Genomic DNA, 43,046 nt, shown 5'->3' with positions numbered 1-43,046 from the left:
CCGCCGGACAGCCGTACGGCCGGCTCCAGTCGCAGTAGTGCGGGTAGTTGGCGGTGTTCTGCTCGACGACGTACACCAGACCGCCGGTCTCGTGGTTGACGTTGGCGAGGAAGGCGGCGGCCTCCTGCTTCTTCACGGTGTCGCTGCCGGTGTTCGCGAACGCCGGGTAGGCGCTGAGGGCGGCGGTCAGGCCGCTGTAGGTGTAGAACGAGTTCCGGTTCGGGAACATCTGGTGGAACTGGGCCTCGCTGACCACGAAGCCGGCGGCGGAGGCAGTGGGGGCCGCCTGGAGCACCAGGGCGGAGATCCCCAGGACGAGCGAGGTCAGGAATGCGGCGATGCGATGCCTCGGCATGGACCAACTCCTCTGTGCAGCACGGCCGCACCCGGTGAGGCGGGAACGGCCGTGGTGGGGGGTTGGGCACACTCAACCGCTTTGGTCTGTACCAGTCAAGGGTGTAGACCAGTCAGATACGACCGGTTGCGTCGGTGAACGCCGCGCCGCCACAGTGGAGTTGGTCACATAAAAGACAGGTCTGCGGCAGGTCAGCTCAGCGGCTTCGCCAGGACCGCCTTGCGGTGGCTGAACGTCTCGATCGAGTAGCGGCCGTGGTAGTTGCCCATGCCGCTCTCCCCCACTCCGCCGAACGGCAGGTCGGAGACGGTGAGATGGGCGAGGGGCAGGCCGTGGCCGAGGCCTCCCGAGGAGGTCTCGGCGGCGATGCGCTCCCGGGTCTCGTCCGACTCGCTGAAGACGTACAGGGCGAGCGGCTTGTCCCGGTCGTTGATGAAGGTGATCGCCTCGTCCAGCCCTGCCACGGTGACGATCGGCAGGATCGGGCCGAAGATCTCCTCCTGCATGACGGGCGACTTCGGGTCGACGTCCGCGAGGACGGTGGGCGCGATGTACCGGGCCGCCCGGTCGCCGACACCTCCGACGGCGACGCGGCCCGAACCGAGCAGCGCGAACAGCCGGTCGAAATGGCGCTCGTTGACGATCCGGCCGTACTCGGGCGAGACCGCCGGGTCGCTGCCGAACAGACCCTCGACCGCGCGGACCAGCGCGGCCTCCAGGGCGGGCGCGGTCTCCGGGTCGGTCAGCACGTAGTCGGGGGCGACACAGGTCTGGCCCGCGTTGAGGAACTTGCCCCGGGCGAGCCGGTCCGCGACCACGTCCAGGTCGGTGCCGCGGTCCACGAACACCGGGGACTTGCCGCCCAGTTCGAGGGTGACCGGGGTGAGGTGCTCGGCGGCGGCCCGCAGGACGATACGGCCGACGGTGCCGTTGCCGGTGTAGAAGATGTGGTCGAAGCGCTGGGCCAGCAGGGCCGTGGTCTCCGGGACCCCGCCCTCGACGACGGCGACCGCGTCCGTGTCCAGGTAGGCCGGTATCAGCTCGGCCAGCGCGGCCGACGTGGCGGGGGCCAGCTCGCTCGGCTTGGCGACGACCGCGTTTCCGGAGGCCAGCGCGCCGACCACGGGCGCGAGCAGGAGCTGCGCCGGGTAGTTCCAGGGCGCGATGACGAGGACGACGCCCAAGGGGTCGTACTGCGTCCAGGCGGTGGCGTCGGCGCCGAGGTGGGCCGGAACGGGCGCCGGCTCGGGGCGCAGCCAGTCGGCCAGGTGCTCCAGGGTGTGGTCGATCTCCCGGACGGTGAAGTCGATCTCGATGCGATAGGCCTCGGTGCTGCTCTTGCCGAGGTCGGCGCGGAGGGCGGCGGCGAGGTCGGCACCGCGCTCCGTGAGCATCGCGCGGAGCCGGCGCAGCTGGCCGGTGCGCCACTCGACGGACTTGGTGCGGCCGGTGGCGAAGGTGGCACGCAGCCGGGCCACGAGGTCGGCGGGCTGCTCGGGCTGGGAGTGGGTCACGGGTGCCTCGCTGGGGTGCGCGGGCCGGCGGGGCCCGGGCTGGGACGGACAGGTCAGATGTAAACACCAACCTTTCAGGTCCTCAAGTTCATTCCGGGGACTTCCCGGGGTGACAAGGGTCACCGTGCGGGCGGCCGCCCCGCGTCGCCGCTCCCCCGTCGCTCCAGGAACGCCCGCTCGGCCTCGCTGGGGGCCAGCTCGGCGGCGCGGTCGTACTCCGCCGCCGCCTCGGCGGTCCGCCCCAGCCGGCGCAGCAGGTCGGCGCGGACGGCGTGCAGCACGTGGTACGGGCCGAGGCCGAGTGCGTCGACCAGTTCCAGGGCGGTCGCCGGCCCCTCGGTCTCCGCGACCGCGACGGCCCGGTTCAGGGCGACGACCGGGGACGGCGCGACGGCCATCAGCTGGTCGTACAGTGCGAGGATCTGCCGCCAGTCGGTGGCGGCGGCGGTGGGCGCGTCGCTGTGCACCGCGTTGATCGCGGCCTGGATCTGGTACGGGCCCGGCCGGCCCCGGCGCAGACAGCGGCGGACCAGCTCCTGCCCCTCGGTGATCAGCGCGCGGTCCCACCGGGAGCGGTCCTGCTCGGGCAGCGGGACGAGCACGCCGTCCGTGTCACGCCGGGCCGGCCGCCGGGCCTCCACCAGCACCATCAGCGCGAGCAGGCCGGTGACCTCGGGTTCGTCCGGCATCAGCTCGGCGAGCAGCCGGCCCAGGCGCAGTGCCTCCGCACACAGGGCGGGATCGCCGGTGTAGCCCTCGTTGAAGATCAGGTAGACGACGGCGAGGACGGCGGAGAGCCGGTCGGGCAGGTCGGCGTCCCGGGGCACGCGGTACGGGATGCCCGCGTCCCGGATCTTCGCCTTGGCGCGCACCAGGCGCTGCGCCAGGGTCGGTTCCGGCACCAGGAACGCACGGGCGATCTGCGCGGTGCTCAGGCCGCCGAGCAGGCGCAGGGTGAGGGCCACCCGGGCCTGCGGGGCGAGCGCGGGGTGGCAGCAGGTGAAGATCAGCCGGAGCCGGTCGTCGCGCACGGGACCCTCCTCGGACGGTGCGTCGGAGACGTACAGCCGGGCCGCCTCGGCGTGCCGGGCGTCCCGGGAGGACTCCCTGCGGAGCCGGTCGACGGCCCGGTTGCGCGCGGTGGTGATGATCCAGCCGGCCGGACTGGGCGGCACACCGGTCTCGGGCCACCGGGTCACGGCCGTGGCGAAGGCGTCCTGGACCGCTTCCTCGGCGAGGTCGATGTCGCCGAGGAAGCGGACGAGGACGGCGACCGCGCGCCCGTACTCGGCGCGGAAGACGGCCTCGACGTCGCGGGACTCGGCCATCGGTGCCGCTCCGCCGTCAGTGCTGGTCCACGAAGGGCCGCACCTCGATGGGCAGCGTGGTGGCCAGGGCGGCCTTCCGGCCCCACTCCAGGGCCTCGTCCAGGTCGGCGGCCCGGATGAGGCACAGTCCGCCGAGGTACTCCTTGCCCTCGGCGTAGGGGCCGTCGGTGACGAGCACGTCACCGCCCTCGGGGCGGAGCACGGTCGCTGTCTCGGGGCCGTGCAGCCCGCCCGCGAAGACCCAGGCGCCGGCCGCGCGCAGCTCGTCGTTGAAGGCCTCGACGTTCTGCATGATCTCGGCGAGTGCTGCGGGCGGGGGCGGGGTGCCGCCGGCCGGCTGGACCACGCTCAGCAGGTAGTGCTTCATGACGTCCTCCATGGCGTCGGGCCCGGGCGGGCTCACTGTCACCTCCTACACGAACGGCCGGGCCCCGGATCGACACCGCGCGCCGTGGTCGCGGAAAAAATCCGCGGGAGACCGGAAGAATCTTCCGCATGGACGTCCTCACCCCGCATCCGCTCGTCGTACGCGCCCGCCGGCTCGCCACGGACCTGCTGCTCCCCGAGGCCGAGCGGGTCGACCAGGAAGGGGTGCCCGCGCGGCACATCGAGGCGGTGAAGCGGTCGGGACTGCTCGGAGTGGCGGCGCCGGCCGAGTACGGCGGCTCGGGCGCGCCACCCGCCGTACTGCGGGAGACCGCGGAGATCCTCGCGGGAGCGTGCTGCGCGACCTGGTTCGTGCAGACCCAGCACCACACGCCGGTACAGACCCTGACGCGGAGCGAGCTGCCGGTCCGTGAGCGGTTGCTGGGGCCGCTGTCCCGCGGGGAGTTGCTGTCGGGGGTGGCGTACGCGCACCTGCGGTCGTATCCGCGCCGCCCGGTGCGGGTCCGCCGGCAGGGCGACGGCTGGCGCTTCGACGGGACCGTTCCCTGGTACACCGGGTGGGGACTGAACGACGTGATGCTGCTGGCCGGGGTGACCGACGCCGACGAGGTGCTGTTCGCCTTCGCCGAGGCCCGCGAGCAGCCGGGGCTGCGGGCCTCGCCGCCGATGCGGCTGGCGGCGCTCACGGCCGCGCGCACGGTCTCGCTGGAGCTGGACGGCCTGTGGCTGCCCGCCGACGCGGTGGCGCTGCACGCGCCGTGGGACGAGTGGGCCGCCGGGGACCGGGTCAAGACCCTGCACACCAGCCCCGCGGTCTTCGGCGTGGCGGAGGCCGCCCTGTCCCTGCTGGACGCCGAGACGGCCGGTCCCCTCCGCTCCCGCCTCACCGCCGTCCGCCACCGGGCCTACACCTTGGCCGACCTTCCGGCCCGGGAGGAGCAGACCGGGGAGCGGCTCGCGGTGCGGGCGGCGGCGTACGAGGTGCTGCGCGCGGCCACCACGGCGGCGGTGGTGTCCGGCGGCGGGCGCGCGCTGGCCCTGACGAGCCGCGCCCAGCGCCTGGCCCGGGAGGGTCTCTTCCTGCTGGTGCAGGGGCAGACGGCGCAGTCGCGCGCGGCACATCTGCGGGTGCTGGCCGGGGACCTCGCACCGGAGGGGCAGCGGTAGCCGCAGGGCTGCGCGGCCGGCAGAGCCCACTGCGGACGCACAGTCCGCCAGGGCCCGTTGCCCGGCCCTCGCTCAGCTCGCGAACGGTACCTGTGCCGCGGAAGCGTCCTGCCTGCCGTCGGGGTGGGTCCACAGGCCCCGCGCGGCGAGCCGGGGCAGGACGCCCTCGCCGAACCAGTAGGCCTCCTCCAGGTGCGGGTAGCCGGAGAGGACGAACTCGTCGATGCCGAGGGCGTGGTACTCCTCGATGCGCTCGGCGACCTCGTCGTGGCTGCCCACCAGTGCCGTGCCCGCGCCGCCGCGGACCAGCCCGATGCCGGCCCACAGGTTGGGGTGGATCTCCAGGCTCTCCCGGCTGCCGCCGTGCAGGGCGAGCATGCGCTGCTGTCCCTCCGACTCGCTGCGGGTCAGGCCCGCCTGTACGGCCCGTACGGTCTCCTGGTCGAAGCCGGCGAGCAGCCGGTCCGCCTCCGCCCAGGCCTGCGCCGAGGTGTCCCGGGTGATGACGTGCAGCCGGATTCCGAAGCGGAGGGTACGGCCGTGCTCCGCGGCGAGTTTCCGGATCCAGGCGATCTTCTCGGCGACCTGGGCGGGCGGTTCGCCCCAGGTGAGGTACACGTCGGCGTACCGGGCGGCGACCTCGCCGGCGACGGGCGAGGAGCCGCCGAAGTAGACCTCGGGCACCGGATCGGGCACCCGGCTGAGCCTCGCCTCCTCGACCCGCAGGTGCTCGCCGTGCAGGTCGACGCTCTTGCCGTCCCACAAGTCCCGGACGATGTGCAGGAATTCGCCGGTACGGCGGTACCGCGCGTCCTTGTCGAGGAAGTCGCCGTAGGCCCGCTGCTCGTGGCTCTCGCCGCCGGTGACGACGTTGAGCAGCAGCCGTCCGCCGGTCTGCCGCTGGAAGGTGGACGCCATCTGGGCGGCGAGCGTCGGCGAGACGAAGCCGGGCCGGAAGGCGACCAGGAACTTCAGCCGCTCGGTGTGCTGGCTGACCATGGCGGTGGTCAGCCAGGCGTCTTCGCACCAGGCGCCGGTCGGGGTGAGCGCGCCGACGAACCCCAGGTCCTCCGCGGCCCGGGCGATCTGGCCGAGGTAGGCGACCGTCGGCGGCCGGTCCCGGCCGGAGGCGGTCGCCGGGGTGCCGTGGCCGCCGCCGACGACGTGGCGGCTGTCGCCGTTGGTGGGCAGGAACCAGTGGACGGTGAGGGACACGTGGGGTCTCCGATCAGAGCAGGCCGTGCCGGGTCGGCCGGGTTCTGTTGAGCATGCAGCGGCCGATGTGCCGGATCTTCCAGCGGGCCGGGTCGTGCAGGGTGCGGGCGTCGCGCCCATGGCGGTGCAGGTTCAGGGAGTTCGGGGCCGCGCGGGTGCCGGACACCTCGAACAGGGCGCTCGCCACCTCTACCGCGGCTTCGGCCGCCCGCACCTGAAGGGCGAGTTCGCCGAAGCGCTGGACTAAAAGCGGGAGGGAATTCAGGCGTGCCGGGAAACCCGGACGAGAGGGAGAGGAACGCGGCGGATCAGACCGCGGGGCAACAGGAGGCGCTGGAGACGCGCGCGAGGTCGACATGGCGTCGCCGCGTGAGGTCCAGTCGCATCGTCATGCCGTCGATCGTGGCAGCAGCCGGCGAAGGCCGTCAAGGAAAACCCGACCGGTCTCGGGTCGCGGACCATCGCACTTCACGAAGGTGTGACAGGGAAACTGTGCCGGGTGCCCGGCGAACTACGGCTCGCCCAGTCGGCGTTGAGCGAGACCGTGCCCGTCTGCAGCGGGAGCCGGGTGACGATCTGCTGGAGCGCGAGCGGTCGGGACGGAACCGCCGAGTGGAAGGCCCGTGGTGTGCCTGCGGAATTCTCGTACTCCGACGACACCACCCGGGTGCTGCCGATGCTCCGGCGCCGGCGCGCGGAGTCGGTGCCGCAGGCGGCCCAGGACCTGCACACCGCGTTCGCGCGCCAGGGCGCGGGAGCCGGCGGAGGGCTAGGGCCTTCTGGAGGGAGGCCCTGGGGCAGCCCTCAGACGCGGCCGTTCTCCTCCTGCCGCTCGACCACCACGAGGAACGCGTCCGACTTCAGGTCCATCACCACGGTGGCCGGTTCCCCCTCGGCACGTCGGGCGGCCGCGTACTCCTCCGCGGGCCACGATCCGCGCGGAGCCCCGGCGGGAAAACGCTCCAACACCTTCGCACTCATGACGGCGGCCACCTCCTGCGTCGCTGACCCGAACGGAATGTACAGGTTGTACCGATGCGGCTGCCCCCGATCGATGAGGACATGCCACCCCGCAAGAGAAAGCCACCTCTACACATAAGGATGAAATAAGGGCAAAATGGAGCATGCGGCGCGTACCGCATACCGCACAGACGCGGTCGGGCCCGAGGTCAAGGAGACGACTCATGGCCAACTTGCACAGAGGTGACATATCGAGTCACCCCGATGTCTCCGAAATGCGGGACCGCTACGACCGCATGCTCGGCGGCCGGGACGTGGCGCTCGTCGACGGGCCGGCGTTCCTGCTCGGCCTGTACTGTGCCGCGTCACCGTGGATCCTGCACTACACGCTGAGTCAGCCCTCCCTCGCGACCCACAACCTGATCATGGGCATCGCGATAGGCCTGCTGGCCCTGGGATTCAGCCGGGCACCCGAGCGTATGTACGGCCTGAGCTGGGCGATGTGCGCCATGGGCATCTGGATGATCATTGCTCCGTGGATCGTGGGCAGCGGCCCCGACGCGGGCGTCATCGTCAACAACATCGTCATCGGAGCCCTGGCCCTCGCCCTCGGACTGATCTGCGCCGGTACGACGGCGAAGAGCGCCCCCAGGCCGTAGACGCCTCCCCGAGCCCTTGAAGAGAAGATCGAGAGAAGGAAGGAAGGAAACGGCGAGGCCGGTCCGCCCGGGCGGACCGGCCTGCGCGTGCCCGCGGCCGGCGTCACCCGGTCACGGTGAAGGAGATCCACAGCTCCGGCGCCAGGTCCGGCCGGTCCGGGACCGTCCGCGGCTCGCATCAGCCACAGCCGTTCCACGGCGGGCCGGTCCTGAGGGGTCGCGGGGAGGGTCGTTTCGACGGCGGTAACGCTAGCTCACTTCAAGGGCGTTGCGCCCCGCGCCGACCTCCTCGCCCGTCTCCTTGGGACCGAAGGGCCACACCCTCTCCCGCCGCGCCCAGACCAGGAAGGCCACGCAGCCGAGGGCCAGCCAGGCCAGGGACCACTCGATGGGACGGCGGCCCGGGGAGTTCCTGTCGGCGTACCCGTAGATCACGCACCAGCCGGCGAAGGCCACGACGCTGGGCAGGGGGTACAGCCACATCCGGTACGGGCGGGGCAGCTCCGGCCGGCGCCTGCGCAGCACCGTCAGCGCGATGATCTGGGCCAGTGCCTGCACGATGACCATCACCGTGGTCAGCAGCTGGATGAGGGTCGCGAGGTCGGTGTGGCGGCCGATCAGGAAGCCGACCGCGGTGATCACGCCCATCGTGGCCAGGCCGAGCACGGGGAACTGGTGCCTCGGGTGCAGCTTCGCGTACGGCCGGAAGAAGACCCGGTCGCGAGCGGCGTCGTAGGGCACCCGGGAGCCGCCGAGCAGGCCGGCGAAGACGGAGGCGAACGCGGTGACCAGGATCAGCACGGTCACCGTGTCGGCCGCGCCCCTGCCCCAGGTCTCCTCCAGCACCGCGGAGGCCACCGAGGTGGCGGCGATGTCGTGCGGGTCGGTCATCCGGTGCCAGTCGACGACACCGAGGGTGCCGATCTGCAGCAGCAGGTAGATCGCCATGATGCCGAGGATCGACAGGAGGATGGAGCGCGGGAGCGTACGGCCGGGGTCCTTGATCTCGGCGCCCATGTAGGCGGTGGTGTTGTAGCCGAGGTAGTCGTAGATGCCGATGGTCAGGCCCGCGGCGAAACCCAGCCAGTAGTGGTGGCTCATCACATTGAAAGCGCCCGCCGAATAGGTGAAGGCCATGTTTGGGCTGAAGTGAGTGGCGGCGGCGACGATCACCAGCAGCACCGAGGCGATCATCACGGCCCACATCACGGCGGTGATGCGGGCGATGTGCTCGATGCCGCGCCAGAGCAGCAGCACCACCAGGGCGATGACGCCGAGCCCGATCAGATCACCGGCGGTCCGCCCGAGGCCGGGGGCGAGATAGCCCAGGTACTGGACGAAGCCGACCACGCCCGTGGACATGATCAGCGGGATGAACAGCATCGCCGTCCACACGAACAGGAACGGCATCAGGCGGCCGGTACGGTACCGGAAGGCCTGGCGCAGATAGACGTAGCTGCCGCCGGAGCCGGGCATCGAGGCCCCCAGTTCGGCCCAGACCAGTCCGTCGCACAGGGCCAGCACCGCGCCCGCGACGAACCCGATGACCGCCTGCGGGCCGCCGAACGCGGTGACCATCAGCGGGATCGTGACGAACGGGCCGATGCCGCACATCTGGCTCATGTTGATCGCCGTGGCCTGGAACAGGCCGACACGGCGGACGAAACCGCCCGGGGGCGGCGGGCTACCGGACATGGGGACTCCTGACGCGACGGGCGCGCGAGCACCCGGCGGAGGCGGACAGGCCGATAAAGTTAAGGAGCCTTACTAGAGGCGTCAAGTGTGCGACACGGATGCACGAGAATGGTGCGATGCCCGCCAGTGACGTCGTAGAGCAGCAGGAACAGCCCTGGAGCCGCCGGCGCCTGCGCAGTACCAACGAGCGGCTGCTCCTGGACCGGCTGCGCGCGCTCGGTGCCGCCTCGCGCGCCCAGCTGGCCCGCGAGACGGGTTTGTCCAAGCCGACAGTGTCCAGCGCGCTGGCCTCGCTGGCGGCGGCCGGCCTGGTGCACGAGGTCGGTACCCAGGCCCCCGAGCGCGGCCGCACCGCGGTGCTCTACGCCCCCGACCCGGCCGCCGGGTACGCGCTCGGCGTGGACATCGGCCGGGGCTGGCTGCGGGTGGCGGTGGCCGACCTGGACGGCACGCTCGTCGCCCGGGCGGACGTGCACAACCGGGCCCGTGCCTCCGCCGCCCTGACCGACCTGGTGGTGACCACCGCCCGCCAGGTGATCGCCGACTCGGGCGTGGACCCGGCGGAGGTGGCGCACGGGGTGATCGGCACGCCCGGGGTGTACGACGGGAAGCAGCGGCGGGTGCGGTACGCGATGCACCTGCCGGGCTGGGGGCGGGCCGGGCTCGTGGACCGGATACGGGCGGAGCTGGGCGTGCCGCTGGAGGTGCACAACGACGCCAACCTGGCGGCGCTCGGCGAGTACACGTACGGCGTCGGCGCGGGCAGCCGGCTCTTCGCGTACATCCTGATAGGCACCGGTCTCGGGATGGGGATCGTCGGCGAGGGGCGGCTGTTCACCGGCGCCCACGGGCTGGCCGGCGAGATCGGGTTCCTGCCGTGGCGCGGCCGGCAGCAGTCGGAGCGGCTGGAGGACGCGGTGTCGGGGGTGGCGGTGGTGGAGGCCGCCCGGCAGTTCGGTATGCGCGGCCGGCTCACGGCGAAGGCCGTGTTCGACGCGGCCCGGCAGGGTGATCCGGCCGCCGTGCGGGCGGTGGAGCTGGAGGGCGAGCGGATCGCGCACACCGTGGCGGCGGCCGCCGCCGTGCTCGACCCGGACCTGGTGGTGCTCGGCGGCGGTGTCGGCCACAGCGTGGACCTGCTGCTGCGGCCCGTGCGGGAGCGGTTGCGCGCCATCACCCCGCTGCGCCCCCGGATCGCGCCGGGCCGGCTCGGCGCGGACGCCGTCCTGCTGGGTGCGGTGGCCACGGCCCTGGACACGGCCCGGAACCTGGTGTTCGAACGCCGGACGGCCGGAACCCGGCCCCTGGGCAATGGCCACGGCGGCGCGGTTCGTTGACACCGCCCAGGGGGGCCTCTAGCGTGACCCCGATTTGTAAAGTTTCCTAACTTTACGAGGCTGGAGACCGCCGTGTTCCCTCGCGCCGCCCGCCGGCTCCCCACCACCGCCGCGCTCCTCGCCCTGGCCGGCTCCCTCACCACCGGCGCCTGGGCCGCCGGCCCCCGGGACACGGCGGAGCCCCAGCGGCCCGCCCGGATCACCCACGTCCCGTCCGCCGCCGGCACCGGCACCCCGCTGACCGGCTACGCCCTCCAGTCCACCGCGAAGGTGAGCGACTCCGCGGCGGCCGTCTCCTCCCCCGGCTATCCGGCGAGGGGCTGGTATCCGGCGGGCCCCCGCTCGACGGTGCTGGCCGCGCTGCTGGCGAACGGCGTGTACGCCGACCCGTTCCGCTCCACCAACCAGCAGCAGATCCCGCGGGCCGACTTCGACGTGCCCTGGTGGTACCGCTCCGACTTCACCGTCGACGACACCACCCGGCGCACCTCCCTCGACTTCAGCGGGGTCGTCTCGGCGGCCGACGTCTACGTGAACGGCCGGCAGGTGGCCTCGGCCGCGGACGTCACCGGCACCTACACCCACCACGAGCTGGACGTCACCTCGCTGGTCAGACCCGGCACCAACACGGTCGCCTTCCGGATCCGGCCCAACGACCCGAGCAAGGACCTGACCATCGGCTGGCTCGACTGGATCCAGCCGCCGCCCGACCGGAACATGGGCCTCGTCCGGGACGTCGTGGTGCGCAGGGGCGGCCCGGTCGCGCTGCGCGACGCGCACGTGGTCACCGAGCTGGCCGTGCCGTCGCTCACCACGGCCGACCTGACGGTCAAGGCCCGGGCCCGCAACGACACGGGCACGGCCGTCACGGCGGAGGTCCGCGGCAGCATCGGCGGTACGGCGTTCGGCAGGACGGTGTCGCTCGCCGCGCACGAGACGAAGACCGTCACCTTCTCCCCCGCCGACACCCCCGGCCTGCACCTCACCGACCCGAAGGTGTGGTGGCCGGCCGGGATGGGCGGCCAGCCGCTCTACGACCTCGACCTCACCGCCACCGTCGCCGGCACGGTCTCGGACACCGCGCACGAGACCTTCGGCATCCGGGACGTCCGGGCCCCGCTCAACTCCGCCGGGGCCCGGCAGTACCGCGTCAACGGCCGCCCCCTGCTGATCAAGGGCGGCGGCTGGTCCCCGGACGCGTTCCTGCGCTGGGACCCCGCCTACGTCGAGGACCGCCTGATGTACGCCCTCGACCTGGGCCTGAACACCCTCCGCCTGGAAGGACACCTGGAGCCGGACGAGTTCTTCGACCAGGCCGACCGTCTCGGCCTGCTGGTCCTGCCGGGCTGGGAGTGCTGCGGCAAGTGGGAGGGCGAGGTCAACGGCAGCGAGAAGGGGGAGGTTTGGAGCGACGCGGACTATCCGGTCGCCAAGGCGTCCATGGCCGCCGAGGCCGCCCGGCTGCGCGGCCACCCGAGCGTGCTGTCCTTCCTGATCGGCAGCGACTTCGCCCCCGACGCGACGATCGAGAAGAACTATTTGGACGCCCTGAAGGCCGCGGACTGGCCCACCCCCGTGGTCCCCTCCGCCTCCGACCGGCCCTCCCCGAAGCTGGGCGCCTCGGGCATGAAGATGACCGGCCCCTACGACTGGGTGCCGCCCGGGTACTGGTACGACAAGCGCGAGGGCGGGGCCACCGGGTTCAACTCCGAGACCAGCGCGGGCCCGAGCATCCCCACCCTCGACAGCCTGCGCCGGATGATGACACCCGCCGAACTCGACACCCTGTGGAAGGACCCGGACGCCCGGCAGTACCACCGCTCGCCGTCCAGCGTCTTCGGCACGCTCCGGATCTACGACAACGCCCTCACCGGCCGCTACGGCGCCCCCACCAGTCTCACCGATTACGTGCGCAAGGCCCAGCTCGCCCAGTACGAGAACGTCCGCGCCCAGTTCGAGGCCTACGGCCGCAACGCGGGCGACCCGGACCGGCCCGCCACCGGGGTGATCCACTGGATGTTCAACAGCGGCTGGACCTCCCTGCACTGGCAGCTGATGGACCGTTACCTCGATCAGAACGGCTCCTACTTCGGGGCGAAGAAGGCGAACGAGCCGCTGCACATCCAGTACTCGTACGACAACCGCTCGGTCGTGGTCGTGAACAACCGGCCCGCCCCCGCACGGGGCCTCACCGTCCGGGCCACGCTGTTCAACCCCGACGGCACGCAGAGGTACGACAGGACCGTCACGGGTGTGGCGGTGGAGGGGGACGGGGCGCACGGCACACCGCTCACCCTGCCGTCCTCGGTGGCCGGGCTGGCGCGGACGTACCTGCTCCGGCTGGTGCTGACGGACGCGGACGGCACGGAGGCGAGCCGCAACGTGTACTGGCTCTCCACCAAGGCCGACACCCTCGACTGGAACGGCACCACCTGGTACTACACGCCGACGAGCGGCTACGCCGACCTCAAGGGACTCGCCTCGATGGCCCAGGCACCGGTGGCGGCGACGGCGGCGACGAGGTCGTCGGACGGCACGTCGACCACGACGGTGACCCTGCGGCACAACGGGAGCGGGACGACGCCGGCGCTGCTCACGGACGTCCACCTCGTGGACGCGCAGGGCAAGCCGGTGCTGCCGGTGCGCTGGTCGGACAACGAGGTGAGCCTGTGGCCGGGCGAGTCGGTGACGCTGACCGCCACCTACCGGACCGCCGGCCTGCACGGCTCGGCACCGGCCGTGCGGGTCTCCGGGTGGAACACGCCGGAGCAGACGGTGCCGGCGGCCTGACGCCGCACGGGGCGGACCAGGCCGGCCCGCCCCCTGGCCCGGCTCAGCTCACGTCGAGCGCGGTGTCGTCCACGACGAACGACGTCTGGTACTTGGAGCCCTCCGTACCGGTGAACTTCAGGGTGACGGTCTGCCCGGCGTAGCCGCTCAGATCGAAACTGCGCTGGGTGTAGCCGGAGGCGGCGTTGAGGTTGGAGTACGTCGCCAGGGTGCCGAGGACCGTGCCGGAGCCGTTGAGCACCTGGACCTTGAGGGTGTCGTAGGCGGTGCTGGTCGAGGTCTCGGCGGTGTCCACGTGCAGGTAGAAGCTGAGCCTGGCCGAGCAGCCGGACGGGATGGTCACCGACTGGGCGAGCGTGTCGGTGGCGGCGGAGCCGTTCCCGTCGAGCCAGGCGTAGTACGAGCCGGAACGCGCCGGCTCGCCGGTGGAGTTGGTGATGACCCCGCTGGTGGCGCTCCAGGTGCTGCTGCCGGACTCGAAGCCGCTGTTGCCGAGGAGCTGGGCGGCGGTGCAGGACGTCGAGCCGCCGCCCCCGCTGCTGCCGCCCGCGCCGGCCAGCCACTCCGTGGCGTTGAGGGCGAGGGCCGCGTTGGTGGCGCCGGTGTCGTTCCAGCCGTCGTACAGCGTGTTGCCGGACTGGCCGGTGCCGTCGTCGATGGGTGAGCTGTCGCCCCAGAAGGCGACCCGGCCGCTGCCGAAGGTGCTGGTGGCGAAGAAGGCGCCGGTGTTGCCGGAGTAACCGGTGCGGTAGAGCAGGCCCTTGACACCGGAGTTGTCGGCGGGCTTGAGGGTGGCGGTGGTCCCGCTGGCGATCAGGCTCTTGGTGACGGTGCCGAAGGAGCCGTGCAGCACGGGGTTGGTGCTGTCGCTGATCGCGGACGGGTGGTCGGAGCTGATGCTGAGCGAGTCGATGGAGAAGCCGAACGGGTCGGTGGAGTCGACACTGTTGTTCGTCATCAGGTCGTTGAAGACCTCGACCGCGTCGTAGCCGTCGTTGTTGCGGTCGGCTCCGGTGTGGTCGGAGATCATGAACAGCCCGCCGCCGTTCTTCACGAAGTTCATGATCGCCGTCTTCTCGGCGGTGGTGAACAGCGTGTTGGGTTCCGGCAGGACCAGCGTGTCGAAGTTCGACAGGTCGGTCGCGGAGGTGCCGCCGTAGCTGAGGCCGGAGCCGGTCGGCAGGGTCTTGAGGCTGTAGTTCCCGGTCTTCTGGAGCGCGACGCCCCAGGAGGACAGGGCGCCGGTCCAGTCCGTCTCGGCGGACGGGGAGGAGTCCTGGCCGAGCGGGTCGGGCTGGCTGGTGGAGACGATCCAGTCGGCGTTGCCGGCCGTCTCGGCGTGGGCGTTGTCGAACAGGATGCGGTGCGGGGTCGCCGCGTGGGCGGGGGTGCCGGTGCCGAGCTGGAGGGCCGCTCCGGTGAAGAGCAGTCCCAGGCCGGCCAGGGCGGTGGTGCATCTGCGGCGGGATCTCCTGGATCCGAGCATCCGTCAGACCTCCATGAGAGTGGGGAAGGAGGGTGGGTAAGAGGCGGTGCGGGCGCCAAGTCTGCGCGCGTAGAGCCCGCTTGAGGCTTCTCCACGCGTCGATTGGTTGAAAGGTACATGGCATAAAGGGGCGGTGAACAGAGGCGTCCGGCGGCAACCGGAGCAGAGTGGCTCCGCTTACAGCGGGCACATGCCACATCAGCGGGATTCGACGGCAGAAGCGTCAAGGAAGGGCGGCCATGGAGATCTCGGGCATCATCAGCGCCATCGTCATCGGCATCGTCATCGGTGTACTGGGCCGGCTGGTCGTCCCGGGACGGCAGCACATCGGTGTCCTGTGGACGATCGTCGTCGGCATCGTGGCCGCGCTGCTGGGCTCGGCGATCGCCGCCGGGTTCGGGGTCGCCGACACCAAGGGGCCCGACTGGATCGAGTGGCTCATCCAGATCGCCCTGGCGGCCGTGGGCGTGGCCGCGCTGGACCGGGCCCTGGCCCGCCGCTGAGTCAGTTCCCGTACACGTAGGGCGTCGTGGTGCTCAGGGCGTGGAAGCCGAGGCGTTCCAGGATCGGGCGGCTCATGGCCGAGGCGTCGACGTGGAGGTAGCGGTAGCCGCGGCCGGCGGCGGCGCGGGCACGGTGGGCGACCAGGGCACGGTAGATGCCCCGGCCGCGCCAGGCCGCGACGGTGCCGCCGCCCCACAGCCCGGCGAACGGCGTGCCGGGTACCAACTCCATGCGGGCGGCGGCGACGGGTTCGCCGTCGGCCAGGGCGGCCACGGCGACGACCGTGCCGGGGTCGGCGGCGAGCCGGGCGAGCAGCCGGTGCCGCAGCGCGGTGCCGTCGGTGCCGAAGGCCCGCTCGTGCGCGGCCACGACGAGGTCCACGCCGGCCGCATCGGTGGCCGCCACGCAGGAAACGCCCTCTGGCGGGGCGGTGTCCAGAGCGAGACCGGCCACCTCCGCGATCATCAGTGTCTCCGTGGGCTCGGCCCGGAACCCGGCGGCGAGCAGCCGGTCACCGAGGTCCGCGGGCCCGTCGTGGCCGTAGAGCTTCCACTCGAAGTCCCGGCCCAGGCCGGTGAAGCGGTCGATCTGGTCGCGGATGGCCCGCTCCGCGTCCGCCGCGTCCAGGCCGGACCAGAGCACGCCGTTCCAGCCCAGCGGGTCCGCGACCTGACGCACCACCCGGCCGGCCCGCTCGATCCGGGCCCCGGGCCCGTCGGGCCGGGCCCCCTCACGCAGGTCCCGGTCGTACACAGCGAGCGCAGCGGCGTGATCCATGGCGTCACTTCAGCACGAACGGCCGGGCGGGCCAAGAGAATCAAGCGCGCCGGCGGTCGTCCGGCCGTACCGCCGCCAGATAGGCGGTGAGCCGGTCCCGGTTGCGGGCGAGGCAGTCGATGCGGGCCTGGATGCGGTCGATGTGTTCCTCGAGCAGGGCGGCCGTCTCCGGTGGTACGGACTCGGCGGACGGTAGGAGATGGCCGGGGCCGCAGAGGTACGGCAGGATCGCCCGGATCATCTCGGTGGTGAGGCCGGAGTCCAGCAGGCCGCGGAGCTGCCGCACCTGCGCGACCGCCGAGTCCGGGTAGCTGCGGTAGCCGTTCCCGGTGCGTTCCGGCTGGAGCAGGTGCTGTTCCTCGTAGTAGCGCAGCAGCCGGGTGGGCACCCCCGTACGACGGGACAGCTCACCGATGCGCATGCCGGCCTCCCCGATCGGCGCTTGACCTTCACACTGATGTGAGGCTTCGACCATGGTCGCATGACCCTGTCCTCCCAGGTCAAGGGCGGTCGGCTGCCCTGGTCCGGGCTGCTCGCCCTGTCCTGCGCCGCGTTCACCGCCGTACTGACCGAACTCCTCCCGGCGGGCCTGCTGCCCGCGATGGCGCCCCCGCTGGGGGTGGCCGAGTCCCGGATCGGCTTCCTCGTCACCGCGTATGCCGCCGCCTCCTTCGTGGCCGCGGTCCCGGTCACCGCGGCGCTGCGCGCGCTGCCCCGGCGGCCGGTGCTGTGCGGCGCGCTGCTGGGCTTCGCCGCCGGCAACGCGCTGGTCGCGCTGTCGTCGTCGTATCCGCTGACCGTCGCGGCCCGGCTGCTGGCCGGGGCGATGGGCGGCATGCTGTGGGCGATGCTCGCCGGTTACGCGGCCCGGATGGTGCCGGCCGAGCAGCGCGGCCGGGCCATCGCGGTGGTCCTGGCCGGCATCACGCTGGCCCTGGCGCTGGGGGTGCCCGCGGGTACCGCGCTGGCCGGCGCGGTCGGCTGGCGGGCCGCGTTCGCGACGCTCGCCGTGCTCGCCGTGCTGCTCGTGGGCTGGGTACGGCTCCGGTTGCCCGCCTTCCCGGGCGAGCCGCCGCACTTGCGCATCCCCCTGGTCCGGCTCGCCGTGCGCCCCGGGATCCGCCCGGTGCTGTCCGTGACGCTGTTCCTGCTGCTGGGGCACCAGGCGATGTACACGTACGTCGCCCCGTTCGCCGCGCAGGCCGGGTACGGCCGTACGGGCGTGCTGCTCGGGGTGTTCGGGACCGCCACGGTGGCCGGGATCTGGCTCACCGGAGCGCTGGTCGACCGGCACCCGCGGCCCACGCTGCTCGGGGCGCTCGCGCTGGTGGCGGCCGTGCTGGTGGTTCTGGGCCTGGGTGCCCGGGCGCACGGACTGCTGCTCGGCGCGGTCGCGCTGTGGGGCGTGGCCTTCGGCGGGGCGCCCACGCTGATCCAGACCGCACTGGTCGACGCGTCGGGGCCGGCCGCCGCCGATGCGGCGACCTCGTTGCAGACCACGGTGTACAACGCGGGCATCGCCGCCGGCTCCCTCACCGGCGGGCTGGCGCTGGACGCGGCGGGCGCCGGGGCGCTGCCCTGGACCGCGCTGCCGCCGGTGCTGCTGGCGCTCGCGACGGTCGCCGCGGGGCGCCGGTACGCCTTCCCGGCCCGGCGGGCCGCCGTTGCCCCGGAGGCGAACGCGCCGGCCCGGCCGGGTGCGATGGCCCCGGCCTGCCCGGCCGGAGATCATGACGTGAGGAGGTGGGCCGATGGTACGGGACGGTGAACTGCGCTGTCTGCGCCGCTGCGTGGAGCCGGCGGCCGAGGCGCTGGACGCCGGTGACGAACCCTCCGGGTCGGTACTCGTGGCCGGGGACGGCACCGTGCCGGCGGAGGACCGCAACCGGGTGGCGGACGGCGACCGCACTTGGCATCCCGAGTTCGAGCCGGCCTGCCGGGCGGCCGCGCACCTGACGCCCCGGGAGCACGCGGCGGCGACCGTCTACACCTCCGGCGAGCACTGCCCGATGTGCGCGGCGGCGCACGCCCGGGTGGGGCTCGGCCGGATCGTGTACATCGTCTCCTCCGACCAACGCGCCGGATGGCTCGCCGAGTTCGAGGTACGGGAGCCGCACCGCCACTGCCACACCGAACGTGCCTGAGCGTCAGCCGAGTTCGAGAGTGGTCACGCCGAACACCCGCTCCCGGGCGTGGGCGCGCACCGGTCCGGTGTACATGCGGGCGGTCTCGAACGAGGGCCGCAGTCCGGCCTCTTCGGCCAGGGCGACGCCGGCCGCGTTCGGCTCGGGCACGTCGATCGCGACGTCGCGGCCGGCCACGTCGGCCGTCAGGGCGTCGAACAGGGCCCGGGCGTCGTCGGCGGTGTCCGCGAACAGGGGACCGACGCGCAGGGTGTCGTGACCGGGGCGGATCACGCCGTAGCCGGTCAGGCGCCCGCCGTCCTCGCGGACGACGGCACGGTGGCCGGGTGCGGTGAGCCACTCGGCGAGGAAGCGGGGGCGGTCGGCGGGGTGGCAGGCGCTGTCGAACGCGGTGAGCGCGGCCAGGTCGGCGGGGGCGGCGGGGCGCACTTCGGCGGGCTTCGCGCGCTCGGGGGCGGTGCCGGTGAACCGGATGGTGCGGTGCGCGAGCCGGAACCCGGACTGCCGGTAGTTGTCCTGCTGCGCCACGACTCCGTCCAGGCCGACGGTGCGGTTGCCGGCGTGGGCCAGGGCCGTCTTCCAGGTGGTGAGGCCGTGTCCGTGGCCGCGCAGGTCGGGACGGACGAGGTAGCAGCCGAGGAAGGCGAAGTCGGGGCCGTGGTTGACGACGGAGATGGCCGACACCGGCTCCCCGTCGATCCGGCCGAGGAAGAACCCCTCGGGATCCTGCGCGAAGAAGGCGGGCCCGTCGGACAGCCCGGGATTCCAGCCCTCCGCCGCCGCCCACCCGCTGATCACCGGCCAGTCGGCGAGGGTGGCCTGCGTGACGACGAGGTTCTGGGGGGCCGCAGAGGTCATCGGTACGCTCCGTTTCCGTCGGGGTCGCCTGCCGTACGGCACGGGCCTCGGCCGCACCGCCCGCAGCATCCTTGCGGATCAACGGAGCGCGCGCCACGGGAAGATCAGCCGATGCGGGGCGGCCGGGCTCCCGCTCCCCGCCCCGCAGGCATCGGCGGCTCGGTGTTCCTGCGGGACCGGCCCCACCGGGCCGACGACCGGTGGGGCCATGTGGAGGGTCAGCTGGGGCCGGTGGGGCGGAAGCGGCGGTAGAGGATCGCGCCTGTGAGCAGGAGCGCGGCACTGCCGGCGACGGCCGGGGCCGTCACGTCCGCTCCGGTGTGGGCCAGCGTCGATGTGGTCGTCCGCGGGGTGTGCGGGGCGGTGTGGTGGGCCGGGGGCTTCGGGGCCCGCGGCTTCGGGGCCCGCGGCTTCGTGGCCGGGCGGGGGCTCTCGGCAGGGCCGTTGACCGACTGGTTGCCGTGGGCCGGGTTGCCGATGCCGACCACGTCGACGCTGTTGCCGCTGACGTTCACCGGCAGGTCGACGGGGAGCTGGACCCCGTTGCCCGAGAGGACGCCGGGCGAGTCGGTGGTGTCGCCGTGCGCGGTGGCCCCGCCGGAGGTGGTCGACGCGCCCGCGCCGCCGCTCTTCCCGCCGCCGGTGTTGGCGCACGCGTTGCCCGCGGCCGGGTTGAGCAATCCCACGACGTTCACCGTGTTGCCGCAGACGTTCACCGGCACGTGCAGCGGCAACTGGAGGCCGTTGCCGGAGACCAGCCCCGGCGAGCCGGCCGCCACGCCGTCGGCGTCGGCACCGCCGGCCGCGAAGGCGGCGGACACCGGCAGCGCCACGGCCATCGCACCGGACGCGGCGGCGACGGCGATCACACCGTTTCGGGTAGCCCGTCTCATAGGTTCCTGCCTTCCAGACGTCATCACGGGTACGTACCCGCACCACTTAAAACGCCCGCGAACCAGCCACGTTATGGCTTATCGGTCTTTCACCCCATCGAGCGGCACTGTTATCGAACGGGATGTAAAGCCGCAGAATGATCACCAAGGGGTCATGACGGACGCGGAGTTTACGCCGGCGGACGGCGCCCCGCTCGCCGGGAGGCGGGCCGTCCGGGGCCCGTTTATGGTGATCCGAGGGCATCGCCCCCGGTCCGTGGCGGGCGTGCGCCCCGGGAGGCGACCATGCTGGCCAAGCTGTCCACACGGCCCGCCGTGCGGCGCTGCGCGGGTGCCTCGGCTCTCGTTCTGGCGCTGCTCGGAGCCGGGCTGCCCGCGGCTGCCGCCGACCGGCCGCAGCCCGACCTGTCCCGGTTCTACCGGCAGAAGCCGGCCTGGGCCGCCTGCCGGGGCCCGGACATGCCGAAGGACCTCCAGTGCGCGAAGGTCACCGTCCCGCTCGACTACGCGCGCCCGCACGCCGGCACCCTCGACGTGGCGCTGGCCCGCTACCGCGCCACCGGGACGTCCCGGGGCTCGGTGCTGCTGAACTTCGGCGGCCCGGGCGTCGCCGGCATCCACGAGCTGGCCACCGAGGGCAAACAGTTCATGGATCTGACCAACGGCTACGACGTGGTCTCCTTCGACCCGCGCGGTGTCGGCCGGTCCTCCCCCGTCAGCTGCGGGGAGGGCAGCGACGTGGCCGCGGGCGTGACGGAGAAGGACGCCGACCTCGGCCGGCCGCAGGCGCTGCTCAAGCAATTGCGGCGGGCCGCCGACCAGTGCGCCCGGCACTCCGGACCGGTGCTCCCCCACATCGGCACCCTGAACGCCTCCCGCGACCTGGACGTCATCCGCCAGGCACTCGGCGACGACGAGCTGAACTACCTCGGGTTCTCCTACGGCACCCGGCTCGGCGCGGTGTACGCGGCGCAGTTCCCGGGCAAGGTCGGCCGGATCGCCCTCGACGGCGTCGACACACTGACCGAGTCGCCGGCCGAGCAGGGGGTGGCGGGTGCCGAGGGGCAGCAGACGGCGCTGGACGACTTCCTGGACTGGTGTACGACGGATCTCGCCTGCCCGTTCGGGCAGGACCGGCGCGCGGCCGGCGACGAGGTGCTCCGGCTGGTGCGCTCGCTCGACGAGAACCCGGTACCCACGGACTTCGGCGGCAGGTTCTCCGGCCAGGACCTGGTGGGTGCCATCGGGCAGGCCCTCTACAGCAAGGAGCTGTGGCCCTCGCTGGAGCGTGCGCTGGGTTCCCTGATCGAGGACGGCGACACCCGGCGCGTGCTGGCCTTCTCCACGGGCGGCATCGGCCTGTCCGCGGGCCGGCACCGGAGCGACGGCGGGCTGGTCGACGCGCAGGACGTCCCGGCGGACAACCTGCCGGCCGCGCTGATGGCGATCAACTGCGCGGACGACCCCGACCGGCCCACCGCGGCACGGCTCACGAAGGACCTCAAGGACCTGCAGGCCGCCTACGACCAGGCCTCGCCGGTGTTCGGCCGCTACCGGCTGACCCAGCTGCTGATGTGCTACGGCCGGCCCCGGGGCACCGACTTCATCCGCGACCACGTGCGCAACGTGCACTCGGCGAAGATGCTGCTGATCGGCACGCGCGGCGACCCGGCGACGCCGTACCGGTGGACCGAGGAGACGGCCCGCCGGCTCGGCCCGTCGGCGGTGGTGCTCGACAACAAGAGCGAGGGCCACACCGGCTACTCCTCCTCCAAGTGCGTGCACCGCAAGGTCAACGACTTCCTGCTGTACGGCTCGCTGCCCGCCAGCGGCAGCTCCTGCCCGGCGGACGCGGCCGGCGGGAGCGTCACCTCGGCCGGCACCGGCTGACGGCCGCACGCAACCGGCGGGTGACAGAAGTGGCGCAACCGGGTGACAGCCGCGAACCGGGGCAACCTTCCGGGCGCCCCGGTCGTCCCACTCAGCAGGCGCGCCCAGGCCGCCGTATCCCGTACATGACCGCAACAGGGGGACATCGTCATGCGCATCCGCGCCACCACCGCCGTACCCGCCGCCTCGGCCGCCGTGGCGGCCCTGCTGCTCACCGCGCCGCAGAGCCAGGCCGCCGCCGGCCCCGACCGGCCCGTCCGCTGCGCCGAGAAGTCGCTGGCCCTGCAGGCGAAGGCCGTGCCCGGCCACCCGACCGTGCTGCGGGTCAGCGTCACCAACCGGGGCACGCGCGCGTGCGTCGTCGACCGCGTGCCCACGGTGACCTTCGGTGACCTGGACGGGGCGGCGCTGCCCGTGCCGGAGGGCGGCACCGGCACCTACCGGCTCGCGGTGCGCGGCACGGCCTACGCCGACGTCCGGACCATCGCGGACCCGGCGGACCCCGAGGCCCGCCGGGTGGACGCGGTCACCGTGGCGGCGGCGGCCGCGCACTGGGGCCGCTCCTTCACCGCCGGGCAGCTCGGGACCGGCCGGCGGGTGCTGGTCTGGGAGCCGGTGACGACGTGGTGGCAGAAGTCGGCGGCGGCCGCGGACCGCGCCATCGGGCTCAGCTGAGGACCAGCTCCGGCGAGTAGAGGTCCAGCCATCCCGCCAGGTCCAGGGTGCGTTCCAGGCCGCGCCGGGCCGCCTGGGTGCTGACCGGTGCCTCGCGCTCGGCGGCGGCCCGGACCCGGTCCCGGTCGACCAGGTCGAAGACGGGGTGGGAGGGCCGGGCGAGCAGTTCCTTGGCCTGCTCCTGGAGGGCGCGGGCGTACCGGGGGTCCTGCGTGGACGGGTACGGGCTCTTCACACGGTCGTACACCGAGCGCGGCAGGACGTCCGCCGACGCCTCCCGCAGCAGGCTCTTCTCCCGGCCGTCGAAGGACTTCAGCGCCCACGGCGCGTTGTAGACGTACTCGACCAGCCGGTGGTCGCAGAACGGCACCCGGACCTCCAGGCCGACGGCCATGCTCATCCGGTCCTTGCGGTCGAGGAGCATGCGCACGAAGCGGGTCAGGTGCAGGTGGCTGATCTGCCGCATCCGGTACTCGAAGTCGCTCTCGCCGTCGAGCCGGTCGATGCCGGCGACGGCGGTGCGGTAGCCGTCGGCCACGTAGCTTTCCAGGTCGAGGGCCTTGGCGAGGTCGGCGCGCACCACGTCGGCGTCCTCGCCGAAGTGGCGGCCCATGGTCGCCAGCCACGGGAAGGTGTGGGCGCGCCGCGCCTCCTCGTCGAAGAACTGGAGGTAGCCGCCGAAGACCTCGTCGGCGGACTCGCCGGACAGGGCCACCGTGGACTTCTCCCGGATGGCGCGGAACAGCAGCAGCAGCGAGCTGTCCATGTCGCCGAGGCCCGAGGGCAGGTCGCGGGCCCGGATCACCTGGGCGCGTACGGCGGGGTCGGCGAGGGCCTCGGCGTCGAGCACGATGTCCTGGTGGTCGGTGTCCGCGAGCTCGGCCACATCGTGGACGAACGGGGTGTCGGGGGTGCCGCGCAGTTCGTCGGCGACGAAGTTGTCTGCCTGGCCGACGAAGTCGACGGCGAAGCTGCGCACCTTCTCGCCCTGCTCGGCGAGTTGCCGGGCGGCGAGCGCGGTCATGGCGGAGGAGTCGAGCCCGCCGGAGAGCAGGGTGCAGCGCGGCACGTCGGCGACCAGCTGGCGGCGCACGATGTCGTCGAGGAGGGAGCGCACGGTGGCGATGGTGGTGTCGCGGTCGTCGGTGTGCGGGCGGGTCTGCAGGCGCCAGTACACGCGGGTGGACGGACCGGAGCGGTCGACGGTGACGACCGTGCCGGGCTCCACCTCGCGCATGCCGTCCCAGACGGCGTGTCCGGGCGTCTTGACCATGACGAACAGTTCGCGCAGGCCGTCCAGCGTGACGCGGGGCCGGGCCAGCGGGTTGGCGAGGATCGCCTTGGGTTCGGAGCCGAACACCACGCCGTCCGGGGTCTGGTGGTAGTAGAAGGGCTTGATGCCCATGCGGTCGCGGATCATCACCAGCTTGCCGTGCCGGCCGTCCCACACGGCGAACGCGTACATGCCGTTGAGCCGTTCGGCGACCGCGTCGCCCCACTCCAGATAGCCGTGCAGCACGACCTCGGTGTCGGAGTCGGTGGTGAACCGGTGGCCGTGGTCCGCGAGTTCCCGGCGCAGCTCGGTGAAGTTGTAGGTCTCACCGGAGTAGACGAGGGCGACCGTGCCCTCGGGGGTGTGCACGGACATCGGCTGACGGCCGCCGGGCAGGTCGATGATGGCGAGCCGGCGGTGTCCCAGGGCGGCGGGGCCCTCGGCCCAGGTGCCGCGGTCGTCCGGGCCCCGGCAGGCCATCGTCTCGGTCATCGCATGCAAGGTGGTGGCCTCGGCCGTCAGGTCGCGGTCGAAGGAGACCCAACCGGTGATGCCGCACATGCGCTGCCTCCTGCCTCCGGCTGCCCGGCGCTCCCTTGCTCACCAGCGGCTTCGTGGTGCCGGGACCGGCCGGGCAAACCAGTTGTATTGAGCACCTATATGAGGAGCCTCCGTCAGGCGTTCGAGCGTGTCAACGCGGCTGCAACACGGCACGGCCGGCCGCCCCACGATTTCGGCCGCGTTTTGCCTCAGCAAAATCCACGGACAGGCGCGCTACCGCGCCGGGGGCGACAGGAAACGGCCACAAGCAAAAACTTCCTCAAGACACCGGTGCGTTACGGCTTCGCGGTCAGAAACGAGTCGAGCGCCCCGGTCAGTTCGGCCGGCTTCTCCACCGGCAGCTCGTGACCCGCGTCCAGGACGCGGACGACCGCGTCGGGGTAGGCCTTGGCCAGCCGGAGCATCTGCCGCACCGGCAACTGGACGTCGTGGTAACCGTGCACCATCAGGGTCGGTACGGAGATCTCGCCGGCCCGGTCCAGGACGTCGAAGGCCCGCATCGCGCCGTAGAGCGTCATGACGACCTCGCGCGGGGTGGCGGCGGAGGCACGGATGTGCGCCCGGATCTCCTCGCGCGGGTAGCCGGGCGCGAAGGCCCGCTGGATGTTGGCGGCCACGAACAGCTTGAACGGCACCAGGGTCGAGGCCGCCATCAGCAGGCCCCGGCCGCGACTGTAGGCCATCCGGCCGATGGAGTTGACCAGCACCAGCCGCTCCACCCGTGCCGGGTGCGCGAGGGCGATGGTCTGCGCGATCATCCCGCCCATCGAGTGGCCCACCAGCGCGCACCGCTCCACCCCCAGGTGGTCGAGGAGCGCGACGACGTCCCGCGCCAGGTGGGCGATGGTCGGCACCCCGGCCCCGCCGCTCTCCCCGTGCCCGCGCAGGTCCAGCCGGATCACCCGGCGCCGCGCGGAGAAGTGGGCCGTCTGGTGGTCCCAGCGGTGCCGGTTCGCGGTCCAGCCGTGCACGAGCACCAGCGGCACCTCCGCGGCGTCGCGGGGCCCCTCGTCGTCGTACGTCAGGGCCGCTCCGTCGACTTCGAGCTGCGGCATGGAGGCCTCCTGGGGTTGCGCTGCGATCCGGTTACCGGCCGGTACGGTATCCGGCCGCGGGCCACCGCGTCACCGTTTCCCGCCCGGGAGATCCGCGGCGGCTTGCGGTCCGGATTACCCCGAATGCCGTACTCGTGAATCGGACCTATCGTGCTGTCATGGAGCACGCACTGAGTCCCGCGACCCTTGCCGAACTGCGGCGCCCGCGCCCGTATCCCGCGGTGTCCGTGCTGACCCCGACGCACCGCCGGGAACCCGAGAACGGCCAGGATCCCGTCCGGCTGCGCAACGTGGTCACCGAGGCCCGCCGACGTCTGGAGGCCGATCCCGCCGTCACCCGTGAGCGGCGCAACGAGGTCGTCGCGCAGCTCGACCGGGCGCTGGCGGAAGTGGACCTGGCACATGCCGAGGACGGCCTGGTCATCTTCGCCGCCCCCGGCGAGCACCAGGTGTGGTCCCTGGCGCGCGCCGTCCCCGAGCGTGTGGTGCTGTCCGACACCTTCCTCACCCGCAACCTGGTGGCCGCACAGGCCGCCGAGCGGCCCTTCTGGGTGCTGTCGGTCTCCGCCGACCACGTCACGCTGTGGAGCGGCGGTGAGGACCGTGTCGTGCAGGACCGCTCGGGCGGCTTCCCGCTGGAGCGCCGGCAGGAGAACTTCGACCCCGAGCGGCAGATGCGCACGGGCGGCCTGCCGAGCACCTTCAGCGACGAGGGCACCCGCCAGTTCCTGCGCGAGGCGGACACCGTCATGAGCACGGTCCTGCGCGATCAGCCCCGGCCGCTGTACGTCACCGGCGAGCAGGCGGCGCTGTCCCTGCTGGACGAGGTCGGCAGCGTCGCCAAGTCCGCCGTCCACGTCCCGCACGGCGGTCTCGCGCACGCCGGTCCGGAGGCCGTCTGGCAGGCGCTGCGGCCGGTGCTGGAGGCGGAGTCCCGCAAGGACACCACGGCCGTGGTCCGGGAGCTGACCTCGGCGCGCGGTCACCGGACGTACGCGGCCGGGCTGGACGAGCTGTGGCAGAGCGCCCGCGAGGGCCGGGTCCGGCTGCTGGCCGTGGAGGAGGACTTCAGGGCTACCGTCCGCGATCTCGGCGAGCACCTGGTGCCGGCCGAGCCCGGGGACCTGGACGCCCGCGACGACATCGTGGACGAGATCGTCGAGCAGTGCCTGCAGACCGGCGCCGAGGTCCGCTTCGTACCCGACGGCACGCTCGGCGACGCCGACGGCATCGCCGGGGTGCTGCGGTACTGACCCCGCGGTACCGACCCCGGGAGAAACACCGGAAAGCGGCGCTCCTGCGTCGGCGTACGCTACGCGTGATCGTCGGCGTAGGGAGCACGCGCATGGGTGACCTGCTGGGTGTGGCGGTACTGGGTGCCGGACACATGGGGGCCGATCACATACGTCGGCTCGACCAGGTGATCAGCGGAGCCAGGGTCGCGGCGGTGGCCGACCCCGACCGCGCACGCGCCGAGGCGGCCGTGGCCGGTCTCGACGGGGTCACCGTCCACACCGACCCGGTGGCCGCGCTCGACGCGCCCGGCGTGGCGGCGGTCCTCATCGCCTCCCCCGGCCCCGCGCACGAGGAGGCACTGCTCGCCACCTTCGCCCGCCGGCTGCCGGTGCTGTGCGAGAAGCCCATGGTGCCGGACTCCACCGGTGCCCTGCGGGTCGTGGAGGCCGAGGCGGGGACCGGCCGCCGGCTGGCCCAGATCGGCTTCATGCGCCGCTACGACGCCGGGTACCGGCGCCTGAAGGCCCTGCTGGACGGGGGCAGCCTGGGCCGGCCCCTGATGCTGCACTGCACGCACCGCAACGTCTCCTCCCCCGCCGGCTTCACCAGCGCCATGCTGATCAACAGCTCGGTCTCGCACGAGATCGACGCCGCCCGCTGGCTGCTCGGGCAGGAGCTGACGGCGGTCACCGTGCTGCGGCCCGCGCCGTCCGCCGGTGCGCCCGAGGGCCTGCTCGACCCGCAGTTCGTGCTGTTCGAGACCGAGCGGGGCGCCCTGGTGGACGTGGAGGTCTTCGTGAACTGCGGCTTCGGCTACCAGGTGCGCTGCGAGGCCGTGTGCGAGGCGGGCAGCGCCCGGATCGGCGACGAGCGCGGCATGGTGGTCACCACCGGGGGCGGCGCCCGCGAGGAGGTGGCCCAGGACTATCTCGTCCGCTTCGCCGACGCCTACGACCGCGAGGTACAGGCCTGGGTCGACGCGACCCGGCGCGGCGAGGTCACCGGCCCGGACGCCTGGGACGGCTACGCGGCGTCCGTGGTCGCCGAGGCGGGGGTCCGGTCGCTGGAGACCGGCGGCCGGGTGGCCGTGGACCTGGCCCCGCGGCCCGCCCTGTACGCCGGACGGTGACGGCGAGGGGCACCCGAGGGAAACCGAGTTGGCCGTCCCGAGGGGGAGCGCGGGCCTGCGCGAGCCCGGTGCGCCGTCACACCCCGCCGAACAGCGTGCTCAGCCCCCGCTCCACCACGCCCGCCACGTCCTCCTGTCCGCTCGCCACCACCGTGTAGGTCCGCACCAGGAAACGCCGCAGCGCCGAGGCCTGGAAGAGCAGCAGGGCCATGCCGTGCGGCGAGTGGAACTCCAGGACCGTCCCGGTCCGGCCGTACGGCCATATCTGCACGTCCCCGTGGCCGGCGGGGGCCCGCAGTCCCTGGTCGAGCAGGGTGCGCGCGAAGGTCCAGGTCACCTCCTCGCCGTGCAGCGCGGCCTCCGCCGGGAAGTCGACGAACACGGCGAGGGGGTCGTCGGCGGTGTAGCGCAGGGTGGCCGGCACCGGGACCTCCCGGTCCTCGGCGGTGATGAGCCGGGCTTCGGCGAGCTGTTCGACGGTGGTGTCCATGCCCTTAAGGAGTCCGCGCGGCCCTGTCGCATGCCGTCAATTCCGGTCAGAGTTCGGCAGGTACCGGCCGCTCCGCGGCGCTATGGAACACAGGAGCGTCGAACACGCGCTTGAACGCCCGGACGAGAGACGCTCGTCTGCGTCAACTCGCGTAATCGCACTACGACTTGACCGCTGCGGCGCGTACGTCATTCGTACTCGCGGAACACTCCGGGAAGACTCTGGCATATGCCGGAAGCACCACCGTATCGTGTGTTGCCAAATCCCTTACAGCGCGTCGCGGGCTGTGCCACAGTCGTAGCGGTCCCCCCGTCGTCCCCGCCGTCCCGTATCCCATCGGAGTGCGTCATGCCGTCCCCAGTCTCCGCGGACCGCCCAGCCGCCCAGCCGCCCGGGCGCGGATCGGTCGAAGCGCTGATAACGCAGGCGCGGCGGCTCAAGGGTGACGTGGACGCCGTACGGCGGGACACCCGGATTGACGGTGCGGACCCCGAGGAACGCTGGCAGCGCGCCCTGTGCGACCTCGCCCTGCACCAACTGGACGATCTCGACGCCCACTTGGCGCAACTGCGGGACGGCCCCTCCCCCGCCCCGGCCGAGCCCGCCGAACCGCCCGCCGGCCGGCCCGCCCCGGCTGCCGCCCCGGGCGGTTCGCTGCTCAGCCGCGTGGGCAGCGCGGAGTGGAACCTGCTGACCGACGAGGCCACCTGGTCCGGGGAGCTGTACCAGATCCTCGGCCTCGACCCGGCCCGCCCCGCCCTCACCCTGGACGAGCTGCCCAGCCTGGTCCTCGAGGAGGACCGGCCGGAACTCACCGCGATGGTGACGGACTGCCTGGTCGACGCCAAGCCGATCGACGGCGAGTTCCGCGTCGTACGGCCCGACTCCTCCGTGCGGACCGTGCACATGATGGGCGAACCCGTGCTCGGCGCCGACGGCGGCACGACCTCCATGTGGGCCGTGCTGCGCGACGTCAGCGAACTGCGCCGCAGTCAGCGGACGGTGCGCGAGACCCGTGACTCGCTGCACCGCGAGCGCCGGCGGGAGCAGACCGAGCACCGGATCGCGGCAGAGCTGCAGGAAGCCGTGCTACCGCCATGGCGCGGCTCCCTGCGGCTCCCGCACCAGGGACCGGTGGCCCTGGACCTGGCGGCCCACCGCCTGCCGGCCGCGACCCCCAGCCTGATCGGTGGCGACTGGTACGACGCGCTGGAACTGTCCGACGGCCAGACCCTGCTGAGCGTCGGCGACCTGACCGGACAGGGTGTGTCCGTCGCCTCCGGCATGGCGATGCTGCTCGGCGCCGTACGCGGCATGGCGATGGCCGGCACGGACCCCGGTCACCTGCTCACCATGCTCAACCGGTTACTGGACACCACCGTGCAGCCCGCCCTCGGCAGCGCCGTCTGCTGCCGCTACCGGCCCGAAACCCGCACGCTGGTCTGGGCGCAGGCAGGACACCCCGCCCCGCTGCTGTACCGCGACGGGACGGGGTGCGTGCTGAACGCACCGGACGGCGTCCTCCTCGGCGCCTCCTCGGGCGCCGTCTACGGACAGTCCGTCGTCACCCTGGAACCGGGCGACCTGCTCCTCCTGCACACCGACGGACTGATGTCGGGCCACAGCAGGACGGCGGCAGCGGACCGGCTGCTCGGTCTCGCCCCACGGTTCGGCGCGGCGCGCACCGCGCAGGACTGTGTGCGCACCATCGTGGAGGAGTTCGGCGGAGCCGGGCGCGAGGACGACGCGTGCGTGCTCGTCGCCAAGGTCACCGCATGACATGACCGACCCGTCGGGTCGGGCAGCGCACAGGCCCCCTATGCCTGTGCGCTGCTGCCCTCCGCCTTGCCCCTCGGCTTGGGCAGGGCGAGCCTGATCTCCTCCCGCAACTGGTGGATCTTCGGGTAGCCGGCGTACTCCGCGGTCAGCCGGTACATCTGCCGCAGCCGGTCCCAGGTGCGCCGGGAGGAGTTCGAGCCCATCGACATCAGGGCCAGCCGTGCGTAGCGGTCGGCCTGTTCGGGGTCGTCGGCGATGAAGCAGGCCGAGGCCATGGAGAGATGGTCGAAGATCTTCGACCGCTCCCGTCCGTCGACGCGCAGGGCGAGGGCCTTCTCCGCGTAGTACTGGGCGTGCGCGGCCGCATCCGGGTCGAACTCCGCGAGCGTGCGGTAGGCGAGGGCCTGCATGCCGTACAGGTCCTCGTCCTTGAAGGTCTGCATCCAGTCCGGCGGTTCCACGTCCTGGCGGTCGGAGACGAAGAGGTCCTCCGCCTGCCCGAGCGTGCGGCGCATGGCCTGGCCCTTGCCCATCGACGCCTGCGCCCAGGCCTCGATGGTGTGGAACATGGCCTTCGTGCGCGGCTGCAGGCGGTCGCCGGCGCCGGACTGGGCGAGCTTCATCAGGTCCAGGGCGTCGTCGGGCCGGCCGAGGTGGACCATCTGCCGGGCCGCCCGGGACAGCGCCTCACCGGCGCGGGGCCGGTCCCCGCCCTCTCTCGCGGCGTGGGCGGCGATGACGAAGTACTTCTGTGCCGTGGGCTCCAGGCCGACGTCGTGCGACATCCAGCCCGCGAGGACGGCCAGGTTGGCGGCGACGCCCCACAAACGCCGCTGGAGATGGGCGGGATGGTGGTAGGCGAGCATGCCGCCCACCTCGTTGAGCTGTCCCACGACCGCCTTGCGCTGCAGCCCGCCGCCACGGGCCGCGTCCCAGGCGCGGAACACCTCGACCGAGCGCTCCAGTTCCTCGATCTCCTGCGACCCGATGGGAGCGGCCTCGTAGCGGTCGAAACCGGCGGGGTCGGCGTGCAGGGGGTCGTCGAGGACGGGGGCGTCGGCCTTCAGGGTCGGGTCGGTGTGCAGCCAGTCGTACATGGCACTGCTGAGTGTGGATCCCGCGGCGAGCGCGGCACCCGCGCCCACCAAGCCGCGTCGGTTGAGCATGAGGTCCATTCCCGTGAATTCGGTGAGGACCGCGGCGGTCCGTTCGGGCGCCCACGGCACACCTTCGGGATGTTCCTCGATCCCGTCGACCTGCCGTTTGCCTGCACGCCCGTGCCGTACCAGACCGAGGTCCTCGATGGTCACGACACGGCCGAGTCGCTCGGTGAACAGAGCCGCCAGCACCCGCGGTACCGGATCGCGCGGGATCTCTCCCATGTCGATCCACCGCCGCACCCGGGAGGTGTCGGTCGCCAGCTGGGGGTGGCCCATGGCCGCCGCCTGCCGGTTGACCAGTCTCGCGAGTTCGCCCTTCGACCAGCCGGCCAGGCCGAACAGGTCCGCAAGTCGGGTGTTGGGTTGTCCGCTCACGTAAGCCCCCAGGTTCTCGGCTGAGTTGACAGTAGCCCGGTGGAGGTTGCCGGGCGACTATTCGCCACGGTTCGCCAGGGTCCGCCAGATGGTGTGCCACTGGTCATCGGGTGTCAGGTAGGAACGCGCCACCCCGACCCGGTCGCCGCCCTCCTCCCGAGGGCGCGTGACGGCAGCACGACGGCATATGCCGGGCACATTCCCCAGGGTGTGTCCGGGCGGCCGGGCCGGGTTGAGCGTGAGACGCACAGGCAGGCACCGCAGGCACACGAAGGGATCTGTATCTCCCATGTACGCAGCATCGTCCTCCGTGTCCGCCCCGCCCCGGCCGCTGCGACCCCGCCCGGCGGGCGGCGGGCCGTACCTCGATCCGGCGGCGCGTCCGGGGAGTCCCGTGCTGGGCGCGGGCCGGCCCCGGCGGATCCCGGGTCAACCCGGGACCCAACCGCTCAGCGGGAGACTCGACCTGTCCGGCCCCCAGGGTGCGCAACTGCGCACCGCGCTCGCCGCGGTGCACCGGATCTGCCCGGAGTTCGCCCCGGTGCAGGTCCTGCGGCGCAGCGGACGGTCCGTCCTCCTCGTGGGGACGACGGGGCGCAACACGGCCGTCGCGAAGTGTCTCCTGGACCACTCGCCCGCCTGGGCGGAGCGGAGCCGCCAGGAAATAGCCGCATACCGTTCGTTCGTCCGGCACCGGCCGCCGGTCCGGGTGCCGAGGCTGATCGCGGCGGACCCGGACAACTGCACGCTGGTGATCGAGCGGATGCCGGGCCGGACGGCGGCGTTCCAGCGGCACCCCACGGAGGCGCCGCCCCGCGCGGACATCCGGGCCGCGCTCGGCGCGATCTGCCGGGTGAACGCCTGGCGCCCCCCGGCGGGCACGTTCGACATGCCGCTGGACTACGCGGCCCGGATCTCCCGGTACCACGAGCTGGGACTGCTCACCGACCGAGACCTCGGCGACCTGCAGAAGCTGCTGCACGGCATCGCGCACGAGGTGGGCCGGCACGGCATGCTCCAGTTCTGCCACGGCGATGCCCTGCTCTCGAACATCCTGCTGTCCCCGGCCGGTCCAGTGCTGGTGGACTGGGAGCACGCGGGCTGGTATCTGCCGGGGTACGACCTGGCGACGCTGTGGCTGGTCCTCGGGGACGCCGCTCCGGCGGCCCGGCGGCAGATCAGCCAGATCGCCCAGTCGGCGGGTCCGGCCTCCCGGGACGCCTTCCTGGTGAACCTGATGCTGCTGCTGACCCGGGAGATCCGTACGTACGAGACGGCCGTGCAGCGTTCGATGCACGAGGTGGCCCCGGCGGCCCCGGGCACGGCCCACCCGGGTGCTGCGCCGTCCGGCGAGGAACAGCGGCTGCTGCTCAGGCGGCTGCACGACGACTGCCAGATGGCCCGCCGGGCCGTCCGTGCGGCGGTCGGCACTCGCTGACGGGGACGACGGCTCCGCGGTGCGCCCTGAGCGGCGGCGCACCGCGGACCTTCCTGTGGGCCGGGGCGTCGACGCCCACTGGTGTATGCCAGTGACGCTCCGCAGGCCCGCGCACCGCCGCCGCGAAACTCGCCGAAAACCCTCCGTGACGTGGGAAGTCGCCTGCCTGGCGGCATCATTGACGGATCGTCGGCCAGCCGGTACCACTGACCCAGCTCTGGCGCCGCACGCCCCGCCACGCTCCGCCCGTCACAGGAGGCCGCATTGCGAGGATCCGCCACCGACCCCACGTCCACACCCGGCCACAGACGTCTGCGGCGGACCGCCGTCCCGCTCGCCTCCGTGGCCCTGCTGCTGCCCCTGCTCGGCGCGGCCCCGGCCTCCACCGCCACGGACTCCGCCACGCACCGGCTGCAACAGGCGTTCGCCGGCGCGGCGGCCGACTACCACGTGCCGCAGAGCGTTCTGCTGGCCGTCTCCTACCTCCAGTCCCGCTGGGACCGGCACGCCGGCGCGCCGAGTGTGACCGGCGGCTACGGCCCGATGCACCTCACCGACGCCCGGACCGCGATCGCCGTCGCGGAGCACTTCGCGGAGGGTACGGAGGACGCCCGCGGTGACACCGCCCGTGCGGCCCTGCACCCCGCCGTCGAGGTGCCGGCCGAGCCGGCGGTCCCGGCCCGGCTGAGGACACTGCCGAAGGCCGCGCAGCTGACCGGCCTCCCGGCCGAGGAACTCCGCACCGACCCGGCGGCGAACGTGGCCGGCGGTGCCGCTCTGCTCGCCGCCGCACAGAAGGAGCTGGGCGAACCGCTCAGCGCCGACCCGGCGCAGTGGTACGGGGCGGTGGCGCGGTTCTCCGGCGCCGACGACACGGCGACGGCCGCCGCGTACGCCGACGAGGTGTACGACGTGCTGCGCACGGGTGAGGAGCGCACCACGGACGACGGCCAGCTGGTGACCCTGGCCGCGCAGCCGCGGCTGACCGCCGACACCGCCCAGCTGCAGCGGGCCGGTCTGCGCACGCTGCCGACGGACGGCACCGAGTGCCCGAGGTCGGTCTCCTGCGAGTCGGTCCCGGCACCCTACGCGGAGTTCGGCGACAACGACTACGGCAACCACGATCTCGGCGACCGTCCGGCGTCGCAGAGCATCAGGTACATCGTCATCCATGACACGGAGGGCGCCTGGGACGGGGTCATGAACCTGATCCAGGACCCCACTTATGTGTCGTGGAACTACACGATTCGCTCCACCGACGGTCTGATCGCCCAGCACGTCAAGGCGAAGGACGTGGCCTGGCACGCGGGCAACTGGTACGTCAACGCCAAGTCGATCGGCATCGAGCACGAGGGCTTCCTCGCCTCGCCGGACGCCTGGTACACGGAGGCGATGTACCGGTCCTCGGCGCGGCTGGTGCGGTACCTGGCCAGGACGTACGACATCCCGCTGGACCGGCAGCACATCCTGGGCCACGACAACGTGCCCGGGCCGACCGCGTCCACCGTCCCGGGGATGCACACGGACCCGGGGCCGTACTGGGACTGGCGGCACTACTTCCAGCTGCTGGGACAGCCGTTGCGGCGCACGGCCGGGCGGCACTCGGGCGTGCTGACGATCCTGCCGGACTACGCCTCGAACCAGCCCGTGTACACCGGCTGTACCACCAAGGGCGAGCCGTGCACGGCGCACGGCTCCAGCGAGGTGCGGCTGTACACGGACCACGATGTGACCGCCCCGCTGATCAAGGACATCGGTCTGAAGACGGACCCGACGGACGGGGTGAACGATCTGTCCTCACGGGTCTCCACCGGCCAGAGTTTCGCGGTGGCCGACCGCTGGGGCGACTGGACGGCCATCTGGTACCTGGGCCAGAAGGCCTGGTTCCGGAACCCGGTGAAGGAGCCGACGGCCGTACCGGCGAAGGGCCTCGTGGTGAGGCCGCGGGACGGCCTGGCGAGCGTCCCGGTGTACGGCCGGGCCTACCCGGAGAAGGAGGCCTACCCGGCGGACGTACCCGCCCAGTCGGTGGTGCCGCTCCCCTACACGATCCCCGCCGGGCAGAAGTACGTGGTGGGTGACGAGGTGCCGGGCGAGTACTACTACGCGGTCACCTTCACCCCCGACTCGCACCGGGTCGTGGTGGGCAAGGACCTGTACTACGAGATCCAGTACGGCCACCGGGTCGGGTTCGTCCGGGCCGCGGACGTGACGCTCGAGGCAGCCGCCCGCTAGCCCGCCCCGGGGTGCCTCAGCCCTGCTGGAAAAGCTCCGCCGGAAGCGGCTTCAGCAGGGCGTACAGGTCGTCGGTGATCGGGCGGTCCCAGGCGGCGATGGTCACCAGGACGCCGTCGCTGCGATCGAACTGGACGCAGGAGATCCGGCTCTCGGAGAGCTTCAGCCGGCGCACGATGAGCAGGTTGTCGCCCTGGAGCACCGGGGTGTCCTCGACGCCGACGACGGTGACCTCCTCGTCGTTCTCCAGCGCCAGCAGCAGCTGGCCCACCTCGAACGGGATCTCTCCCTCGGCCACCTCGCGGGCGGGGGAGCCTTCCGGGAGGTTGCCGATGATCATGGCGGGGCCGCGTCCGCCGAACAGGTCGTACCGCAGGAATACGCCCTGGCAGGTGCCGTCGGGGGCGGGCAGCAGGCCCGCGCCGAGGTTGCCCGGCCAGTCGCCCGGGTCCATGGCCAGCACGTCGAAGTCGGGTCCGGCAGGGGTCGCGCTGCGGCGGCGGAGGAACGACATGCGGCCATGGTACGTGGGCTCCGGCGGAAGTGCCGTGACGGGGTCGTCGATCACCCGCGGGTTCGTTGGGGCCGGTCGCTCCCCCGCGTTTCCGGCCCGGAGGTCAAGGGGCAGCTGGTCAGCAAGGTGGCCGGGGCCGCGTCGGGCGGGCGCGGGACCGTGTGGCCGGCCGGTGGGACGCCGTCCCCCGTGATCCAGCGTTCCAGGGCCTCGAAGGCCGAGCGGTGGCAGGGCACCATCGGGCGGAGCCGGTCGGGGAAGGCGTCGGCCAGGGCGTCGGTGTGGGTGCCGTCCTCGATGCGGTAGGAGCGCAGCAGGGAGCCGCGGCCGGCCTCGTGGACCATGCGGGCGTAGACGTCGGCGTCCTGGCTGATCGGCAGCAGTACGTCGAGGGTGCCCTGGAGGGTGATCAGGGGCTTGCCGATGCGTCCGGTCAGGGCGATGCGGCCGACCGCCCGGTGGACGGCGGCGGGCCGGGCCGCGTAGTCGTAGTCGGCGTCGCAGGCGGGGCTGCCGGAGGCGCAGTACGGGGTGCCGGCCTCGGTGGCGCCGTCGTAGCCGGGGTCGAGTTCCTCCCGGTAGATGCGCTGGGTGAGGTCCCAGTAGACCTGGTGGTGGTACGGCCACAGGAACTCGGAGCCGGCCGGGAAGCCGGCCCGGTGCAGGGCCGCCGCGGCCTCGGCGGCTGCGGGTCCGCCGTCGGCGTAGGCGGGGTAGTGGCGCAGGGCGGCCGGCAGGGAGGTGAGCGGGTTCGGGCCGTCCGGGCGCCAGAGGGTGCCCTCCCAGTCGACTCCGCCGTCGTACAGCTCCGGATGGTGCTCCAGCTGCCAGCGCACCAGGTAGCCACCGTTGGACATCCCGGTGGCGAGGGTCCGGGCCGGAGGCCGGTGGTAGCGCTGGGTGACGACCGTGCGGGCGGCGCGGGTGAGCTGGGTGAGGCGGGTGTTCCATTCGGCGATGGCGTCGCCGGGCCGGCGGCCGTCGCGGTGGAAGGCCGTGCCGGTGTTGCCCTTGTCGGTGGCGGCGTAGGCGTAGCCACGGGCGAGCACCCAGTCGGCGATCGCCCGGTCGTTGGCGTACTGCTCGCGGTTGCCCGGGGTGCCGGCGACCACCAGGCCGCCGTTCCAGCGGTCGGGCAGCCGGATGACGAACTGGGAGTCGTGGTGCCAGCCGTGGTTGGTGTTGGTGGCGGAGGTGTCCGGGAAGTAGCCGTCGATCTGGATGCCGGGGACGCCGGTGGGTGTGGACAGGTCCTTGGGGGTGAGCCCCGCGTAGTCGGCGGGGTCGGTGTGGCCGGAGGCCACGGTCCCGGCGGTGGTCAGCTCGTCCAGGCAGTCGGTCTGCTGGCGGGCGGCGCCGGGCACGTGCAGCCGGGCGCGGCCGGCGCAGTGGGCGTCCGGTGTTCCCGGGCCGGTGAGAGCCGCCGTGGCCGGGGTCACCAGGAGCGTGCAGACGGCGGCGAGCGAGAGCGCGCCCAGCGCGGTGCGCCGGGCGCGGTGCGGTGTGCGGTGCTGGGGCATGCGGTTCCTCCGGCGGATGGGGGACGCGCTGGAGGCTAGGGGCGGTGTGGTGGTTCCGGACATGTGTGGAGCCGCCATGATGACGGTCCGTTAGGGGTCGTCGGCCACCATGGCGGCCCTGGTCGGTGTCCCCGCTTCACGGTCAGGGGCAGCCGGTGTCGGCGACGGTGTAGTAGCCCGTGGGTGATTCCTTCAGGGTGTGGGTGACGAACGTGTTGTACAGGCCCATGTTCTGGTGCGAACCGTTGGCGTACGTGGAGCCGCCGCTGGTCGTGGCACGGCCCGCCTGCACATGGGCGTAGTTGCTCGCCGTCCAGCAGGCCGCGCTGCCGCCGCCGCCCGGGTCGGGGTCGCCCGGGCGGGTGGTGTCCAGGCCGAAGAAGCGGGCAATCCAGCGGCTGGAGCAGACGGAGTCCAGGAAGTACGGGGCGCCGGTGCTCCCGCACTGTTCGCTGCCGGTGCCGGGGTCGACCGGGGTGCCGTGCCCGATGCCGGGGACCCGGTCGACCTCGACGGCGACCGTGCCGTCGGCGGCCAGGTACTGGTCCTGCCGGGTGGCGTCCGGCCCGATGGTGGTGGTCCGGGTGGGCGTCTGGGACAGGCCGTGCAGTGCCGTCCACTGGTCGCGCAGTTCGGAGGCGTTGCGCGGTGCGACGGTGGTGTCCTGGTCGCCGTACCAGACGGCCGTGCGCGGCCACGGCCCGGTGTACGACGGGTAGGCGTCGCGCACCCGCCCGGCCCAGTCGGCCGGGCTGAGGTCGACGCCGGGGTTCATGCAGGTGTAGGGGCTGTTGTCCCGGGTGCAGTCGTAGGGCAGGCCGGCCACGACCGCGCCCGCCGAGAACACGTCGGGGTAGGCGGCGAGCATCACCGCTGTCATGGCGCCGCCGGCGGACAGGCCGGTGACGTAGACGCGCTGCGGGTCGGCGCCGTAGGCGGTGACGGCGTGGCTCACCATCTGCCGGACGGACAGGGCCTCGCCCTGGCCGCGCCGGTTGTCGGCGGTCTGGAACCAGTTGAAGCACTTGTTCGGGTTGTTGGCGGTGCCGGTCTCGGCGAGCACGAGCAGGAAGCCGTGCTGGTCGGCGAGTTGCGGCAGCCCCGAGTTGTCGGCGTAGACCTGGGCGCTCTGCGTGCAGCCGTGCAGGGCCACGACCACCGGCGGGTGGGCCGGCAGGGCGGCGGGCCGGTACACGTACATGGTGAGGGCGCCCGGGTCGGACCCGAAGCCGGTCACCCTGGTGAGCGTGACGGCGGCGCGGGCTTCGGGTACGGGGCCGGCGAGTGCGGTGCCGAGGACGACGGCGAGTACGGCCAGGACACGGGGTATCAGGCGGGGCAGCAGGCGGGCACGTGGCCGTGCTCCGGGTGCCCGGCGGAACGGGGGCAGTGGCATGGCGGCTCCTCGGGTGGACACACGGGTCCCGGCCGCTCCCGCGCGGGCGGCGCCTGGAGCACCGGGGCTGGCGGAACCATAGGTTCGGGTGTGTCCGGGCACCATGGCGCGGTGCCCCACAGCCGTCGGAGCGTCAGTCGGCACCGGGCGGGTTGCGGAGCGCCGTGCGGTCTGCTACGTCGCCCCCCTCCGGCTGCCGGATGTCACTCCTCCGGCGGGGCCGGCGGTACCACCGCGACCGGGCTCGCCGCGTGCAGCAGCACGGCCTGGGTGACCGAGCCCATCATGCGGGCCGGGGCGAGCAGCCGCCGCCGGTGCCGGCCGACCACGACCAGGTCGGCGTCCTTGGAGGCGGCGACGAGGAGGCCGGCCGCGTCGCCGGGCAGCGCCTCGGCGTCGGCGCGGACCCGGGGGTGGCGCTCCCGGTGCGGGGCGAGGAAGCCCTCGGCGAGGACGCGGGTCTCGTTCGCCACGGCGTCCTGGTCGACCACGGGCGGCACCGGCTGGCCGGGCGCGGACCAGGTCTGCACCGGCCACGGATAGGCGGCGATCACCTGCAGCCTGGCGTCGCGCAGGGCTGCCTCGGTGAAGGCGAAGGAGAGGACGGCCTCGTCGGGGCTGTCGGCGTGCAGGCCGACGACCACCCGGGGCCCGGGCTCGGCGGGCCCCTCCCCGTGCACCTCGCGGCCGGGCCGGGGTACGACCACCACCGGGCACTCGGCGTCCCGGGCGGCGGCGAGGCCGTTGGAGCCGAGCAGCAGGCTGGCGAAGCCGCCGCGGCCCCGGGAACCGAGCACCAACAGCTCGGCGTCGCTGCCCAGTTCGGGCAGGACGGCACCCGGTACGCCCTCCAGGGCGACGTACTCCACGGCCGGTGCCCCGGCGCGGCCCGCGAGCCGGGTGCGCACCTCGTCCAGTACCGGATCGCCCTCGGCCTCGGGCGGCCCGGCGACCAGGACGTCGGCCTGTCCCCAGGCGGCGTACTGCCGTACGTGCACCACCCGCAGCGCTGCCGCGCGGCGGCGGGCGGCGTCCACGGCCCAGTCCAGGGCACGCAGGCTGTCCGCGGACCCGTCGACCGCGGCGATGACCGGCGCAGCGCTCATCCTTCTCACCTCCGGAACACGACCTTCCCCTTGCTGGGGCCAGCCTCGCTGAGGCGGGGCCCCGGCAGGGCGCTGCTGGTCGCGTGTCCGCAAATCCGCTCGCAACACCCCCGGTTCAGGTGAGATCCGGTACGGCCGGCGCGGCGTCAGGTGAGGTCGAACTCGCCCTCCCGCGCACCGGAGACGAAGGCACCCCACTCGGCGGGGGTGAAGATCAGGGACGGGCTCTCCGGCCGGCCGCTGTTGCGCATCGCGATGAAGCCCTCGACAAAGGCGATCTGGACATCGCCCAGGCCTCGGCTGCTGGACTGCCACTCCGCCTTGGTGAGATCCAGCTCCGGCTTGTCCCAGCCCGCGAGCGGGTGCTGCTGGGTGGTGGTCTCGGCCACGTCCGTGCTCCTCCCGGTTCGTCGTCCGCGGGTCAGCCTAGCGACCGGTTGCTACGGCGGACAGAGCACGCGGGGACGACCTTTCGACCCGGTCGGCCGGGCCGCTGCGGCCGGCCGGTCAGGAGTCGGGCGGCTCGGAGCCGACGAGCCACATGGAGAAGAACTGCGAACCGCCGCCGTATGCGTGCCCGAGCACCCTGCGGGCGCCGTCCACCTGGTGTTCCCCGGCCTGGCCGCGCACCTGCAGGGCGGCCTCGGCGAAGCGGATCATGCCGGAGGCGCCGATGGGGTTGGTGGACAGCACTCCGCCCGACATGTTGACGGGCAGGTCGCCGTCGAGCGCGGTCGCCCCGGACTCGGTGAGCTTCCAGCCCTCGCCCTCCGCGGCGAAGCCCAGGTTCTCCAGCCACATGGGCTCGTACCAGGAGAACGGCACGTAGATCTCGGCCGCGTCGATGTCCCGGCGCGGGTCGGCGACGCCGGCCTGCCGGTAGACGTCGGCGGCGCAGTCCTTGCCGGCCTGCGGGGAGACGAAGTCCTTGCCGGCGAACAGAGTCGGTTCGCTGCGCATGGCGCCGCCGAGCAGCCAGGCGGGCGGCCGGGGCGCCCGGGCGGCTCCGGCACGGTCGGTGAGGACCATGGCGCAGGCCCCGTCGGAGGACGGGCAGGTCTCGGAGTAGCGGATGGGGTCCCACAACATGGGTGACGCCACCACCTTCTCCAGGGTGATGTCGTGTTCGTGGAGGTGGGCGTAGGGGTTCTTCAGGGCGTTGCGCCGGTCCTTGTAGGCGACGAGGGCGCCGATGGAGTCGGGGGCTCCGCTGCGCCGCATGTAGGCGCGCACATGGGGGGCGAAGAAGCCGCCGGCTCCGGCGAGCAGGGGCTGCTGGAACGGGATGGGCAGGGACAGGCCCCACATGGCGTTGGACTCGGACTGTTTTTCGAAGGCGAGGGTGAGGACGGTGCCGTGGACGCGCGCGGCGACCAGGTTCGCCGCGACCAGCGCGGTGGACCCGCCGACGGAGCCCGCGGTGTGCACCCGCAGCACGGGTTTGCCGACGGCGCCGAGCGCGTCGGCGAGGTACAGCTCGGGCATCATCACGCCCTCGAAGAAGTCGGGTGCCTTCCCGATGACGACGGCGTCGATGTCGGCCCACGTCAGCTCGGCGTCGTCGAGCGCGCGCCGGGCGGCCTCCCGGACGAGTCCGGCGATCGACACGTCCCGGCGGGCGGCCACGTGCTTGGTCTGGCCGATCCCGACGACTGCCACGGGTTCCTTGCTCATCGTGGATCCCCTTCGAGTACGGCGACCAGGTTCTGCTGGAGGCAGGGGCCGGAGGTGGCGTGGGCGAGGGCGCGGTCGGAGGCGCCACGGTGGATGCGGGCGGCGGCCTCGCCGATGCGGATGAGTCCGGCTGCCATGACGGGGTTGGCGGCGAGGGCGCCGCCCGACGGGTTCACGCGCACGCTGTCGTCCAGGCGGAGGGCCCGGCGCAGGACCACCTCCTGGGGGCTGAACGGCGCGTGCAGTTCGGCGGTGTCGACGGGCCGCTCGAAGGCGCCCGCGCGCTCGGCGGCGAGCCGGGTGGAGGGCGAGTCGGTGAGGTCGCGCACGCCCAGGGCGTGGGCCTCGATGCGGTGGTCGATGCCCCGGATCCAGGCGGGCCGCGCGCACAGCCGGCGGGCCCGCTCCCCCGTGGCGAGGATCACGGCGGCGGCGCCGTCGCCGACGGGCGGGCAGTCGCCGGTGCGCAGGGGCCGTACGACGTAGTCGCCGTGCGGTACCCGGCCCTTGAGCTGGGCCTGCGGGTTGGCGGTGGCGTCGGCTCTGCTGCGGGCGCCGACGGCGGCGAGCGCGCGTTCGTCGGTGTGTCCGGCATCCATGAGTGCCTGCGCCTGGAGGGCGGCGAGGGCTACGGCGTCCGGCCACAGGGGGGCGACGTAGTACGGGTCGAGTTGGCGGGTGAGGACGTCACGGACGGAGCCGGGTGAGCACTTGCCGTAGGAGTAGACGAGCGCGGTGTCGGCATCTCCGGTGAGCAGCTTCGTCCAGGCCTCGTACAGCGCCCAGGCGCCGTCCATCTCGACGTGGGACTCGGAGATCGGCGGCCAGGCGCCGACGCCGTCGAGGGCGAGGGTGAAGGAGAAGGCGCGGCCGGCGAGGTAGTCGCTGGAACCGGAGCAGGTAAACCCGATGTCGGCGGTCCGCAGACCGGTCTGCGCCAGGACGTCGTGGAGGACGGGCATGAGCATCTCGACCTCGGAGGACTCCGCCGTGGAGCGCCGGTGGCCGGTCTGCGCGAAGGCGACGACGGCGATGTCGCGGGGGCCGGGGGCTTCCTCCCTGGTCACAGCAGCTCCTTGTACGTCTCGTAGTCCGCGTCGGGTTCGCCGGTGGGCCGGTAGTGGTCGGGGTGGCGGGCGCCCTCGGTCCACACCGGCTCGACGCGCAGGCCCATGCGCACCTGGTCGTAGGGGATGCCGCCGATGCGTGCGTGCAGGGCCAGGTCGGCGCCGTCCAGGGCGATGTGCGCGTAGACGTACGGCACCTCGATGTCGAGGTTCTTCGCCTTGATGTTGACGATGCAGAAGGTGGTGACCGTGCCGCGGGGACCCACTTCTACCTGTTCGGCTGTGGCGACGCCACATGTGGGGCACGCACCCCTCGGCGGGACGTACACCTTGCGGCAGGACGGGCAGCGTTCGCCGACGGTCCGCCGGGCGGAGAGGGCGTCGATATAGGCGGACTGGGCGCG

Annotated in this window: 38 protein-coding genes and 2 pseudogenes (1 of these 40 running past the window's edge); 14 read left to right on the top strand and 26 right to left on the bottom strand. The window is 72.9% G+C overall.

All coding sequences use genetic code 11. The features are described from left to right. The 4 genes from ACIP4Y_RS14560 to ACIP4Y_RS14545 form a co-directional block, all read right to left on the bottom strand. Positions 1–355: chitinase (locus tag ACIP4Y_RS14560; protein ID WP_401392470.1), on the bottom strand; the 355-nt coding region annotated here is incomplete at its 3' end. A 191-nt stretch (positions 356–546) separates the two neighbouring features. Continuing rightward, complete coding sequence (locus ACIP4Y_RS14555; protein ID WP_401392467.1) at positions 547–1,869, bottom strand: aldehyde dehydrogenase family protein; 1,323 nt, start codon at positions 1,867–1,869, stop codon at positions 547–549. A 119-nt stretch (positions 1,870–1,988) separates the two neighbouring features. After that, positions 1,989–3,197, bottom strand: a complete 1,209-nt coding sequence (locus ACIP4Y_RS14550) for an RNA polymerase sigma factor (RefSeq protein ID WP_401392464.1) — start codon at positions 3,195–3,197, stop codon at positions 1,989–1,991. Between the two features lie 16 nt (positions 3,198–3,213). Further along, on the bottom strand, positions 3,214–3,564 hold the full coding sequence (locus ACIP4Y_RS14545) for a YciI family protein (RefSeq protein WP_401392542.1): 351 nt from the start codon (positions 3,562–3,564) through the stop codon (positions 3,214–3,216). A 128-nt stretch (positions 3,565–3,692) separates the two neighbouring features. Between ACIP4Y_RS14545 and ACIP4Y_RS14540 the strand changes: the two genes are divergently transcribed. Beyond that, positions 3,693–4,751: an acyl-CoA dehydrogenase family protein gene (locus ACIP4Y_RS14540; protein WP_401392461.1), complete on the top strand. Its 1,059-nt coding sequence runs from the start codon at positions 3,693–3,695 to the stop codon at positions 4,749–4,751. Between the two features lie 72 nt (positions 4,752–4,823). Here the strand turns inward: ACIP4Y_RS14540 and ACIP4Y_RS14535 are convergent, their stop codons facing one another. The 4 genes and pseudogenes from ACIP4Y_RS14535 to ACIP4Y_RS14520 all read right to left on the bottom strand — a co-directional run bounded on the left by ACIP4Y_RS14535 (position 4,824) and on the right by ACIP4Y_RS14520 (position 6,947). Next, positions 4,824–5,966 carry an LLM class flavin-dependent oxidoreductase gene (locus ACIP4Y_RS14535; RefSeq protein WP_401392458.1) on the bottom strand — a complete coding sequence of 381 codons (1,143 nt, stop codon included), beginning with the start codon at positions 5,964–5,966 and terminating at the stop codon, positions 4,824–4,826. 13 nt (positions 5,967–5,979) lie between these two features. Beyond that, a pseudogene (locus ACIP4Y_RS14530) lies at positions 5,980–6,255 on the bottom strand (SfnB family sulfur acquisition oxidoreductase); the annotation flags it as partial. 19 nt (positions 6,256–6,274) lie between these two features. Next, positions 6,275–6,352: a putative leader peptide gene (locus ACIP4Y_RS14525; protein WP_401392539.1), complete on the bottom strand. Its 78-nt coding sequence runs from the start codon at positions 6,350–6,352 to the stop codon at positions 6,275–6,277. 418 nt (positions 6,353–6,770) lie between these two features. Next, positions 6,771–6,947, bottom strand: a complete 177-nt coding sequence (locus tag ACIP4Y_RS14520; RefSeq protein WP_401392455.1) for a hypothetical protein — start codon at positions 6,945–6,947, stop codon at positions 6,771–6,773. 203 nt (positions 6,948–7,150) lie between these two features. Here ACIP4Y_RS14520 and ACIP4Y_RS14515 point away from each other — a divergent pair, with 203 nt between their 5' ends. Beyond that, positions 7,151–7,585, top strand: a complete 435-nt coding sequence (locus ACIP4Y_RS14515) for an SPW repeat protein (RefSeq protein ID WP_401392452.1) — start codon at positions 7,151–7,153, stop codon at positions 7,583–7,585. A gap of 249 nt (positions 7,586–7,834) precedes the next feature. Here the strand turns inward: ACIP4Y_RS14515 and ACIP4Y_RS14510 are convergent, their stop codons facing one another. After that, positions 7,835–9,280 carry an APC family permease gene (locus tag ACIP4Y_RS14510; RefSeq protein ID WP_401392449.1) on the bottom strand — a complete coding sequence of 482 codons (1,446 nt, stop codon included), beginning with the start codon at positions 9,278–9,280 and terminating at the stop codon, positions 7,835–7,837. A gap of 116 nt (positions 9,281–9,396) precedes the next feature. Between ACIP4Y_RS14510 and ACIP4Y_RS14505 the strand changes: the two genes are divergently transcribed. After that, positions 9,397–10,617: an ROK family protein gene (locus tag ACIP4Y_RS14505; protein WP_401392446.1), complete on the top strand. Its 1,221-nt coding sequence runs from the start codon at positions 9,397–9,399 to the stop codon at positions 10,615–10,617. 72 nt (positions 10,618–10,689) lie between these two features. Then, positions 10,690–13,407: a glycosyl hydrolase 2 galactose-binding domain-containing protein gene (locus ACIP4Y_RS14500; protein ID WP_401392444.1), complete on the top strand. Its 2,718-nt coding sequence runs from the start codon at positions 10,690–10,692 to the stop codon at positions 13,405–13,407. Positions 13,408–13,450: 43 nt separating this feature from the next. On the opposite strand, the gene ACIP4Y_RS14495 is transcribed toward ACIP4Y_RS14500, so the two are convergent. After that, the gene (locus ACIP4Y_RS14495) at positions 13,451–14,893 is read right to left on the bottom strand and encodes a hydrolase (protein ID WP_401392441.1); all 1,443 of its coding nucleotides are present in this window, start codon (positions 14,891–14,893) and stop codon (positions 13,451–13,453) included. Between the two features lie 239 nt (positions 14,894–15,132). Here ACIP4Y_RS14495 and ACIP4Y_RS14490 point away from each other — a divergent pair, with 239 nt between their 5' ends. Then, the gene (locus ACIP4Y_RS14490) at positions 15,133–15,396 is read left to right on the top strand and encodes a GlsB/YeaQ/YmgE family stress response membrane protein (protein WP_358636484.1); all 264 of its coding nucleotides are present in this window, start codon (positions 15,133–15,135) and stop codon (positions 15,394–15,396) included. Position 15,397: 1 nt separating this feature from the next. On the opposite strand, the gene ACIP4Y_RS14485 is transcribed toward ACIP4Y_RS14490, so the two are convergent. Further along, on the bottom strand, positions 15,398–16,174 hold the full coding sequence (locus tag ACIP4Y_RS14485; protein WP_401392438.1) for a GNAT family N-acetyltransferase: 777 nt from the start codon (positions 16,172–16,174) through the stop codon (positions 15,398–15,400). 40 nt (positions 16,175–16,214) lie between these two features. Next, complete coding sequence (locus tag ACIP4Y_RS14480; protein WP_401392435.1) at positions 16,215–16,595, bottom strand: MerR family transcriptional regulator; 381 nt, start codon at positions 16,593–16,595, stop codon at positions 16,215–16,217. Between the two features lie 60 nt (positions 16,596–16,655). Between ACIP4Y_RS14480 and ACIP4Y_RS14475 the strand changes: the two genes are divergently transcribed. Together ACIP4Y_RS14475 and ACIP4Y_RS14470 are read left to right on the top strand one after the other, a co-directional pair. Further along, positions 16,656–17,942: an MFS transporter gene (locus ACIP4Y_RS14475; protein ID WP_401392432.1), complete on the top strand. Its 1,287-nt coding sequence runs from the start codon at positions 16,656–16,658 to the stop codon at positions 17,940–17,942. Continuing rightward, positions 17,926–18,288: pseudogene (locus tag ACIP4Y_RS14470) on the top strand (nucleoside deaminase); the annotation flags it as partial. The gene ACIP4Y_RS14475 and the pseudogene ACIP4Y_RS14470, both read left to right, overlap by 17 nt. Positions 18,289–18,321: 33 nt before the next feature. On the opposite strand, the gene ACIP4Y_RS14465 reads toward ACIP4Y_RS14470, so the two are convergent. Further along, positions 18,322–19,176 carry a GNAT family N-acetyltransferase gene (locus ACIP4Y_RS14465; RefSeq protein WP_401392429.1) on the bottom strand — a complete coding sequence of 285 codons (855 nt, stop codon included), beginning with the start codon at positions 19,174–19,176 and terminating at the stop codon, positions 18,322–18,324. A 218-nt stretch (positions 19,177–19,394) separates the two neighbouring features. Further along, complete coding sequence (locus tag ACIP4Y_RS14460; RefSeq protein WP_401392427.1) at positions 19,395–20,069, bottom strand: chaplin; 675 nt, start codon at positions 20,067–20,069, stop codon at positions 19,395–19,397. A gap of 285 nt (positions 20,070–20,354) precedes the next feature. Between ACIP4Y_RS14460 and ACIP4Y_RS14455 the strand changes: the two genes are divergently transcribed. Together ACIP4Y_RS14455 and ACIP4Y_RS14450 are read left to right on the top strand one after the other, a co-directional pair. After that, entirely contained in the window at positions 20,355–21,959 is a 1,605-nt protein-coding gene (locus tag ACIP4Y_RS14455) for an alpha/beta hydrolase (RefSeq protein ID WP_401392424.1), read from the top strand. Positions 21,960–22,109: 150 nt separating this feature from the next. Then, complete coding sequence (locus tag ACIP4Y_RS14450) at positions 22,110–22,634, top strand: DUF4232 domain-containing protein (RefSeq protein WP_401392421.1); 525 nt, start codon at positions 22,110–22,112, stop codon at positions 22,632–22,634. Here ACIP4Y_RS14450 and asnB read toward each other — a convergent pair. Continuing rightward, positions 22,627–24,468, bottom strand: a complete 1,842-nt coding sequence (asnB, locus tag ACIP4Y_RS14445) for an asparagine synthase (glutamine-hydrolyzing) (RefSeq protein WP_401392418.1) — start codon at positions 24,466–24,468, stop codon at positions 22,627–22,629. The two genes, ACIP4Y_RS14450 and asnB, sit on opposite strands and share 8 nt — an antisense overlap. Before the next feature lie 275 nt (positions 24,469–24,743). Beyond that, positions 24,744–25,523, bottom strand: a complete 780-nt coding sequence (locus ACIP4Y_RS14440) for an alpha/beta fold hydrolase (protein ID WP_401392415.1) — start codon at positions 25,521–25,523, stop codon at positions 24,744–24,746. 158 nt (positions 25,524–25,681) lie between these two features. Between ACIP4Y_RS14440 and ACIP4Y_RS14435 the strand changes: the two genes are divergently transcribed. Both ACIP4Y_RS14435 and ACIP4Y_RS14430 read left to right on the top strand, forming a co-directional pair. Then, on the top strand, positions 25,682–26,776 hold the full coding sequence (locus ACIP4Y_RS14435; protein WP_401392413.1) for a chemotaxis protein: 1,095 nt from the start codon (positions 25,682–25,684) through the stop codon (positions 26,774–26,776). A gap of 92 nt (positions 26,777–26,868) precedes the next feature. Continuing rightward, positions 26,869–27,888, top strand: coding sequence for a Gfo/Idh/MocA family protein (locus tag ACIP4Y_RS14430; RefSeq protein WP_401392410.1), 1,020 nt, complete (start codon positions 26,869–26,871; stop codon positions 27,886–27,888). Between the two features lie 76 nt (positions 27,889–27,964). Here ACIP4Y_RS14430 and ACIP4Y_RS14425 read toward each other — a convergent pair whose 3' ends face one another. Next, the gene (locus ACIP4Y_RS14425; protein ID WP_401392407.1) at positions 27,965–28,378 is read right to left on the bottom strand and encodes an SsgA family sporulation/cell division regulator; all 414 of its coding nucleotides are present in this window, start codon (positions 28,376–28,378) and stop codon (positions 27,965–27,967) included. A gap of 348 nt (positions 28,379–28,726) precedes the next feature. Between ACIP4Y_RS14425 and ACIP4Y_RS14420 the strand changes: the two genes are divergently transcribed. Further along, positions 28,727–30,157, top strand: a complete 1,431-nt coding sequence (locus tag ACIP4Y_RS14420; protein ID WP_401392404.1) for a PP2C family protein-serine/threonine phosphatase — start codon at positions 28,727–28,729, stop codon at positions 30,155–30,157. Between the two features lie 38 nt (positions 30,158–30,195). Here ACIP4Y_RS14420 and ACIP4Y_RS14415 read toward each other — a convergent pair whose 3' ends face one another. Further along, positions 30,196–31,692, bottom strand: a complete 1,497-nt coding sequence (locus tag ACIP4Y_RS14415) for a hypothetical protein (protein WP_401392401.1) — start codon at positions 31,690–31,692, stop codon at positions 30,196–30,198. Positions 31,693–31,981: 289 nt separating this feature from the next. On the opposite strand from ACIP4Y_RS14415, the gene ACIP4Y_RS14410 reads away from it, so the two are divergent. Both ACIP4Y_RS14410 and ACIP4Y_RS14405 read left to right on the top strand, forming a co-directional pair. Next, positions 31,982–33,130: an aminoglycoside phosphotransferase family protein gene (locus ACIP4Y_RS14410; RefSeq protein ID WP_358636519.1), complete on the top strand. Its 1,149-nt coding sequence runs from the start codon at positions 31,982–31,984 to the stop codon at positions 33,128–33,130. A 264-nt stretch (positions 33,131–33,394) separates the two neighbouring features. Next, complete coding sequence (locus ACIP4Y_RS14405; protein WP_401392398.1) at positions 33,395–35,365, top strand: N-acetylmuramoyl-L-alanine amidase; 1,971 nt, start codon at positions 33,395–33,397, stop codon at positions 35,363–35,365. Positions 35,366–35,381: 16 nt separating this feature from the next. Here the strand turns inward: ACIP4Y_RS14405 and ACIP4Y_RS14400 are convergent, their stop codons facing one another. The 8 genes from ACIP4Y_RS14400 to ACIP4Y_RS14365 form a co-directional block, all read right to left on the bottom strand. Then, the gene (locus ACIP4Y_RS14400; protein ID WP_030339601.1) at positions 35,382–35,879 is read right to left on the bottom strand and encodes a hypothetical protein; all 498 of its coding nucleotides are present in this window, start codon (positions 35,877–35,879) and stop codon (positions 35,382–35,384) included. A 50-nt stretch (positions 35,880–35,929) separates the two neighbouring features. Further along, entirely contained in the window at positions 35,930–37,399 is a 1,470-nt protein-coding gene (locus tag ACIP4Y_RS14395; RefSeq protein WP_401392395.1) for a tannase/feruloyl esterase family alpha/beta hydrolase, read from the bottom strand. Positions 37,400–37,541: 142 nt separating this feature from the next. After that, positions 37,542–38,795 (bottom strand): alpha/beta hydrolase family esterase, encoded by a 1,254-nt coding sequence (locus tag ACIP4Y_RS14390; RefSeq protein WP_401392392.1) that lies wholly within the window; start codon positions 38,793–38,795, stop codon positions 37,542–37,544. A gap of 203 nt (positions 38,796–38,998) precedes the next feature. After that, positions 38,999–39,901, bottom strand: coding sequence for a universal stress protein (locus ACIP4Y_RS14385; protein ID WP_401392389.1), 903 nt, complete (start codon positions 39,899–39,901; stop codon positions 38,999–39,001). Between the two features lie 146 nt (positions 39,902–40,047). Next, positions 40,048–40,290: a DUF397 domain-containing protein gene (locus tag ACIP4Y_RS14380; protein WP_030339608.1), complete on the bottom strand. Its 243-nt coding sequence runs from the start codon at positions 40,288–40,290 to the stop codon at positions 40,048–40,050. A 118-nt stretch (positions 40,291–40,408) separates the two neighbouring features. Beyond that, entirely contained in the window at positions 40,409–41,575 is a 1,167-nt protein-coding gene (locus ACIP4Y_RS14375; RefSeq protein ID WP_358636532.1) for a thiolase domain-containing protein, read from the bottom strand. After that, entirely contained in the window at positions 41,572–42,642 is a 1,071-nt protein-coding gene (locus ACIP4Y_RS14370) for a thiolase domain-containing protein (RefSeq protein WP_401392385.1), read from the bottom strand. The genes ACIP4Y_RS14375 and ACIP4Y_RS14370 overlap by 4 nt, the downstream gene beginning before the upstream one ends. Further along, positions 42,639–43,046, bottom strand: partial view of an OB-fold domain-containing protein gene (locus ACIP4Y_RS14365; RefSeq protein ID WP_358636536.1) — the 3' end only. The gene runs 534 nt beyond the window's last position; 408 of the gene's 942 nt are visible here — the last part of the coding sequence; its start codon lies off the right edge, out of view — the gene reads right to left on this strand; its stop codon occupies positions 42,639–42,641. Before ACIP4Y_RS14365 ends, ACIP4Y_RS14370 begins: the two co-directional genes overlap by 4 nt.

The sequence above is a fragment of the Streptomyces sp. NPDC088810 genome, assembly GCF_044750305.1.
Taxonomy (GTDB): domain Bacteria; phylum Actinomycetota; class Actinomycetes; order Streptomycetales; family Streptomycetaceae; genus Streptomyces.
Note: the sequence above shows the minus strand (reverse complement) of the source record. Positions and strands in the feature narration are given on the sequence as shown.

Bases quoted from the DNA above. Each gene is read 5' to 3' on its own strand.
- ACIP4Y_RS14440 (WP_401392415.1), bottom strand. From the start codon at position 25,523: ATGCCGCAGCTCGAAGTCGACGGAGCGGCCCTGACGTACGACGACGAG.
- ACIP4Y_RS14465 (WP_401392429.1), bottom strand. From the start codon at position 19,176: ATGACCTCTGCGGCCCCCCAGAACCTCGTCGTCACGCAGGCCACCCTC.
- ACIP4Y_RS14375 (WP_358636532.1), bottom strand. From the start codon at position 41,575: ATGAGCAAGGAACCCGTGGCAGTCGTCGGGATCGGCCAGACCAAGCAC.
- ACIP4Y_RS14475 (WP_401392432.1), top strand. From the start codon at position 16,656: ATGACCCTGTCCTCCCAGGTCAAGGGCGGTCGGCTGCCCTGGTCCGGG.
- ACIP4Y_RS14510 (WP_401392449.1), bottom strand. From the start codon at position 9,280: ATGTCCGGTAGCCCGCCGCCCCCGGGCGGTTTCGTCCGCCGTGTCGGC.
- ACIP4Y_RS14515 (WP_401392452.1), top strand. From the start codon at position 7,151: ATGGCCAACTTGCACAGAGGTGACATATCGAGTCACCCCGATGTCTCC.
- ACIP4Y_RS14520 (WP_401392455.1), bottom strand. From the start codon at position 6,947: ATGAGTGCGAAGGTGTTGGAGCGTTTTCCCGCCGGGGCTCCGCGCGGA.
- ACIP4Y_RS14410 (WP_358636519.1), top strand. From the start codon at position 31,982: ATGTACGCAGCATCGTCCTCCGTGTCCGCCCCGCCCCGGCCGCTGCGA.
- ACIP4Y_RS14435 (WP_401392413.1), top strand. From the start codon at position 25,682: ATGGAGCACGCACTGAGTCCCGCGACCCTTGCCGAACTGCGGCGCCCG.
- ACIP4Y_RS14400 (WP_030339601.1), bottom strand. From the start codon at position 35,879: ATGTCGTTCCTCCGCCGCCGCAGCGCGACCCCTGCCGGACCCGACTTC.
- ACIP4Y_RS14490 (WP_358636484.1), top strand. From the start codon at position 15,133: ATGGAGATCTCGGGCATCATCAGCGCCATCGTCATCGGCATCGTCATC.
- ACIP4Y_RS14425 (WP_401392407.1), bottom strand. From the start codon at position 28,378: ATGGACACCACCGTCGAACAGCTCGCCGAAGCCCGGCTCATCACCGCC.
- ACIP4Y_RS14550 (WP_401392464.1), bottom strand. From the start codon at position 3,197: ATGGCCGAGTCCCGCGACGTCGAGGCCGTCTTCCGCGCCGAGTACGGG.
- ACIP4Y_RS14485 (WP_401392438.1), bottom strand. From the start codon at position 16,174: ATGGATCACGCCGCTGCGCTCGCTGTGTACGACCGGGACCTGCGTGAG.
- ACIP4Y_RS14525 (WP_401392539.1), bottom strand. From the start codon at position 6,352: ATGCGACTGGACCTCACGCGGCGACGCCATGTCGACCTCGCGCGCGTC.
- ACIP4Y_RS14495 (WP_401392441.1), bottom strand. From the start codon at position 14,893: ATGCTCGGATCCAGGAGATCCCGCCGCAGATGCACCACCGCCCTGGCC.
- ACIP4Y_RS14455 (WP_401392424.1), top strand. From the start codon at position 20,355: ATGCTGGCCAAGCTGTCCACACGGCCCGCCGTGCGGCGCTGCGCGGGT.
- ACIP4Y_RS14545 (WP_401392542.1), bottom strand. From the start codon at position 3,564: ATGAAGCACTACCTGCTGAGCGTGGTCCAGCCGGCCGGCGGCACCCCG.
- ACIP4Y_RS14390 (WP_401392392.1), bottom strand. From the start codon at position 38,795: ATGCCACTGCCCCCGTTCCGCCGGGCACCCGGAGCACGGCCACGTGCC.
- ACIP4Y_RS14540 (WP_401392461.1), top strand. From the start codon at position 3,693: ATGGACGTCCTCACCCCGCATCCGCTCGTCGTACGCGCCCGCCGGCTC.
- ACIP4Y_RS14395 (WP_401392395.1), bottom strand. From the start codon at position 37,399: ATGCCCCAGCACCGCACACCGCACCGCGCCCGGCGCACCGCGCTGGGC.
- ACIP4Y_RS14385 (WP_401392389.1), bottom strand. From the start codon at position 39,901: ATGAGCGCTGCGCCGGTCATCGCCGCGGTCGACGGGTCCGCGGACAGC.
- ACIP4Y_RS14450 (WP_401392421.1), top strand. From the start codon at position 22,110: ATGCGCATCCGCGCCACCACCGCCGTACCCGCCGCCTCGGCCGCCGTG.
- asnB (WP_401392418.1), bottom strand. From the start codon at position 24,468: ATGTGCGGCATCACCGGTTGGGTCTCCTTCGACCGCGACCTGACGGCC.
- ACIP4Y_RS14420 (WP_401392404.1), top strand. From the start codon at position 28,727: ATGCCGTCCCCAGTCTCCGCGGACCGCCCAGCCGCCCAGCCGCCCGGG.
- ACIP4Y_RS14430 (WP_401392410.1), top strand. From the start codon at position 26,869: ATGGGTGACCTGCTGGGTGTGGCGGTACTGGGTGCCGGACACATGGGG.
- ACIP4Y_RS14505 (WP_401392446.1), top strand. From the start codon at position 9,397: ATGCCCGCCAGTGACGTCGTAGAGCAGCAGGAACAGCCCTGGAGCCGC.
- ACIP4Y_RS14460 (WP_401392427.1), bottom strand. From the start codon at position 20,069: ATGAGACGGGCTACCCGAAACGGTGTGATCGCCGTCGCCGCCGCGTCC.
- ACIP4Y_RS14480 (WP_401392435.1), bottom strand. From the start codon at position 16,595: ATGCGCATCGGTGAGCTGTCCCGTCGTACGGGGGTGCCCACCCGGCTG.